Below are 54,473 nucleotides of genomic sequence, written 5' to 3'. Positions count from 1 at the left end.
GCACGATGATGCCGATATCCTGCAGATCGCCGGGCATCACCTCGTTAAGGCCGTGATCGAGTATGTATCTGCGCGCTGCCGGCAGGCGCTGCTCCAGCTTCAGCTTTTCCTGCATGAAGGTGGCCGGCGGATGGGCCAGATGATCGTAGTTGAAGGCGGACGGGCCGGGCAGGCGGCTGTTGCGCGAGACCTGCGCCGGTTTGTTATCCTTGGCGGCGAATTCGCCGGTGACATGGCAAGCGCGAATGCGCAGTTCCAGCATTACCGGCGTGTTGGAGATTTCCGAAAGGGCGAAGCCGTGCTCGACACTGCTCGTGATGGTGGTCAGGTCGGGCCGCGGATCGAGCAGCCACATGGAGGACTTCATCGCATAGGCATGGCTGCGTTCCTGGATAACGCTGGCGCCTTCGCCATAATCCTCGCCCACGACGATCAGCGCGCCGCCCACCACGCCGGCGGAAGCCAGATTGCTCAGCGCGTCGGATGCCACATTGGTGCCGACGATGGCCTTCCAGGTGACGCAGCCGCGCGCCGGATAATTGATCGAGGCGCCGAGCAGGGCTGCGGCCGAGGCCTCGTTGGTGCAGGTTTCCAGATGGATGCCAAGATCGTCGAGGATGTCCTGGCTCTGCACCAGCACATCGATCAGGTGCGAGACCGGCGCGCCCTGATAGCCGCCGACATAGGAAACGCCGGACTGCAGCAGGGCCTTGGTAACGGCCAGGATACCTTCGCCGCGAAACGTGTCGCCGTTACCGAGCCGCAGCGATTCAATCTCTTTCGCGAAAGAGCGTTCCATTACGAATCCTCCCAACTGCGGCGGAATTTCCCACCGGGGCCGGTCATGGTCAAGGAAAATAGTTTGGTATCCAACGAAACTATATTTACACCCGCCAGAGGCCCTGATAGGGTCGTCGGGTAAAACCAAAGGACCGCCGGCATCCAGCACGAGACGGTCCGTTAGCGGAGGAAAACACCATGGCCCTGAAACGCCAGCTCTTCACCTATGCCGCAGGCCTTGCCCTCGGCGCCGCCCTCGGGCTGACGGCTGCCGCGCCGGTCGCACAGGCGCAGGACAAGCCGGTCACCCTGCGCCTCGGCCACTGGCTGCCGCCAACGCATCCGCTGCATCCGGCTTTCGGCGAATGGGGTGCCTCGCTGGAGAAGGCAACCAACGGCACGGTGAAGACGCAGATTTTCCCGTCGCAGCAGCTCGGCGCCGCGAAAGACCATTACGACATGGCGCGCGACGGCATCGCCGACATCACCTATGTCAATCCGGGCTACACGCCTGGCCGCTTTCCGGTGATTGCCGGCAGCGAACTGCCCTTCCTGTTCTCCAACGGCAAAAGCGGCTCGGCGGCCATCGACGCCTGGTACCGCAAATATGCCGAGAAGGAGATGAGCGATGTGAAGGTCTGCATCGCCTTCGTGCACGACCCGGGCACGTTCCACAGCAAGGTGAAGATCGCCAAGCCGGATGACCTGAAGGGCATGAAGATCCGCCCGGGTAACGCCTCGGTGGCGCGCCTCGTCACGCTGGCCGGCGGCACCAACGTGCAGGTGACGGCACCGGAAGCGCGCGATGCGCTGGAACGCGGCCTGGCCGATGCGATCAGCTTCCCGTGGGGCAGCGTGTTCATCTTCGGCTTCGAGAAGGCCGTGAAATACCACATGGATGCCCCGCTCTATATCAGCAACTTCGTGCTGGCGGTGAACAAGGGCACCTACGGCAAGCTGTCGGCAGCCCAGAAGAAGGCCTTTGATGCGCATTGCACGCCGGAATGGTCGGAGAAACTGAATACCAACTGGGCCGACGGCGAAGCAGCGGGCAAAGGCAAGATGCTGGCCCTGCCGGGACATGAGGGCGTGAAGCCCAGCGATTCCGACATCGCCGCCTGGCGCAAGCTGTCGGAAGAAATGACCAAGGCCTGGTACGAAGACGTCAAGAAGGTCGGCGTGAATGGCGAGCAGGCCCTGAACGAACTGAAGGCCGAACTGAAGAAGCGCAACGCCGCGTTCTGATCGGCAGGCAAGATCAGGGGCTGCGACCGCAGGCCGGCCGCAGCCCCGATTTGCATTCAGGCGACGTCTGTCGCTAGAGTACCGGCAGGGGGAACTGCCAGATGAAAGCCTTCATCGACAAGGTCGAGCTGATTGCCGGCCTGCTGCTGGGCGCCATTGCCCTGCTGACCTTCACGGCCGTGATGCTGCGCTGGCTGTTCAATTACGGTCTGCCGGATGCCTTCGATTTCTCCCGCCTGCTGCTCGGCACCGCGATGTTCTGGGGCATCGCGCTGGCCGGGTTTCATAACCGCCATATCCAGGTCGATGGATTCTGGGAGCTGGCTCCGGCCTGGGGCCGGCGCCTGATCGATATCTTCGCCACCAGTGTCACGCTTGCCTTCATGGCGCTGTTCGCCTGGATGCTGGAAGGCAAGGTGACCAGCGTGTTCCTCAGCAACGAGCAGACCTTCGATCTGCGCCTGCCGGTCTGGCCGTTCCATGCCGTGGCGGCCCTCGGCATCGCTCTGGCATCGTTGCTGCTGCTGCTGCGTCTGGTGCGACTGCTGACCGGCAAGAAAGAGGCGTAACTGTGGATCAGGATTTTGTCGCGATCGGCGGTTTCGTCGTTCTGTTCATCCTCATGGTGCTGCGAGTGCCGGTTGGTGTCGCCATGGGCATCGTCGGCGTTGGCGGTTTCGGCCTACTGGCCGCCACCGAACCGGCCCTGAATCTTCTGGCGCAGTCGCCGATCCGGGTGGCGACGGATTACGACCTGGCCGTGATTCCAATGTTCATCCTGATGGGCGCCTTCGCCACGGCTGCCGGGATGAGCCGCGAGTTGTTCCGTGCCGGCGAGGCCTGGCTGGGCCATCGACGCGGCGGTCTGGCGATGGCGACGGTTGCGGCCTGCGCCGGTTTCGCGGCCATCAATGGTTCGTCGGTGGCGACAGCCGCCACAATGACGACGGTGACATTGCCCGAGATGCGCCGCTTCGGTTATCACCCGGGTTTCTCGACCGGCGTGATCGCCGCCGGCGGCACGCTCGGCATCATGATCCCGCCTTCGGTGGTGTTCGCGCTGTATGGCATTCTCACCGAGCAGGATATCGGCAAGCTGTTCATCTCGGGCATCCTGCCTGGCCTGCTGGCCATCGCGCTTTACATGGCGCTGATCCAGGTGCTTGGCTGGCTGCGGCCGGACCTGATGCCGCGCGGCCCCAAGACCGATTGGCATGAGCGCTTCGCCTCCCTGCGCGATATCTGGGCCACGGTGCTGTTGTTTGCCGGCATCGTCGGCGGCCTGTATGGCGGCGTGTTCACGGCGACGGAAGCCGCCGGCTGCGGCGCGGTGGGCGCATTGCTGATCGGCATCCTGCGCGGCCGGCTGGGCTGGAGCGAAATCAGGTCCAGCCTGACCGAGGCGGTGCGCACTTCTGCCTCGATCTTCACCATCGTGGTGGGCGCCTTCCTGTTTGGCTATTTTCTGGTCATCACCCAGACGCCGCAGAAGGTGAGCGACTTCCTTACCGGCCTGCCGGTCGGCCCCTATGGCGTGCTGGTGCTGATCCTGGTCATGTACCTGATCCTTGGCGCGCTGATGGATGAACTGGCGATCATCCTGGTCACCGTGCCGATCATCTATCCGGTGATGCTGCAGCTCGGCTTCGATCCGATCTGGTTCGGTGTCATCATCGTGATGGTCACCACGCTGGGCATGGTGATGCCGCCGGTCGGCATCAATGTTTTCGTCATCAACTCGATTGCCCGGGATGTCAGCCTGTGGCAAATCTACAAAGGCGTCATGCCTTTCATCCTTGTCGATCTGGTGCGTCTTGCCCTGCTGGTGCTGTTTCCCGCCATCGCGCTGTATCTGCCGAGCCAGATGAACTGACATGGCCCGCGTTCCCCGCAACCAGGTTTCCAAAGCCAGCAACGATGGCAAGCTGGCCCTGCCCAAGGCCGGTCGCAGGGATACGCGGAAGATCGATCGCGGGCCGTTGCCAGGCTATTACGGCTATGCCCTGCGCATCGCCCAGGTGGCGGTGTTCGAAAATTTCGAACGCATGGTGGGAAAGCTGGCCGACCGCATGGGAGAGCTTACGCCCGGCCGCTTCAGCCTGCTGACCCTGCTCAAGGCCAATCCGGGCATCAACCAGACCGCGCTCAGCCGCGCCGTGGGCCTGGACAAATCGACACTGACGCCGGCGCTGGACCAGCTGGAACGCAAGGGCCTGATCCTGCGCGAGCGCACGCCGGAGGATCGGCGTACCTATGCCCTGCGGCTCACGCCCGAAGGTGACACCTTCCTGGCCGAGTTGACCCGCAAGGTGGAGCAGCATGAGAAAAACATCGTCGCTGCACTGAGCCCGACGGAACGCGCCACGCTGATCCGGCTGCTCAAGAAGGTGGCGAAAAGCTTGGGCAGCGAAGCCATCGAATAGATTGCGCGACGACTAGCGAAACACCACGGTTTTGCTGCCGTTCGGGAAGATGCGGTGCTCGACGTGGTATTTCACCGCACGCGCCAGCACCAGACTTTCGATATCGCGGCCGGTGGCGGCAAGCTGATCGGGCGAATAGCTGTGGTCCACGCGGGCCACTTCCTGCTCGATGATTGGGCCTTCATCCAAATCCTCGGTCACGTAATGTGCCGTGGCGCCGATCAGCTTAACGCCGCGCAGATGTGCCTGGTGATACGGCTTGGCGCCCTTGAAGCTGGGCAGGAAGGAATGGTGGATGTTGATGATCCGGCCGGCAAAGGCGCGGCACAGCTCGGGCGACAGCACCTGCATGTAGCGCGCCAGTACGATCAGGTCGATGCGTTCCTGGTCGATCAGGTCGCGCAGCATCTTCTCCTGCCGCGCCTTGCTGGCGGGCGTGACCGGCCAGTGGTGATAGGGGATGTCGTGGGCGGCGGCGCGCTGATACCAGTCGCGGTGGTTCGACACGATGGCCGGGATTTCCACCGGCAGGGCGCCGATGGAATAGCGGTAGAGCAGGTCGTTCAGGCAATGGCCGAATTTCGAAACCAGGATCAGCACACGCGGCCGCACGCGCTCGTCATGGATGCCCCAGGTCATGTTGAAGGGGGCGGCGACCGGCGAGAAGGCGGCGCGGATTTCCTCCACCGGGCGGCCGCGGCCGTCGGGGCCGGTCTCCAGATCCTCGATGCAGACCCGCATGAAGAACAGGCCGGTCTCGCCATCGCCGAACTGGGCGGATTCGCGGATATTGAATCGGTTGGCGGCGAGAAAGCCGGAAACCGCCGCGACGATGCCGGGACGGTCGGTGCAGGACAGGGTGAGGATCAGGCTCATGACGATACTGCCAAGGGACGAGGCGGAGGCGTAAGGGGATTGGCCGGGACGGCCGGAATTGTAAGGTGCGGCACTCTAGCGAGGTCGCCGCACCCTCGCAACGCGAGGGTTAATAAAACGTATCCGCGTTCGCCGCGCCGCGCCAAGAATTGCCTCGCTTCCGTTCGGCCGCCCCTTTAAGCTGCGGCCAGCAAGAACAGATTCGGCTGCAGGCCAGACAGAATTACGATGATCACCCGGGGTCCGGATTTCCTCCGCCAGATGGCCAACCGGCTGCTTGATGCCCTGGTGCAGGGCGCGGAGCAGCAGGGAAAGAAAGCGCCTTTCACCGTCGACACGCTGCGCCAGCTGGTCGAATCGATGAAGACGGCCTCGGATTACGACCATTACTATAGGGCTTCCTACGATGCCCTGATGAAGGTGATCGAGGAAGACGAGCGCAAGGGCGCCCGCGTCAATGCCTTCGGCCGCCTGCTGGTGCATCCGCTGGATACCCTGTTCGCCGAGGACAAGCTGGATCGCCGGCTGATCGGTAATTACTTCTTCTTCGTCCGCTCGCTGTTCGGTGACGAGGTGGATGTGATGGCCGAAGAAGCTGCCAACATCGCCGAGGAACTGCGCGTTGCCGTCGGAGGTCCGCTCGACTGGGCGGAATACTATGCCGATCCCCGCGTCAAGCAGCTCTATTTCAAGGTGGCTGCGCGCGTGATGAAATCCTTCCGCGTTTTCGAGACGCGCAAGGAATGGGCCATGAAGGTGATGCAGCACGACCCCACTGCGGTCGGCATCTCATCGAACGTGTATCTGGAACGTCCCTTTGAGGGGCAGGCGCTGCCATTCGGCGACCGCGAATTCTATCTATTCTTCGACGGGCTTATCCGGCCGCTGGCCAGGCTGTCAGCCGACGATGCTGCCCTGTTCAGGGCGGCGACAGGCGAGGATGCGGCGAAGCTGGCCGGCAACTTCCTGCGCGAACTGGATCATTACGGTCCGTTCTGATTTTCCGGCTTCTGGCCAGACTCAGTTGGAGTTGGCCGGCTCGCGATGGTCGAGCTTGGCGGCGAACTGTTCGAACAATTCGCTGACGCAGCGCGCGACGGTGCGCTGGTGGTTGTCGTTCAGCTGGTCGGCGGCACGCATGCACATATCGGCGAACTTGCGCGCCAGCACCACGGCATCGCGGTTGCTTTCCTGGCGGATGTCGTCGAACACGCTGACGATGAAGTCGCGGGTCTGGCTGCCCTCGTGATGCGTCACCGGGCGTTCGCCCATCAGCGAGTCCAGCATCGCGTTGAAGGTCTGCGAGGTATCGATGGCAATGCTGGCCAGAATCTTCTCGACCCGCTCGTTATCCTTAGACGAAACCTGCTTTTTTGCCTGCTGGGCAGCGCCGGCGCGGATTTCCGTCACCTGGCTCTCGGTCTGGTTGGGTTTCGGGCTGGAGCGGTTCCACATGATACGACCCTGCTGTCGGAAATGGTGGATGGGAATGGTAACGAGCCGTCGCCGGCTCAGTTCACCACTTCGCGCGACGCGCGGATCATGTTGTCGATATGCCAGCCCTGGAACAGACGGATGCCGGCAGCCAGGCCGGCGCGCATCGCCTCTTCGGTCTCGCAGCGTGCCATGATGACGCGGTTCGGATCGGTCTCGGCGATCTTGCTGGCCAGTTCCTTGTCGATCCAGTCCTCGTGGCGGTCCTTGAAATAGAACAGCTTGACGAAGTCGGCTTTCAGTTCCTTGCGGCCGAACAGCTGCAGAAGATCGGGCGTGATGCCGTCGATCAGGATGCGATAACCGGAATTGTGCAGGAATTCGCAGGCCAGCAGGTATTCGTTGTAATCCCAGAACACATCGTAGCGCTGCATCTCGATGATGATCTGTTCCTTCTTCACGATATTGCCGATGCGGCTGTCGAAATCGCGGAAGGTGTCGCTCAGGATGGTGCTGACATTCAGGTTGATGCTGAAGGGGCCGCTGTTACGCGTCACGTAGCCGTCCAGCAGGGCGCGGAACACGCGGGTATCCAGCGTGCGGGTCAGGTGATGGAACAGCGAGCGCGCGCCGCGCAGGTTCACGGTCGGCGCGATCGCCTGGCGCAGCTCGTTCACGCCGACGAAGATTTCCTGAAAGATCGGCTTGGGCGGCTGGTTGCCGAAGCACAGCGTCACCGGCTGGCGCTTCATGAAGGTCGAGACGTCGGCCTTCTTGAGAATGTCGTCGATCTGCTGCAGAGCGCCGGGTGTGAGGGGGGCGCCGTCGCCCGTGGCGGCGGCCGTGCCGGCCTTGGCCAGCAGGCGCTTGCGACGCTCGGAGAAAACACGGAAGCGCTGCTGGATGTTGTCGACCAGCTCCTGCAGTTCCTCGAACTGGCTGTCGAAGCGATACCAGCGGACGGCATTTTCCGCCTCTTCGGGGGTCAGGCCGATGGCCACATTGTTGCGGGTCAGGATGTCGTCGATTTCCAGGACCAGCTTTTCGAAGGTCTGGTCGAAAAACCGTTCCGACAGGCGCACGAACATCACGATCGAATAATCGTGTAACGTGTAGAACGAACCCTCGTATTTCGACATCAGCGACCGGATCGAATGCACAACGATGTTGTAGCTTTCGCGATTGCGCTCGAAGGTTTTCGGGTTGACGAACTGAATCACCGCCGCCAGACGTCCGCCGAAAATCTTGCCGCGTGCCAGGCGGTCGAAATCGGTGAACATCTTCTCGTCGTCATACGACGGCTGATTTTGGTTGATAGCCTCACTCATCGAAACGGTCGCTTTCTCCGGTAACGGTCGTGGAGAGGGCGGCAACCTGCCGATTAGCTGTGTTTTTGCCCCCGCAGCACAACCACTATGGCAAATTCCCGCACGCGGAAAAAGCCAGATAGCATGGTTAATAGGTCGGTTGTGAATAATATTCGATTAAGCTCAAAGGCTTGAAATCAGGCTTTACCACTTTGTCGTGCCGCCAGCATGGCCGGGGTATCGTAATCGTGAAGAATGCCGGGGGTTTCGACCGGCACCTCGCAGATCCACTCGGCATGGGGGCCGAACAGGCTGCGGGCGCCGGCATCGCCCTCCAGCCGCATCAGGTCCGGCAGGAATTGCAGGCCCCACAACGTCGGGTTGCCGCGCTTTCCGCCATGGACCGGCAGGCAGATGGCGCGCCCCTCCGCCGGATTGAAGGCCGCGATCAGCTTTTCCAGTGTTTCGGCCGGCACATCCGGCATGTCGCCCAGGCAGACCAGCACGCCGTCGAGCCCCCCATCTGATCCTGGTTGGTGAAGGGCACTCAGGCCGGCCCGGAGCGAGGAAGCCAGCCCTTCGGCATAGGCCGGATTATGCACCGCCTGTACGCCGGGGCCGGCAGCTTGGCTTACGGCCTCGGCCTGATGGCCGGTCACCAGCAGGACCGGCCGGGCCGACGAGGCCAGGGCGGCCTCGGCCACATGGCGGATCACCGGCTTGCCCTCCAGGTCGGCCAGCAACTTGTGCCCGTCGCCGAAGCGGCGCGACAGGCCAGCGGCCAGGATCAGGGCTGCGATGCGCGGCCGGCGTGGTGCGTTAGATCCCGTGGGGGTATTGCCCTGATCACGGGGCCCCTGATCACGGGGCCCCTGATCACGGGGCATGGGTCGGCTGGGGATTTCCTTCAGCAGGCCGCCGCCGCCCAGATGCATGATGTCGCGCCGGCCGATCTCCAACCCGGCGCATAACCGCTGCAACACCCAGTCGAAGCCGTTGAGCTTGGGTGAACGGGCGCAGCCGGGTACACCAACCACCGGCACGGCCTCGTGGCGGCCCAGCATCAGCAGGTTGCCGGGATCGACCGGCATGCCGAAATGCAGCACCTCGCCGCCGGCCCGCGTCAGGCCGGCCGGCACCACGTCATGACGATCCACCGTGGCCGAGGCGCCGAATACCAGGATCGGCGCGCAGCCGGCCGCTTTCAGGGCGGCGATGGCGGCGGCGACCTCGGCCTCGGCATGGGGCACGATGCGGGTTTCCCCTATCCGGCTGCCCAGCAGGGCAAGGCGTTGGGCCACGGCTGCTTCGGTCTTCTCCAACACGCTGCTCTTCGTATCGGTTACACGGGTCAGCACGAGCCCGACCCGGCGCGACACGAAAGGCGCCACCTGCACCAGCGGCGGCTGGCCCTTCAGCATCGCTTCGGCACGCTCGATCACGCTGCGCGGTGCGGCGAAGGGAATGATCTTCACCGTGGCCAGCATCTGACCGGCCTCGACCATCTCGTAATCGGCCAGACAGGCCACGGTGAGGGCTTCGTCCAGTTCGTTCAGGGCATCTAGCCGTGCACGGTCGATCCGCACCAGGCCGGCCGTATCGGCATAGAGGTTGGCGCGGCCGGTGAAGGCGGCGGCTACGCGGGCTTGCGGGCCGGCAATCGCCTCGGCGATGCGGCGCGCGGCTTCGTCCTCCGGCATGTCACTCTCGTCCAGCCGCGCGATGTAGATTTCGCGATGCCCGGCCTGCGCCAATGCGTTGATATCCGCCGGGCTCAGGACGCGGCCTTTCTTGAAACGCTCGCTGCCGGCGCTGACGCTGTGGCCAAGGATGCCGCCGGTCGCCTCGCGTACCGGCACGGGACCGAAGAACATGTTCAGGCCGCGGCCGTCGCGGCGGCAGGCACGGGCTGGCGCAGGGCCGCCGTCATCTGCGCTAGGATCGAGATGGCGATCTCGGCCGGCGACTTGGCACCGATGCTTAAGCCCACCGGCCCATGGATGCGGGCGAAATCCTCGGGTCCGAAACCGGCGGCAGTCAGGCGTTCCAGGCGTGAGGCATGGGTCTTCTTGCTGCCTAGCGCGCCGATATAGAACACATCGGATTTCAGCGCCGAGACCAGCGCCGGATCGTCGATTTTCGGATCGTGGGTCAAAGTCACGACGGCGGTGCGCAGGTCGGGCTTCATCTGCGCCATGGCTTCGTCGGGCCAGTCGTTCGACAGCGTCACGCCGGGAAAGCGTTCGGACGAACCGAAGGCGCTGCGCGGATCGATCACCGCCAGGTCATAACCGGCCAGTTGCGCCATCGGCACCAGCGCCTGCGCGATATGCACGGCACCCACCAGGATCAGCCGCAGCGGTGGATTGAACACATTGAGGAAGAGGGGGCCCTGTTCGGTCTCGATGGTCCGTGCCTTGTCTTCCAGCAGCGCGGCGCGCGCCGCCTCGCCGATGCGCGGGTCGATGTCCTTCAGGCCCTTCTTGCCATAGAGATACAGCAGGCGCTGCTCGCCGGTCTTCAGGAAGGTGGCCAGCACCACGGGCCGCTTCTCGGCGCGGTCCTGCTGCAGCTGTTCGAGGATGTCCTGTTTCATCCGTCCAGCCGTTCGACAAAAATCTGGATCTTGCCGCCGCAGGCCAGGCCCACTTCCCAGGCCTGTGCGTCGCTCACGCCGAAATCCAGCATGCGCGGCTTGCCGTCGGCGATGGCATCCAGCGCCTCGGTCACCACGGCGCCCTCGATGCAGCCGCCCGAGACCGAGCCGATGAACTTGCCTTCGTCGTCCACCGCCAGCTGGCTGCCCACCGGGCGCGGCGCCGAGCCCCAGGTGGTGACCACGGTGGCCAGCGCCACGCCCTTGCCGGCGCGTTTCCAGTCCAGGGCGGCGCCCAGCACGTCGTCAGTCGGATCAGCGCTCATGCGGCCATCCTCGCGAGATTGGGTTTCAGCCGGTTGCCGGCGTCGCTGGCATGACTCAGCGCGGCGGCCAGGTCGGCAATGGAACTAAGATTGTGAACCGGACGGAAATCGTCAACCTGGGGCAGGATGGCACGGATGCCGGCTGCCTTGGGTTCGAAACCATCCCAGCGCAGCAGGGGGTTGAGCCAGATCAGGCGCCGGCAGGATTTGTGCAGCCGCTCAATCTCGCGCGCCAGGCCCTTGCCGCCCTCGCGGTCCAGTCCGTCGGTCAGCAGCAGCACGACGGCGCCCTGGCCCAGCACGCGGCGAGACCACAGCCGGTTGAATTCCTCCAGCGTGGCGCCGATCCGCGTGCCGCCCGACCAGTCTGGCACCTTCTCGCTCACGGCCGCCAATGCCTTGTCCACGTCGCGCTGGCGCAGCAGGCGGCTGATGTTCGTCAGCCGCGTGCCGAACAGGAAACTGTGCACCCGTGCGCGGTCATTGGTCAGCGCATGCATGAAATGCAGGAACATGCGGCTGTACTGACTCATCGAGCCGGAAATGTCGCACAGCGCCACCAGCGGCGGCGGGCGTTGCGCCGGGCTCTTGCGTTTCAGCGGAATGATCGCGCCGCCGGTGCGCATGGAGGCCTGCAGGCTGGCGCGCAGATCGATGCGGTGGCCGCGGTCGTCGGGCTTCAGGCGGCGCACGCGCTGCGGCCGGAACGGCCACTCGATTCGCGCCAACGCCTTCTTCGCCTGATCGAGTTCCTCGGCCGACATTTCGGCGAAGTCCTTTTTCTGCAGGAGTTCATCGGCCGAGAAGGTCAGCGTGGCATCGATCTCCACTTCCTTCGGCTCGCCGGCCGGCTTGCTCTCGCCTCGGCCGGGCAGCAGGGCTTGGCGCAGGCGCTGCGACGTGGCGTTTTTCTTCGGCTCCGCCGTACCCTCCGCTTCGGGCAGCAGCAGGCTCATCATACGTTCCAGAATCTTCGGGTCGCGCCAGAAGATGTGGAAGGCCTGGTCAAACAATTCGCGCTGGTCGCGCCGGTTCACCAGTACGGAGAACAGTGTCCAGTACAGGTCGTCGCGGCGGCGGATGCCGGCCGCGTCCACCGCGCGCACGGCGTCAATGGCCTTGCCTGGACCGAGCCGCAGGCCCGAGGCGCGCAAAAGCCGCACGAAATGCACGATGTTTTCGGCAAAGGCGCCGCCCTGGTCGCCAGTGGGTGGAGCGGGCAGCATGGTCATGGCGCGTTCAGCCCGCTGCCGCTCAGGCGCCCAGCGCGGCCATGTCCTGCTGCACCTGGCGCAGGATTGCCGCGGCTTCGGAGCCCTTCATCTTGGCGATGTCGTCCTGGTATTTCAGCAGAACGCCCAATGTATTGTCGATGGTTTCGGGGTCGAGCGCGACCTTGTCGAGGAAAGCCAGCGCGCGGGTCCAGTCGATGGTTTCGGCCACACCGGGCAGCTTGAACAGTTCGGTCTCGCGCAGATGCTGCACGAAGGCGACGATCTCGCGACTCAGGCGCTGGGGCGCGCCGGGCACCTTGCGCTGCAGGATCGCCAGCTCGCGTTCGGCACTGGGATAATCGACCCAGTAATACAGGCAGCGGCGTTTCAGCGCGTCATGGATTTCGCGCGTGCGGTTCGATGTGATGATCACGATGGGCGGCTCGGGCGCCTTCACCGTGCCGACTTCCGGGATGGTGATCTGGAAATCGGACAGCACCTCCAGCAGATAGGCCTCGAAAGGCTCGTCCGTGCGGTCGAGTTCGTCGATCAGCAGCACCGGAGCGCCGTTCGGATCGGGTTTCAGCGCCTGCAGCAGCGGCCGCTCGATCAGGAAGTCGGCGCTGAACAGGTCATGGCTCAGGCTGCCCTTGTCGCCTTCGCCAGTGGCTTCGGCCAGGCGGATTTCCAGCATCTGACGCGGATAGTTCCATTCGTAGACGGCCGAGGCGAGATCAAGACCCTCGTAACATTGCAGGCGCACCAGCCGGCGGTTCAGTGTGGTGGCCAGCACCTTGGCGATTTCGGTCTTGCCAACGCCAGCCTCGCCTTCGAGGAATAGCGGCCGGCCCATCTTCAGGGCCAGGAACAGCGTGGTGGCGAGCGAACGGTCGGCGACGTAATCGCCGCGGCCCAGCAGGGCTTCGACATCGTCGATGGAGACGGGCAGGGCGGCAGACGTGTTTTGTGCGGTCATAACGAGCATCTAGGGCGAGGGAGACGGAAATCATGCCCGGTTAACGCCGGTGGAACAAGGCATGGCTGTCACAGGCTTGGGGCCCGGTACGTCTGTTCCTCATATGTCGAGGAGACCGCCATGAACCAGCCTGTTGCGCCGCGCCCCAACCAGTCGATGCTGTTCCGGCATCTGGCCGCCGAAAATGCCCATGACATGGCGGGAACCCTGGCAACGATCCATCCCGACTGCGTCTTCCGCGACATGGCCACCGGCCAGGTCTTCCCGGGCCGCGCCGGCGCCGAGCGGCATTACCGGCAATGGTGGAGTGCCTTCGGGAATGTGGTGGAGCGCAATCCGAAGGGCGTGGCCCACTGGCTCGATGACGAGACCTATGTGGCCGAGCCGCGCTATGCCGGCCGTCATGTCGGCGAATTCCTGGGATTGGCGGCCACCGGCCGGCCATTTGTGCTGCCGTTCACCGTGTTCGTGCGGTTCCGCGACGGGCTGTTCGTGGAGGAGCGCTTCTACTACGATCTTGCCACGCTCATGCGTCAACTGGGTGAAACGCGGATCGATCCGCAATCCCTGCGGCAGGCGCAGGACTGGGCGGCAGGGAAGGAAAGCTGACGGAGCAGCAGATGCCGAAACCGCGCCCGGTCTACTGGATCGATTACCAGCGCGGCCCGGCCTGGCCCGAAGGGCAACCGCCGCCCGCGCAGGCGCTGCATGACCATCAAATATACCTTGAGCGGCTGATGGCCGACGGGAAACTACTCATGGCCGGGCTGTTCCGCGACGAGGCCGGCGGCGGCATAGCGGTGCTCGACAGCAGCGACGAGGCGATGGCCCGCAGAATGATGAATGATGACCCGGCCGTGCAGTCCGGCCTGCTGACGGCAACCCTGCGTCCCTGGCAGATGGTGTTCAATCCGGCGAGCGGCACGTCGCCTTTTGCGGAGACAGGCTAGCGGGCGAGGATGGTATAGCCGCGCTCGATCACGCGTTTTGTCGCCTCGAAGGCATGCACCATCTCGTCGTTTGCCTCGCGGGCAGCCTTTAGCCGCGCGATGTCCTCGGCCGAGGGATTGGTGATGTTGGAGAGTTCCAGGGCGATCTTCACGTAGCGGGCGCGGGCTTCGGCCACCCGAACGGCAAAGGCCATGAAGGATTCCCGGTTGAGTTCGGGAACCGCCTTCCGCATCACCTCGCGGTTGGCGCTGAATATGCCCATCTCGATTTCTTCGAGGAATTTCTGCAGCTTGCGCGCGGACTCGCGGTCGAGCATGTCCTTGCTCACGAAATGATCGACCTTGTCCTTGCCATAACCGATGATTTTCATCGTCGCCTCCTGCCGCGAGTCGCGGCCTTTCAATAAGATAAGGGGCGAATGGCGGGTATAGAAGAGGGGCAATTGCTAGGGACGGGTACCCGGCCGGGGGACAGGGGCTGACCTGGGAAAATCGTTTGGGAAGATGGAGGTCCGGGCCGGAATTGAACCGGCGTACGCGGATTTGCAGTCCGCTGCGTCACCACTCCGCCACCGGACCTCGAGAACGCGGCCTCTTACTAAGGGTTTCGGCCCTGCGGGGTCAAGGGCTTCCACCCGGCCGGCAGGCGCTCCGGGCCGACGTGACGTCGGTCACTCGCCGGGCCGGTACTGATCGCTAACCCACAATACGAGCATTGTTTTTGCGGCATTGCAGCATTATAAACGGCGCCGGTATTTCATCCCGTACCATACCCGCGTCCCAGCCCGGATTCCGACCCCATGGCCCAAGCCGACCGCCACTTCGCCGAAGCGCGCCGCCAGATGGTGCTGACCCAGCTCCGCCCCAACAAGGTGATCGACGAGCAGTTGATCGCCGCCATGGCGGCCCTGCCGCGGGAGCAGTTCGTTCCCAAGGCCTATCGCGGCGTCGCCTACATGGACGAGGACGTGGCGGTGGCGCCCGGCCGGTATCTGATGGAACCGATGGTTCTGGCCCGCCTGCTGCAGGAAGCCGAAATCCAGTCCGGCGAAGTCGCCCTGGTGGTGGGCAGCGGCACGGGCTACGAGGTTGGCGTCCTGGCCCGCCTGTGCAGCACCGTGATCGGCCTGGAGGCTGATGCCGTGCTAACCCAGCAGGCCAGCCAGACCCTGCAGGCGCTGGGTATCGACAACACCGCCATCGTCGAAGGCGCGCTGAAGGAAGGGCTGGCCAAGCAGGGCCCGTTCAACCTGATCCTTCTGGCCGGCGCGGTGCCGGAAATCCCCGCCGCCCTGCTGGCGCAATTGGCCGATGGCGGCCGCCTTGTCGGTGTGATCCGGCCGGCTGGTGCTCCGATCGGGCAGGCCGTTCTGGTCAAGCGCAGCGGCGATCTGTTCCCGCAACGGGTGCTGTTCGATGCCGGCACGCCATTGCTGCCGGGCTTCGAACGCCCGGCCGGTTTTGTGTTCTGAGTCGATGTCGCAAAACGCCCAGCCTCTCGAAATCGATGTCGCGGAGTTGAACGCGTGGCGCAAGGCTGGCCGCGATGTGGTCGTGCTCGACGTGCGGGAAGACTGGGAACTGGCCACGGTGGCCCTCGATGGTGCTCGCCATATTCCGATGCGGCAGGTGCCTGATCGCGTGGCCGAGTTGCCCGCCGACAAGCCGCTGGTGGTGATGTGCCACCATGGCGGCCGCAGCCGCCAGGTCACAGCCTGGTTGCGGCAGAACGGGTTTTCGCAGGCGATCAATCTCGCCGGCGGCATTCATGCCTGGGCGGAACAGATCGATCCGTCGCTGGCGACGTACTGAGTTGCGTGGCGTATAAAAAATAAAAAGCAGGCTTTCGGGGAATACGATCGGGGCTCGATGCGACGCGAACGATATGAACGGATAAAGGACGGGAAGGCGTTATGAGCTTCAAAACTGCTTTGCTGGCTTCGGCCCTGGCGCTCGGTTGCGTCGCCGTCGTACAGTCTGCTTCGGCCCAGTCGCTCACCGATGCGTTGAGCGCGGCCTATAACAACAACCCCACTCTGCTGGCGGCGCGCGCCGCCCTGCGCGCCACCGATGAAGGCGTGCCGCAGGCCCTGTCGAACTGGCGTCCGACCGTCAACCTTACGGGTGAGGCCGGCAAGCTGCGCCAGGACTTCGATCCGTCCACCGCCAGCAACCCGAGCGATACGATCTCGCCGCGCACGCTGCAGCTTTCCGTGTCGCAGCCGCTTTATCGCGGCGGTCGCACGGAATCGGCTACCGATGCCGCCGAGGCCCTCGTGCTCGCGGGACGGCAGGATCTGGCCAGCACCGAACGCCGCGTGCTGCTGGATGCCGTGACTGCCTACATGGACGTGGTGCAGAACCAGGCCGTACTGGAACTCAACCGCAACAACGAGGAAGTGCTGCGCCGCCAGCTTGAGGCGACTCGCGAACGCTTCCGTGTCGGCGAGATCACCCGCACCGACGTGGCGCAGGCGGAATCGCGCCTCAGCCGCGCCACGGCGGATCGCATCTCGGCCGAGGGCGCGCTGATCTCGTCGCGTGCCGTGCTGGCCCGCGTGATGGGCGAAACGCCCGGCACGCTGGTACAGCCGCCGCCGCTGCCGCAACTGCCGACCAACGAGGACGAGGCGCTGGCGATTGCCTATGAAGACAATCCGGATCTGCTCGGTGCGCGCTTCCGCGAGGTTGCGGCCAAGTATGACGTGCGCACCATCTCGGGCGGCTTGCTGCCCACCGTGTCGCTGAACGGCACACTCAGCCAGGCGGATGAAACCTCGCGTGCCAATCTGGAAACGGAATCGGCCAGGATCGCGCTCACCGTCACCATGCCGCTGTATGAAGGCGGTTCGATCTACAGCCAGACGCGCCAGCGCAAGCAGACCCACAACCAGCGCCGCATTCAGGTCGAGGAACAGCGCCGCAGCGTGCGCCAGTCGGTGACGCAGGCCTGGGAAAACCTCAGCACCGCGCGCTCCAACATCACCGCGCGTCGCGCCCAGGTCGACGCCGCTCGCATCGCGCTGGAGGGCGTGCAGCAGGAAGCCGAGGTCGGCTCGCGCACCACGCTGGACGTGCTGGACCAGGAGCAGGAATACCTCGACGCGCGGGTGGCCGAAGTGCGTGCCCGTCGCGATGAGTATGTGGCGGGTTTCACGCTGCTGTCGGCCGTCGGCCGCCTGGGCGCGCGCCAGCTTTCGCTGCCGGTCGACTATTACGACCCCGAGACGAACTACAAGCGCGTGCGCGACAAGTGGTTCGGCACCGATGGTGGCCTGACGGCGGAGTAACGCCGTCCGGTCATCTGATTTCGTTGCGGTCGAATTTGCAGCGAATCGGGCAAAAAGTGCAGCCGGGCCGGGAATTTGGGGAAAAATCCCTTAACCCAGGTTAACAGTTCGGTTATCTTTCCTGCGCATACCATTGGCCTGTGATTCGGGCGATGGCCTGCATCGTTGCGATGGCCGTCCGTCACGGTTTCCGGCTGCCGCCAAAATGTAACACGACCCCGGATCGACGCCGGTCCCGGGTCAGGATGTGTCGGGCGAGGGATGAGCGACCCAAAAGCTGGCCAGAATGAACCGACAATGGAGGAAATCCTTGCCTCCATCCGCCGGATCATTTCCGAGGACGGAGCCGATCAGCAGCCCGCGCCTGCCGAGGAGCCGGCTGCGCCGCCGCCCGCCGCCGAACCTGAGCCGGAATTCGAACCTGAGCCGATGATGGCCGCTCCGGAACCCGAGCCGGAGCCTGAACCCGAGCCTGAACCTGCCTTCGAACCCGAGCCGATGCCGGAACCCGAGCCTGAGCCCGAGCCGGCGATGATGGCTGCGCCCGAGCCCGAGCCGGAACCCGAGGCTTATGAACCTCCGCCGCCTCCGCCGCCGCGCCGGGCCGCCACGCGGCCGCCGCCGCCGCGCGAGGATATCCTCGAACTCACCGATGTGGTGCGCGAGGATGTGGAAGGCTTGGTTTCCGCGCCGATTGCCAGCCGCGCCGCCGCCCATCTGGGCCAGCTTTCCAGCGCCGTGGCCGGTTCGCGCGCCATGGCCATGGGCAATTCCCAGCGCACGCTGGAGGAACTGGTCAAGGAACTGCTGCGCCCGATGCTGAAGGAATGGCTGGATGCCCATCTGGCCACCATCGTCCAGCGCATCGTCGAGCGCGAGGTCGCCCGCCTGACCATCCAGGCGGAAGAAGAGCAGGACCACCTCTAAAACCGGGGGTTTTCGCCCTCTCGGGGCGTCTCTGAACCGGCGCAAGTCTGGACTTGCGTGCCCGGATCGTCTTTATTTTCGGCCCTTTCCCAGCTTCGTGCCAGACAAGCCAAACCCGAGTTTCCGCCCATGTTGGACAAGACCTATTCCCCGCAGGATGTCGAAGCCCGCCTTTACAAGGCTTGGGAAGAAAGCGGCGCGTTCAAGGTCGGTGTGAAACCGGGCAAGCCCTACACGATCGCCCTGCCGCCGCCGAACGTGACCGGCAGCCTGCATATGGGCCACGCGCTGAACCACACGCTGCAGGACGTGCTGATCCGCTGGCAGCGTATGCGCGGCCGCGACGCCCTGTGGCAGCCGGGCACGGACCATGCCGGCATCGCCACCCAGATGGTGGTGGAGCGCCAGCTGGCCGAGAAGCAGATGAACCGCCACCAGATGGGACGCGATGCCTTCGTGCAGCGCGTCTGGGACTGGAAGGCGGAATCCGGCGGCATGATCACCGGCCAGCAGCGCCGCCTGGGCGAAAGCTGTGACTGGAGCCGCGAACGTTTCACCATGGACGACGGCCTCAGCCATGCCGTGCGCAAGGTGTTCGTCGAACTCTACCGCGAAGGCCTGATCTACAAGGACCAGCGCCTGGTGAACTGGGACCCCAAGCTGCTGACCGCGATCTCCGACCTCGAGGTCGAGCAGCATGAGGTGAAGTCGCATCTGTGGTATTTCCGGTATCCCGTCGAGGGCATGGCCGATACCTTCATCACCGTGGCGACCACGCGGCCCGAAACGATGCTGGGCGATACCGGCATAGCCGTGCATCCCGAGGACGAACGCTACAAGTCTCTCGTCGGCAAGTTCGCCATCCTGCCGCTGGTCGGGCGCCGCATCCCCATCGTGGCCGATGAATATTCCGATCCGGAAAAGGGCTCGGGCGCGGTGAAAATCACGCCAGCGCATGACTTCAACGATTTCGAGGTGGGCAAGCGCCATAATCTCGAGATGATCAACATCTTCGACATGCATGCCGAGCTGAACGACGCGGTGCCCGAGAAGTATCGCGGCATGGAGCGGTTCAAGGCGCGCAAGCAGATCGTCGCCGACATGGAAGAACTGGGTCTGGTCGAGAAGATCGAGCCCAATACCCATATGGTGCCCCATGGCGACCGCTCGCAGGTGGTGATCGAGCCCTGGCTGACCGAGCAGTGGTATGTGAAGGCCGAGGTCCTGGCCAAGCCGGCCATCGAGGCGGTGGAGAAGGGCGACATCCAGTTCGTGCCGAAGAACTGGGAAAAGACCTATTTCGAATGGATGCGCAACATCCAGCCCTGGTGCATCTCGCGCCAGCTCTGGTGGGGCCACCAGATTCCGGCCTGGTACGGGCCGGACGGCGAGGTCTTCGTCGCTTACGACGAGGCCGAGGCGCAGGAAGCCGCGACCAAACATTACGGCCATGCCGCGACGCTGCGTCGCGATCCCGATGTGCTCGACACCTGGTTCTCCTCCGCGCTCTGGCCGTTCTCCACGCTGGGCTGGCCCGAGCAGACGCCGGTTCTGAAGTCGCATTACCCGACCGACGTGCTGGTCACCGGCTTCGACATCATCTTCTTCTGGGTCGCCCGCATGATCATGATGGGGCTGCACTTCACCAAGAAGGCGCCGTTCCACACGGTCTACATCCATGCCCTGGTCCGCGACGAGAAGGGCCAGAAGATGTCGAAGTCGAAGGGCAACGTGATGGACCCGCTCGACATCATCGACAAATACGGCGCCGATGCCCTGCGCTTCACGCTCTCCATCTTCGCCGCCCAGGGCCGCGACGTGAAGATGTCGGAGCAGCGCGTCGAGGGTTACCGCAACTTCGCCACCAAGCTGTGGAATGCCGCGCGTTTCGCCGAGATGAATGGCTGTGTCCTGACTGAGGACTTCGATCCGAAGTCAGTCGATGGCACGGTCAACAACTGGATTCTCGGCCGGCTGGGCCAGGCGGTGCGCGACGTGGATGCCGCGCTGGAGGCCTACAAGTTCAACGAGGCCGCCGGCGCGCTGTATCACTTCACCTGGGGTACCTTCTGCGACTGGTATCTGGAGCTGATCAAGCCGGCGCTCACCGGCGAGGATGCGGCGCTGAAGGCCGAGACGCAGGCCACCTGTGCCTATGTGCTGCGCCAGCTGATCCATCTGCTGCATCCCTTCATGCCCTTCGTGACCGAAGAGCTGTGGGAAAAGCTTTACGGCAAGCCGGGCGGCTTCCTGATGCTGCGCGACTGGCCGAATGACGGCGAGCGCGCGGAAGACAAGGCTGCCTCGGCCGAGATCGACTGGCTGGTCCGCCTGATCGAGGCGGTGCGTGCGGCGCGCTCGGCGCTGAACGTGCCGGCCGGTGCCAAGATCGCCATGCAGGGCGTGGGCGACGATCCGGAGCTGGTCCGCCGTCTGCTGCGTCACAGCGATCCGATCAAGCGCCTGGCCCGCATCGAGACTATCACCATGGAACAGTCGGCGCCGGCCGGTTCGGGCTGCGCGCGCATCGTGGTGGACGGCACCACCTTCGTATTGCCGCTGGCCGACGTGATCGACATCGCCAAGGAAAAGGCGCGTCTGGCCAAGGAACGCGACAAGGCGCTGGCCGAGATCGCCAAGATCGACGCCAAGCTGGGCGATGCCACCTTCGTCTCGCGTGCGCCCGAAGCCGTGGTGGAAGAGCAGCGCGAACGCCGCGCCGCCCAGACCGCCATGGCCGAAAAGCTGGCCGAAGCGCTGGCCCAGCTGGGCTGATCATGGCTGCCGCGATTAGCCCCGACGACCAGGCCCTGATCGACGCCGCATCGGCGCTGATCAACAGGCGTTATGCGGTTGGCCGGCATCACATCGCGGCGGCCCTGCGCACGCGCTCAGGGAAAATCGTCACCGGCCTGCATCTGGATACCTATGTCGGCCGCGCCTCGGTCTGTGCCGAAGCGGTTGCGGTGGGGCAGGCCATGGCCGACGGTGCCGGTGCGGAGGATCCCATCACTGCCATCGTCTCGGTGCGCCATCCGCGCCCGACCGAGCAGAACCAGGCGATCCAGATCGTGGCACCCTGCGGCATCTGCCGCGAGATGCTGCGCGACTTCGCGCCCGAGGCCCGTGTGCTGCTGGCCGATCCGGAGCAAGGCTTGAAAGCCTATCACCCCTCCGATCTGCTGCCGCTGAAATACCATCGGCTGCCGTAACGCTCCAATTGTCGGGATGCATTGCCACGCTTGACCGCGCGGTGCGGCGCTGCTTTCCTTTGCGCAGACAGGGAGACGCGTATGAACAACCCGCAGCTCAACGACATCCTCGCCACGGTGCAGACCTACCTGGATGGCTTGTATGAAGGCGACACGGCCAAGATCCGCCAGGCCTTCCATCCGGCCTCCAGCCTGTTCGCCACCATCGACGGCAAGCTGGTGAATGTGCCGCGCGAAGACTGGTGCAAGCTGATCGAAAGCCGGCCGTCGCCCAAGGCCAAGGGCCAGACCCGCGAGCATGACCGCGTGCTGTCGGTCGACATCACCGGACCGGACACCGCGATGGTGAAGGTGAACTGCGCCATCCTGCCGCGCTTCTTCACGGATTACCTCAGCCTGATCCGCCTGGATGGTCGCTGGCAGGTGATCAACAAGACCTACACGGCCGACACGCTACCAGGATAAAATACTTGGGTGATGCCATGCGCATGCTAACTCTGTTCTCGTTCCTGTTCATGCTGTCGGCTTGCAACGATCCTGCGACGACATTTGCAGGTGGCCTGCGCGGCTGGTGCAAGACAGCGTCCGAGAACTGCACGATCCATGATGCAAACTGAGTGTCATGTCTGATCTGCGACGGGCGCGTGATCGCCTCTGGCTGAGGAATCGGCGCTGTTCGATGCCGAACTGCTCGGCTGGCTGAAACGCTAGGCGGGCCACACCTGCGAGCGGCGGCGCACCGTGATCGCGGTGAACATGCCGCAGGCGAGGATGATGCTGACGAAGAACAGCACGCCATCGGCATGGCCATGGTCGAGCAGTTGCCCCATCACCAGCGGCGCCAGCGCCGAACCGGCATCGAGGCCGGAATAGACGAAGCCGAAAACACGGCCCGAGGCGCCCTTAGGCGTAGCGCCGCGCACGATCAGGTCGCGCGACGGCACGGTGAAGCCGATCAGGAAGCCGGCGGCCGCGATGGTGGCGACCATCGGCACGGTCGGCATCGGCACCAGCGCGACCAGCAGCATCAGCACGGCGCCGCCCAGCATGCCGCCGACCAGGCTCATCTCCACCTTCAGGCCGCGGTCGGCCGCCCAGCCGCCGACCAGGATGCCGCCGGCGGAGGCGAGCAGGAAGCCGGTCAGCGCCGTGGTGCCGATGGCCAGCGGCGTGCCGTAGAGCGCCAGCAGCGTCGCCGGCATGAAATTCTGCAGGCCGACGGTGACGGTGGAATTGAACATGAAATAGACGAAGCACATCAGCACCGGCAGGGTCAGCAGCGGGCCGAGCGGAATCGCCTTGTCGGCCGCTTCCGTCTTGTTTTCGCGCCGGGCCAGGCCGGCATCGTCTTTGAGCAGTTCGCGGTTCAGCACCAGCGCGGCCAGGATGCCCAGGCCGATCACGGCGGCCACTGCCGGCGCCACATGCCAGCCGGCGAAGGTGGCCACGCCGCCCATCAGTGCGGGCGCCAGCGCCCAGCCCAGGTTGCCGGCGAAAGTATGGGTGCCATAGGCCATGCCGAGCCGTTTCTGGTCGATGCTGGCGCTCAGGATCGAATAATCGGCGGGATGGAACACGCAGTTGCCCAGGCCGGCGATCAGCATCACGGGGAAGAGCAGCCAGTAGCTCTGCACCAGCGACAGCATCAGGATGCCGATACAGAAGATGCCCAGCCCGCCGATCAGCACCTTGCGCGCGCCGATGCGGTCGACCAGGAATCCCGCCGGCGTCTGCAGCAGGCCCGAGACCACGTAGAACATGGTGGTGACGATGCCCAGCTCGGTATAGCTGACCTGGAAGGCTTCTTTCAGGAAGGGGAACAGCGAGGGCAGCGCGAGCTGGAAGAAATGGCTGCAGCCATGGGCCGCGCCCACCAGCGCCATCACCTTGATGTCTTTGTTGGCCGTGGGTTGATGGCCGGCGGGAAGGGCGAAATCGGTCATGGGGCCTGCGGGACGGACGTGACGGCGTTTCTCCGGCTGTTCCGCCGGTTGGAGCGAAGCCTACCAGATAATCCGCATGCGGCTACAGGAAAGTCGGCTCAGGCCGGCTGCTGCGCCAGCCAGTCCAGGTAGGATTGCAGGATGTAGCCGGCGGCCAGCTTGTCGACCAGTTCGGCGCGGCGGGCGCGGCTCAGGTCGGCTTCCTCGGTCATCATGCGCTGTACGGCCACCGTGCTCAGGCGCTCATCCCACAGGGCGACGGGCAGGGGGATCAGCTGCGACAGGTTGCGGGCAAAGGCCCGCGTCGCCTGGCAGCGCGGGCCTTCCGTGCCGTCCATATTCACCGGCAGACCCAGCACCAGGGCGCCGACGGCTTCCTTGGCCACGATCTTCTGCAGTTCGGCTGCGTCCTGGGTGAATTTCTTGCGCGGCAGGGTCTGGTAGGGGCTGGCGATCCTGTGGCCGGCATCAGAGAGCGCGAGTCCGATGGTTTTGCTGCCCAGATCGAAGCCGAGATAACGCTGCCCGAGATCCAGCCGGATCGGGCCTTCTGCCGGTCGGAACAAGGACTTAACGGGCTGGGGAGCGGGGTTGCCGGGGCCGGTCACGAGTGATACTTTCCGCCGCAATTTCAAAGGGATTCTCCCCAGTTTTTACCACGGAACGGACAGCGCATGTCACTGGATAGAACGGCGGTGGCGAAAATCGCCAAGCTGGCCCGGCTGAAGATGGAGCCGGAGCGGCTGGACGCCATGACTTCGGAACTGAACAGCATCCTCACCTTCGTCGAGGAACTGCAGGCGGTGAATACGGAAAACATCGCGCCGATGACCTCGGTGATGCCGATGAAGCTGCGCCAGCGCGAGGACGAAGTGAACGACGGCGGCAAGCCGGACGCCGTGCTGAAGAATGCGCCGCAGCGCCAGGGCGATTTCTATACCGTGCCGAAGGTGGTGGAATAATGCCCATCGATCCGAGCACGCTCACCATTGCCAGTGCCCTCGAGGGCCTGGCGAAGAAGGATTTCACCTCGGTTGAACTGACCCAGGCCAGCATCGCGGCCATGCAGGCGGCCAAGCCGCTGAACGCCATGATCACCGAGACGCCCGAAAAGGCGCTGGAGATGGCGAAGGCCTCCGATGCCCGCCGTGCGAAAGGCGAGGCCGGCCTGCTGGAAGGCATTCCGCTCGCCATCAAGGATCTGTTCTGCACCGAAGGCGTGCTCACCACGGCGGCCAGCCATATCCTCGACGGTTTCAAGCCAGCTTACGAGTCCACCGCCACCGCCAATCTGTGGCAGGCCGGTGCGGTGATGCTGGGCAAGCTGAACCTCGACGAATTCGCCATGGGCTCGTCGAACGAGACCAGTTACTACGGCCCCGCCATCAATCCCTGGCGCGCGCAGGATGGCACCAAGCTGGTGCCCGGCGGTTCGTCGGGCGGTTCGGCCGCCGCCGTGGCCGCCGGCTTTGCACTGGGCGCCACCGGCACCGATACCGGCGGTTCGATCCGCCAGCCGGCCTCGCTCTGCGGTATCACCGGCATCAAGCCCACCTATGGCCGCGTCTCGCGCTGGGGTATCGTGGCGTTTGCTTCGTCGCTTGACCAGGCCGGCCCGATGACCCGCACCGTGCGTGATTCCGCGCTGATGCTGCAGGCCATGGCCGGCTTCGACCCGAAGGACAGCACCTCGGTCGATACGCCGGTGCCGGATTACACCGCCAATCTGGAAGCGGGCGTGAAAGGCCTGCGCATCGGCATTCCGCGCGAATACCGCATGGATGGCATGAACCCGGAGATTCTGGCGCTGTGGGAACAGGGTAAGCAGTGGCTGAAGGATGCCGGCGCCGAGATCGTCGATATCCACCTGCCGCACACCCATTACGCGCTGTCCGCCTATTACATCGTGGCGCCTGCCGAAGCCTCGTCGAACCTGGCCCGCTACGATGGCGTGCGCTACGGCCTGCGCGTGCCGGGCAAGGACCTGATCGAGATGTACGAGAATACCCGCGGCGCCGGTTTCGGCCGCGAGGTACAGCGCCGCATCATGATCGGCACCTATGTGCTGTCAGCCGGTTATTACGACGCCTACTACACCAAGGCGCAGCGCGTGCGCACGCTGATCAAGAAGGACTTCGAGCAGGCCTTCCAGCGCGTCGACGCCATCCTGACGCCGACCGCGCCGAACACGGCCTTCCCGCTGGGCGCCAAGACCGACGACCCGATCACCATGTACCTGAACGACGTGTTCACGGTGCCGGTAAACCTGGCTGGCCTGCCCGGCATGTCGCTGCCCGCGGGCTTAAGCGCCGACGGTCTGCCCTGGGGCCTGCAGCTGATCGGCCGCCCCTTCGACGAGGCGACCCTGCTGCGTGTCGGCCGCACGGTCGAGAAGGCCGCGAATTTCACCGCCAAACCCACCGCCTGGTGGAGGGCATAAAGATGGCTGAGAAAGATTACATCCAGGGTGCCACGGGTCCGTGGGAGATCGTCATCGGCATGGAAGTGCATGCCCAGGTCTCTTCGAAGTCCAAGCTGTTCTCCGGCGCGGCCACGACTTTCGGCGCCGAGCCGAATCATCAGGTCAGCCTGGTGGACGCCGCCATGCCCGGCATGTTGCCGGTGATCAACCGCTATTGCATCGAGCAGGCTGTGCGCACCGGCCTTGGCCTGAAGGCGCAGATCAACCTGCATTCAGTGTTCGATCGCAAGAACTACTTCTACGCCGACCTGCCGCAGGGCTACCAGATCAGCCAGTACAAGCAGCCCATCGTGGGCGAGGGCAAACTGCTGCTCGATATGCCCGATGGCAGCACGCGCGAGATCGGCATCACGCGGCTGCATCTTGAGCAGGATGCGGGCAAGAGCCTGCACGACCAGAGCCCGCGCGAAAGCTTCATCGACCTCAACCGCTCCGGCGTGGCGCTGATGGAGATCGTCTCCGAACCCGACATGCGGAATTCGGAAGAGGCGGGGCTGTATCTGAAGAAGCTGCGCACCATCCTGCGTTATCTCGGCACCTGCGACGGCAACATGGACGAGGGCTCCATGCGCGCCGACGTCAACGTCTCGGTGCGCCGGCCGGGCGAGGGCCTGGGCACGCGCTGCGAGATCAAGAACGTCAATTCCGTGCGTTTCGTGCAGCAGGCCATCGAATACGAAGCCCGCCGCCAGATCGAGATCCTGGAAGACGGCGGCCAGATTGATCAGGAGACCCGCCTGTTCGATACGTCCAAGGGCGTGACACGCAGCATGCGCTCGAAGGAAGAAGCGCATGACTACCGTTACTTCCCCGATCCCGACCTGCTGCCGCTGGAACTCGACGGCGAGTGGGTGAACGAGATCGCCCGCGGCCTGCCGGAACTGCCCGACGAGAAGAAGGCGCGCTTCATCGAGAAGCTGGGCCTCAGCCCCTATGACGCCGCCGTTCTGGTGGCCGAAAAGGAGTCGGCCGATTTCTACGAGAAGGTCGCCAAGGGTCGCGACGGGAAGCTCTGCGCCAACTGGGTGATCACCGAGTATTTCGGCGTGCTGAACAAGTCCGGCCAGTCGATGGAGGATTTCGGCATCACGGCCGAGAAGCTGGGCGGCCTGATCGATCTGATCAGCGACAACACGATCTCGAACCGTCTGGCCAAGGATGTCTTCGCCCTGATGGTTGAAACCGGCAAGGATGCCGCCACCATCGTGGAAGAAAAGGGCATGAAGCAGGTCACCGATACCGGTGCGATCGAGAAGGTGATCGACGAGGTGATGGCGGCCAACGCCGACAAGGTGGCCGAGTACCGCTCCGGCAAGGACAAGCTGTTCGGCTTTTTCGTCGGCCAGACCATGAAGGCCTCGGGCGGCAAGGCCAATCCGGCGGCGGTGAACGAGCTGCTGAAGAAAAAGCTGGCGGGCTGATCTACGCATCATGCAGTGACAAAAGGCCGGGACCAAAGTTCCGGCCTTTTTTCTGCCGTTTTTATGCGGCATGCAGAAGGCATCCCAGATCAAGGATGCCTGATGTTCCGCAGCCCGTTCCTGCCTGCCGCGCTCTGCCTGTTGCTCGTCGCCTGCTCCACGCAGCGCACCACCGAACCGGGCCGCACGGCCACCGAGCAGATGCTGTTCTCCACCGCCGCCGAGCGCGCGGCCGACAAGCTGGCCTTCAGCCTGCCGCAAGGCAGCAAGGTGTTCGTCGATCCGGCGTATGCCGAAGGCACCGACAGCAAATACCTGCTGGGCACCATCCGCGACCGCATCCTGCGCAAGGGTAGCGATCTGGTGGACGACAAGGGCAAGGCCGATATCGTGATCGAGCCGCGCATCGGCGCCATCTCGGTGGACCGCGACAAGACCCTGTTCGGCATTCCCGATTTCGGCGTGCCGATTCCGCTGGCCGGGCAGGTGCAGATGCCCGAGATCGCGTTGTTCAAGCGCGACACCCAGCAGGGCGTGATCAAGGTAGCGGCCACGGCCTATGATGCGAAGACCGGCCTGCTGATCCAGTCGCTCGATCCGGTCTATGGGTTCGCGCACAAGAAGGAATGGGCGGCGCTGATCTTCTTCTCGTGGGACACGAATGACCTGGTGCCCAAGCCGGCGCGGGAGGAATGGGTAGGCCGGTGATCTTCCGGCGCGGCCTGGCATGAGGGCCGATGTTACAGGGACGTAACGCACAAAGCCCATCTGCGGCGCCGGTGTTATTGACTTTAAAGGTGCCGATCTTCTCCGGCTGTGCGAAGGCAGGGCATGCAATCAGGGCATCCCCATGCGTGACCAGGACAGCTACTGCCTTTCCGAAGCGGACCTCTTCTCAAGCGGTGCGCGGGATTTTATTTTCCAACTCGCCCGGCCGTATCTCGAGCAGGAGAGCATCACCGCGACCGAGCTCTGTTTCTCTCGAACCAGGCTGCGCAGCCTCGCGGATGACGGCAATCGCCTGGCCGACATGATCCAGCGCGTCGCGGCTCTGCAGGTCCAGCAGACCCGCCAGCCGGTACTGGATCGTCGCCGCGAGCTTACGGGCATGGTGAACCAGGCCATGCGCCTGGTTGACAGCCTGACACGGAAGACACCATCCGATTTTATCCTGACCGGTGCCGCGCTCAGCCAGTTGGCGGCGGAAACTCCGCTGCATGGCGAAATCCGCGTCGCCATCATCATTGCCGCGCAGCTATCCGAGGCAGCCGATTGGACAGCCCGTGCCATGCTCTGCCTCGACCTGCTGGAAAGCGGCGCCGAAGCCGGCACCAGGGCCCTGCTGGAACAGACGCTGGCCGAACTTCTGCTGCTGGAACCTGCCGGTGCGGTTTTCGGCTTCGACGAAAAGCCCTGCAGCGTGATCGATGGCTGCCTGGCCATGGCGGATATGGAAGCGCTGGCCGACCTGCCGGTGCAGGCGCGCCTGAAGGCATTGCTGGTTGCTGGCGATACGCCGATCCTGACCGAGGCGATATCCGACCGCATCGCGCAGGCGCTGAACCAGATCGGACCGCTTTCCGATGCGCCCGGCTTTTCGGAATGGAGCTATCTTCAGCATCTGAAACAGCGGCTGCAGACCAACGAGACCCTTTCGGCCGATCCGATTCTGCAGCAGGCACTGGGGAACAGGTTTCTCCGGCTGGCGCAGGCGGAACCGCTGCGTCAGGCCCTCAGCGACATTCCGGCTTTTTGCAACAAGGCACTGTATCTCGCCCGCCTTTATCCCGAGGTTCTGGATGGCACGGCGCGGCGCGATCTTCTCGCCGCTCTGACCTTCTATCTCGAGCATCGCGATTTCCAGACCCAGTTCACCGAGCCTGGAACCTCGCTTGATGCCATGGTGGAAATGGCGCAGACCCTGGACGAGGCGCTGCAGAATCCGGCTTTGCCGGATCACCGCCGCGACCGTTTCCGTAACAGCATCCTCAAGCAGTACATGCATATCAAGAAGCTGGCCGAGCGCCGGCGCGACCCGCGCGTGATGGGCGGGCCGAACGATGCAGTACTGATCAACGGTCGCCGGGCTACGCTGCGCAACTGGAGCGCCCTGGGCGTTCTGTTCGGTCCGGTGGATGAAGAGATCAAGATCGGCGATTCCGTCGATATTAACGTCGAGGTCCGCAATCACGCCATCGATATCAGTTTCGAGGCCTCGGCGGACGTGGTGAGGGTGGTGGATGGCGTGGTGGCCGCACGGTATTACTGTAAGGAATTTGAAGTCTCCGAGCGCATCCAGCAGTATTTCGGCAAATAGGGCTTCCGTGCGCGGGTGGGCGCCCGCTAGTTTTTTATAGCCGGCAAAACATCTGATAGTAGTATATTGTTTCTACTTCCGTCTGCGCGGTTGCACTAGGGCGGGTATGCAGTTATGTCAGCCGGCCTTTCCCTGAATTCCGCCAAAAGAGCGGGTCATGTTCTGCGAAACCGAAGCTGAGACCTTTGCCGATCCGGCGCGCGAATTGATCTTCCAGGTTGCCCGGGGCTACCTGGAGCGGCGCGGGATCACGGCCACCGAACTGGTCTTCGAGCCGGCACAGCACAAGGCCCTGCTGGACGATGGCGCGCGTTTCCAGGAAATCCTGCAGCGTGTTGCACTGCTGCAGGGCCAGCATACCAAACGCCCGGTCTCCGAACGGATGAAGGAACTCACCGCGCTGGCCGAAGCAGCCATGCGGCGGGTGGAAGCACAGGCCGCGAAACTGTCGCCCTTTGATGACATCGCCGGAGCACAGCAGCAGGGACTGCTGCGTGGCGCGACACTGGACGAGTGGGTGCGTGATGGCGTGACTGTCGCGCGTCTGGTGGCGGCCTGCGATAGCTGGGAGGCGAAGGCGACGCTTTGCCTCGATCTGCTGGAGGCCGGTCTCGGTGGCGAGAGCCATGCGCTGGCCGACCAGACGCTGTCCGAGATCCTGCGCCTCAAGCCGGCGGCGGTGCTGTTCGGCGAGGCAGGCCGGCGGCGCATGATCGATGTCTGCCTGGCCCTGGCAGGAGAGGCCCCGTTGTCGGACATGCCACCGGTGCTGCTGCGCCTGCGGCAGATGCTGCAGGCGCAGTCATTGCCTCACAGCCTGACGGCCATCGGCGAACGGCTGGCCGAGGCGCTGGATGGAGGCCTGCCGCTATTCGGCGAGGACGCCTATCTCGAATGGGAAGGCCTGTTGGCCCTGCGCCAGCGCGTGGCGGCTTTGCCGTTGCTGCAGGGCGAGCCGGCCATCCCCGCCAACATGGCGCGCCGTTTTGCTCGTTTCGCTGCGCCGGAGCTGCTCAATCCGATCCTCGGCCGGGAGCCGGATATCGCACGCAAGCTGCTGTTCCTGCTGCGGCTCTATCGCGAGGTCGAGGAGGGCAATGCCCGCTTCGAGTTGCAGGGCATCCTCTCGCATTATATGGATCATCGCGATTTCAGAACGCAGTTCCTGGGGCCGCAGGCCACGCGCGAGGAATTCGCCACGCTTGCGGCGGCGATCTCGGAAGGATTGGTCAGGGCCGACATCCCCGATCCGCGCAAGACCCGGCTTCTGGACCAGTTCCGCACCCAGCTTGCCACCGTGGCCAAACCGAATGGCCAGCGCAATATCCAGCGCGGGCAGGGTGGTGCCAACGATGCGGTGATCGTGCAGGGCCTGCGCATTCCGCTGCGCAACTGGAGTCCGGTTGGCCTGCTGTTTGGGCCGTGCCCGCCCGGCATGGCGGTGGGCGATAGGCTGACTATTGCGGTGGAGATCCGCAATGCCGCGCTCAGCATCGATTTCAGCGCCGAAGCGGAAGTGCTGCGCGTGACCGATGACGTGGTTGCGGCGCGCTATGCCTGCAGCGATCCCGCCATCGTGCAGCGCATCAAGTCCTATTTCGCCGTCTGAACCTGCTGTTGTCTGGTCGTTCTGTCTCGCCTAGTCTGCCCAAGTAAGAACAGGCTGGGTCGGAACAGGTGGGGAGGCAGCATTGCAAGCAGCGTGGTATGGCAGGAACGGTGCGGCGCGCGAGGTGCTGGAGGTCGGCGAACTACCGACGCCGCAACCCGGGCTTGGCGAAGTGCGGGTGCGGCTGCATGCCTCCGGTGTGAATCCGTCCGATGTGAAAAGCCGGCGCGGCCGGCCGCTGATCGCCGAAAAGATCGTCCCGCACAGCGATGGCGCTGGGATGATCGATGCCGTCGGCCCCGATGTCGCGGCTTCGCGCATGAATGAGCGGGTCTGGACATGGAATGGCCAGTGGCAGCGGCCACTCGGTACGGCGGCGGAACATATCGTGCTGCCGGCCCGGCAGGCGGTGGCCCTGCCCGATGACGTAGATTTCGCCGCCGGGGCCTGTTTCGGTATTCCGGCACTCACCGCCATTCATGCTGTGAACCTGCTCGGCGACGTGAAGGGCCGCAATGTTGTGGTGATCGGCGCAGCGACTTCGGTGGGTCATTACGTGGCCCAGGTGGCGGCCCGGCGCGGCGCGCGGGTGATCGGCACCGTGGGCTCGGCCGAGAAGGCGGCTCATGCCAAGACGGCAGGCGTGGCCGAGGTGATCGACTACAAACACGAGGACGTGGCCCAGCGCGTGAAGGACCTGACCGACGGCGTCGGCGCTGATGCGGTGGTCGACATGGATTTTTCCACCACCGCCGCGATGCTGGCGCAGGGCATCCTGCGGCCACATGGCGAACTGGTTAGTTACGGCTCGAACAGCATGGACGCAGTACCGGTGCCGTTCCGCGACCTGCTGTTCCGCAGCATTACCCTGCGGTTTTTCGTTGTGTATGAACTGACGGCCGCCGAACGCGAGCGCGCCATCGCCGACCTCAACCGCCTGCTGGCGGAAAAGGCCTTGCGCCACACCATCGCGGCGCATTATCCCCTGCATGACATAGCCGCCGCCCATGAAGCGGTGGAACAGGGCCGCTTCATGGGCAACGTGGTGCTCGATATCGCCTGATCCCCGCGTCCGGCCGTTTAGTCGGCGCTTCGGTCAGCCCTTCAGATCAGGACAAGGTCTCAGCGCATGCCGGCCATGCTCTGGTTGTGCTGGTCGCCGGGCTCGGAGACCTTGCGCACCATGTCCACCGTATGGCGGGGATGACCGTCCTGGGCGATGTCGCCCAGCGACACGATACCCACCAGCCGCTTCTCGCGGTTCACCACCGGCAGGCGACGGACCTGGATATTGCCCATGTTCTTCGTCACATGGCCAAGATCCTCATCCTCGAAGCAGTATTTGATATCCCGGGTCATCACCTCGCGGATCGGCGTATCGGGTGCACAGCCTTTACCCACGCCGCGGATCGCGATGTCGCGGTCCGTGATCATGCCGACCAGCTGGTCATTCTCGCCCACCGGCAGGCTGCCGATGTCATGGGCGGCCATGGCCTGCGCGGCTTCTGAAATCGTCTGCATGGGCGAGGCGATATGCACATCCCGGCTCATGACTTCGCTGACTCTCATTGCATCCTCCTTTTTCTGCTTGAGTCAGGCTGATGTAGGAGCAGGCCAGCGGGCATGAAACCGGGTCGCCATCGCCAGGGGACCTTCTCCCATAAAAGTCACAGCCCATGGCGGCGCGGAACCATTTGGCAGCAAGGCGGTTGCGATGCAGAGGCATATATTCACAGGAGAGGAATCATGCCGCGCGGCGACAAATCGAAATATACCGAGAAACAGAAACGCCAGGCCGAGAAGATCGAGAAGGGTTATGAAAAACGCGGCGTCAGTGAGGATGAGGCCGAGCGCCGCGCCTGGGCCACGGTGAACAAGATGACCGGCGGCGGCCGCAAGGGCGGCTCGGGCGAGGGCAAGCCGACCAACAAGGCGCCGGCGAAAAAAGGCGGCCGCAAGGGAGGCAAGGCGGCAGCGACGCGACCGAAATCCGCCCGCGTCGCCTCGGCCAAGAAAGCGGCCGCGACCCGCAAGCGGCGGGGGCACTGACATCGCTGGCGGGATCGCCGGGCTCTGGCCCGGTTACGCTGCAGTGCCTACTTTACCCTCCAGCCCGGCCATTTATCTGATGCCGGGCCGATATGAAGGAGGGGGAAGCATGACGACCGCCGAGGCCGATATCGCCACCGTGCTGGCGACTTATTTCGATGGCCTGTACCACAGCGAGACGCAGCGGCTGCGCGCCGTGTTCCATCCGAAGGCGATCTATGCCTGCGCCACCGATGGTTCGCTGCTGCATCTGACCATGGACGAGTATTTCCCGGTGGTTGACAAGCGGCCGTCGCCGGCCAGCCGCAACGAGCCGCGGCGCGACCGCATCGTCTCCGTCGATTTCGCCGGTCCGGTCACTGCCATTGCGCGGGTCGAATGCGCCATCGGCCCGAAATTCTTCACCGACCTGCTCACCCTGGTCCGCCTGGATGGCCGCTGGCAGATCATCTCCAAGGTCTTTCACTACGATCTGCAGGACGCGGCCTGAAGCAGGTCAGTCGATCCCGTTGGCCTTCTGCACCTCGCGCACGAAGGCAATGATGGCCAGCGCTTCCTCGCGGCCCACAGTGGGCTGCGGCGGCATATTGCCGAACCGCCAGTGATGCTGGCGCGTGCCCTGGGCCATGGCGATCAGGAAGGCCATGTCGGCGTGATGCGAGGATTCATATATTTTGTGGATCAGCGGCGGGCCCTGCCTCGCATTTCCCTGGCCCCAGTCGCCATGGCATTGCGCGCAGGTCTTCCCAAACGCGACGCGGCCCTGTTCGGCCAGCGGGCTGAGTTGAGCCGGTTTCTGCACCGCCACCATCCCGTCCTGCGCAACGGCCGTCGCCGCCATCGTGATGCCGGTCAGGACAACAAATGCAAAACGCCACATTTCACTTCTCCGGTTCCGCCGATAGGATCCAATAGCCGCCATCGTCCTTGCTGACGATGAAGCGGCCCTTGTCGCCGGGTTTCAGTCGGTCCAGCAGGGCAGGGTCCTTGGTCTGGAACACCATGCTCATGGCCGGCATTTCCAGCGCGCCGGTGATGGGACCGTGGCGTAGCGTGACCTTGCCGGTCGATTTGTCGACGCGGCGCACCTCGCCTTCGGTATTGCCGGTCTGGGCAAACACCGTGCTGCTGGCCAGGAAGATCATTCCGGCCGCGATGGTTGCGAAAATCTGCTTCATGGTATTCTCCTGCGCTCAGCGAACGACAATCCGGCCCTTCATGCCGGCCGGCATGTGGCCCGGCACCAGGCAGCCGAAATCGAAGCTGCCGGCCTTGGTGAATTTCCACAGGATGGTCTTGGTCTGGCCGGGCTCGACGGTCACGGCATTCGGATCGTCATGCTCCATGTCGGGGTGTTTCTCCATCACTGCGGCATGCTCGACCAGCTCCTCCATTGTGCCCAGCGTCATTTCATGCCTCAGTTCGCCGGCATTCTTCACGACGAACCGGATGGTCTCGCCGCGCTTGACCGTCACGGTCTCGGGGCTGAACCGCATCTCGTCGGTCATGACGACATTGATGGTGCGGGCCTTCGCCTTCGGATCGCCCGGTTCGCCCAGGGCGGCGGCATGGCCGTCATAATGGCCATGACTGCCGCTGTGGCCGGGCGCGGCAAGAACAGGCATGGCCAGCAGGCCAGCTGTCAACACAAGGGTAGGGATATTCATCAGTTTATCCTTTCCATTTGTAAGCGACGGTGCCGGGCGGGTTTTTGTACCAGCCTGGATCGCGGTAATCGTTCCGCGCCAGCCCCTCGCGCACCTTCACCACGGTGAACATGCCGCCCATCTCAATGGGGCCGAAGGGGCCGCGCCCGGTCATCATCGGCAGGGTGTTGTCGGGCAGGGGCATTTCCATCTCGCCCATGTCGGCCATGCCGCGTTCGCCCATCACCATGTAATCGGGAATCAGGTTCACCAGCCGCCGCGCCACATGCTTGTGGTCGACGCCGATCATGGTCGGCACGTCATGGCCCATGGCATTCATGGTGTGGTGTGCCTTGTGGCAGTGGAACGCCCAGTCGCCGGGATTGACCGCGTCGAACTCGAAGGCGCGCATGGCCCCCACCGGCACGTCGATGGTCACTTCCGGCCAGCGCGCCGTGGGCGGCACCCAGCCGCCATCGGTGCAGGTGACCGAGAAATCGTAGCCATGCAGATGGATCGGGTGGTTGGTCATGGTCAGGTTGCCCATGCGGATGCGCACGCGGTCGCCCTGCCGCACCACCAGCGGGTCGATGCCGGGGAACACACGGCTGTTCCAGCTCCACAGGTTGAACTCGGTCATGGTGGCGATCTTGGGCGTGGCCGCGCCGGGTTCGATGTCATAGGCGTTGATCAGGAACACGAAATCGCGGTCGACGCGGTACTGGTTCGGGTCGCGCGGATGCACCACGAAAAAGCCCATCATGCCCATGGCCATCTGCACCATCTCGTCGGCATGGGGGTGGTACATGAAGGTGCCGGATTTCTTCAGTTCGAACTCATACACATAGGTTTCGCCCGGCTTGATCTGCGGCTGGTTCAGGCCGCCCACACCATCCATGCCGCTGGGCAGGATCTGGCCATGCCAGTGGATCGTGGTGTGCTCGGGCAGTTTGTTGGTGACGAACAGCCGCACGCGGTCGCCTTCCACCGCCTCGATGGTCGGGCCGGGCGACTGGCCGTTATAGCCCCACAGGTTGGCCTTCATGCCGGGCGCCATCTCGCGCACCACGGGCTCTGCCACCAGGTGGAATTCCTTCCATCCCTGGTTCATGCGCCAGGGCGCCGACCAGCCGTTCAGGGTAACGACGGGATAAAAGGGTCGGCCGGTGGAGGGCTGCAGCGGAGGCGCGGTCCCAGGGTTTTGCGAATAGGCCGGTTCAGGCAGGGCGGCCAGGGCGGAGCGGGCCACGGCGGCGGCGGCGATGCCGCCGGTGGCGCTGAGCAGGGTACGACGGGTGAGCATGGTCTCAGTTCCCCGAATGGGTGGCGGCAAGGGTGACGAAGGTGAGGTCGGTATCGGCAATCCAGAAATCGCGCTGCGCTTCCAGTGCCGACGTCACATCGGCGATCTGGTCGCGCGCATCGGCCAGCAGGTCGAACACGCTGACCAGCATGCCGTTGTAGCGCAGCACCATTTCCTCGCCGATCTTCTGCCTGAGCGGAATCACCTCATTCTGGTAATGCTGCGCAGTATCGAAAGCAGTGCGATAACTCAGATAGGCTTCCCGCGCCGCCGAGCGGGCTTCGATGGCGGTTTCCGCCAAGCGGTGCACGGCCTGCATGTAGCGATGCTCGGCCCTGGTCGCCTTGGCGTCGCCGAAGTCGAAGATCGGCACTTCCAGGCTGATCTCGTAGCCGGTCTGGTCGCGCTGGCCGGTGGTGCTCTTGCGCACGAAGCCGGTCTCAAGCACGTTTATGAACCGCGTCGCCTGGGTCAATCCGTAGGACTTTCGTAACCCATCCAGATCGGCCTTGGCCATCTGGATGTCGAGGCGCTCGCTGACTGCCCTGGCTTCGATATTCTCGATACTGCGCGGGCGTGCCGGCAGATCGGGCAGGCGCTCGGACAGCTTGAAGGCGAGGTCGCCGCCCCATAATCCCATCAGACGCGCCAGCTTTTCGCGGGCCATCGTGGCAGCGAGACGGCTTTTCGCCAGTTGCGCTGTCACGCTCGCATAGAAGAGCTGCTCGCGCGTGTAATCGAGTAGGCTCCAGTTGCCCGCCTGCCGCATTCGGCGCGCCAGCTCGGCCTGCACTTCGGCGGATTCGCGCACCTGCGCTACATAACGGGCGGTCTGCTCGGCAGCCACGGCCTCGTACCAGGCACGTTTCGTCTGCGCGGCCAGCGACAGTACCTGGCTCGCACTTTGCAGCTTTGTCTGCTCAAAGCGGCGCGATTCTATGCTGGCGGCAATCGGCAGGGTGAGCAGGCTGAGTGCATCGATACTGAACGTGCGCTCGATCTCCCGCTCGCCATTGCCGTGCAGCCGTTTAAAGGTGAAGCCAGGATTGGGCGGGCGCCAGGAACTGGTCAGATCGGCGGCGCCGATGCCGAGGTCGCCGAAGCTGCCCTGCAGGCGGCGGTTGTTCAACAGCGCAACCTGCACGGCGTCGTCGGCACCGAGCGGTTTGGCCAGCAGGCGGTCGAGCGTCTCACGGACGGCTTTCTCGTCTTCCTCGCTTTTGATCCAGGCCGGACGTTGGCCGATCCGTTGTTCGGTCGCTGTGGCGATATCCTCGAAGGCGCTGTTGGCGACCGGGCCGGCACAGGCACCAAGCAGTAGGAGCAGCGCGAGGGCGGATGGAATCCTGGGCATGATGATGCGCCTCAATGTTTGTGGCCGGCATGGCCGGCTGGAGAGGCCGCGTCCGGTTTTGTCTCCGGCGCATCGGTTTCTTTCAGTGCGCCGGCATGGCCGCCGGTGCGCGTGACCGCGTCATTGACGCTGTGCCAGTCTTGTGGCGGGGCACCCTCCATGGCGCGGTAATCGCTGAAGGCCGAACGATAGGCCGGGTTGCCGGCAGCGGCGGTGGGATCGACGGCTGATGGGCGCTGTGGCTCGGCCGCGGCGACACCACTCGCATGGAGCAGGGCCAGGCTCAGCAGGGCCGGTCGGATGGACAGGGACAGCATGCACGCTCTCTCCGGAGTTGAAGAATCGTCCGTCATGCTGCTGCTGATTGTGCGGCAGCATGCATCTATGGCGAAGCTTCAGACTCGCGGGGGTTCAGCGGGCGGAGGCGGGGCGATGCCCGGCAACAGGCTGGTGTTGGTGATACTGAGCCTGACCGGCGGATATTCCGCGACCGGCAGAGCGCCGACGGTGATCGGGATGGTCATCGTGCAGAGCACGCAGTCGCTGCACAGGCCGCAGCCGCCTGGATCGTCCGACGGATTGCCGGATCGATCATATGAATTGGACTGGGGCATCTGTCCGTCATGATCATGACGGTCGGCATGGCCCTGTATGGCATGGCTGTGCCCGGCATGATCATGCCCAGCCTGCATGCCGGCCTGCATCTCGGTCTGCGGAACAGAGGATGGCATTATGCCGCCTGAAACGGCCGCCATGGCCGGGGGCATCAGCAGGGACGCGGCGAGCAGGCCAATGGCTGCGACCAGGGCGACGAGTCGCCGGCCAGCCTGGCGTTTCGGGATGCCGTTCCGATGGGTCATGCGGGCACTAATAATGGCTTCCCATATGGTAGGGTCAAGGCTGCCTGCTGGCCGGCCTGTGTTAAAATGCCTCACGGAATCGAGAGGCCAGCATGAACCTGATGGAAGCCACGATCTTCGCCATCGTGATCACTACGCCCCCGGCGGACATGCCCGCCTTCGGCTGCCGCCTGACCGACGATCCGAAGCAGGCGCTGTGCACCAACGATGTGGTGATCCGCGAATTCGACGATGGCACGCTGGAATACGGCGGCAAGTTCCGGGTCTCCAAGAACCGTCGGCGGGAACTGCTGTTCTCCAACGGAACCCAGGCTTATTTCGACAGCTTCGGCTGGCTGCAGTTCTCCAACCAGTATGCCGTGCGCCGCATGGAGGGGGACATCTTCAAGATTAGCCAGCCGAAAGGGCGGGACTTGACCTGTCGTTACACCCTGCCGGGCAAGCAGACCCGCTGCACGCCCGGATGATCGCGCAGGCTTACCGTTTCATGTCGATGGCGCGCGACAGCATGCTGTCGGCCGCGCTGATCACCTGGCCGTTCATCGAATAGGCCTGCTGGGCGACGATCAGCCGCGTCATCTGTTCGGCTACGTCGACGGTGGACTGTTCCAGCGCGCCGACGCGGATCACGCCGACGCCGGCATCGTTGTCGGCGTCGCCAGGGGAGCCGAGCACGGCCTCGCCCGAAAGCGTGCTTTCCGTGAAAACGGTTCCGTCCAGGCGCTCAAGGCGGTCCGGCTCAGGGAAATTGGCCAGCAGAAGCTGGCCGCCGATTTGGCTGCGGCCGTTTTCGTAATTGTAGATAATGCCGCCATCTTCCGCGAAGGTGACGTAATCGAATTCACCGCCCTTCAGGCCGTTCTGATCAATGCTCAGATTGGTCAGGGTGCTGATGTTACCGCCATACTGTGACAATCCGTTAGTCGCATTGGGATCGAAGGCGCCGTTGAACTGCCCGAGATTGACGGTAATGGTCTGAGCGCCGCTGCCGAAATCCGGCGACAGGGTGACAGTCGCGTTACCCGTGGCGGTGACCGTCAGGTTGGTGTCGGTCGTGGTCATGGTGTTCAGCAGGCCGTTGTTGAACGTCACGGCGATCGGCCCGAAGCTGGCCGGCGTGCCATCGGCGGTATTGATCGTCAGATTCCAGGCGTTGTTGCCCGTCTTGGTCCACAGCATCTGGAAATTGCGGTCGTTGCTTTCGGCATCGACGATGCCGATGCCGTTCGAGAAGGTGGCATTGGTCTGGGCATTGGCGGGCAGGTTGGCGCGATAGTTCACTGTGGTCGTCGGAACCGCGGCGATTTCGCTGTCGTCCAGCTCGAACGGGGTGATCTCCGTGCCATCCACTTCTGCCGACATCAGGTAGAAACCGGCGGAGTTGACCAGGCGGTTGTTGTTGTCGAGGCGGAAATCGCCCAGGCGGGTATAGTAGACGGTATCTTCGAAGCCGGTCGGCTCGCCGGTCTCGCGGTCGAAGCCCGTCGCCTTGGCGACGGGGATGAAGCCGTTGCCGTCCACGGCGATGGACGTGAAGCTATTATGGCCGATGATTTGGCCCTGCTGCCGGTTGGCGAAGTTGGCCGCGGCGGTGACACCCATGTTGCGGTTGTTGTCCAGCACCTCGCTGGCGCCCAGAACCTTGTTGCTGACCAGATCGGCAAAGCTGGTTTTCACCTGCTTGTAGCCGTTGGTGGCCGCATTCGCGACGTTGTCGGAAATATGGCCGATGGCAATCGCCTGGGCGGAAATGCCTTGCACGGCCGTACCGAGGGCACCGTAATAGGACATGATTGGACTCCTGGGTCCGTAAAAATGTGTCGCGGGCATTGCAAAGCAAGGGCCATGCCGAACTGGAATGCACCGTAAATATCTGATAAATAAGACAGATGAACCTGATCCTGTCGGTTGTCACTAGGCAATATTTGCCGTCTTGCTTTGTGCGGGCGGCGAGGCGGTCATAATATGCCGGCCCGGGATCCCGCATTGCCATGCTGCAACCGCCACTTTCGTCACTGACATCCCCGCTGCAATCGGCGGAGGATCCGCGGCTGTTCGCCTGGACCGGTGAATTCCGCGACCGCCGCGTCGAGCAGATCTACCGGCAGGGTCGGCTTAATCCGTCTCGACGCATGCTGCAGGCCTGCGGTCTGGCGGCGACCTCGGTCTTCTGCCTGTTGCTGGTGCGCGATTACCTGGTGCATGGCTATGGCGAGACATTCCTGTTCTTCGCCCTGGTGCGCGGCCTGGGATTGGTCGTCGGCATCCTGTTCCAGTATCTGCTGCATCGCCTGAACGACTTGCAGCTGCTGGATGTGGTGGCCGGCATCGGCATGGCCAGCCTCACCTCGCTCACTTTCATGACCTGGGCGATCAGCGCGCCGCCAGCGCTGAATGCCGGCTCGCTGGTTTTCGCATACCTGCTGGTCTTCTACCTGCTGGTGCCCTGTTCGGCCCGGCTGACGCTGTCGAACGCGGCCTATATCACGCTGGGCACCGGCCTCACCACCGCTCTGTGGCTGCCATTTCGGGCCGACAACCTGGTCGGCCTCGTGCTGTTCGCCGTGATCGGCAATGTGCTTGGCTTCATCGGCATGCGACAGATCAAGCTGGAACGACGGCGCAACTACATGGCCCAGGAAGAGGCGCGGCGGGTCACCGAAGCGCTCACTCTGTCCAGGCAGGAAAGCCGTCGCCGCAGCGAATATCAGGCCTGGGCGCTCGACGCACTGCCGGTCGGTGTCATGTTGCTCCATCCCGATGGCACGATTCACACCATCAACCGGCGTGCGGCGGAATTGCTGGCGCTGCCGCCTGGCTCGCTCAATCCCGGTGACAATTATGACGCAATGCTGCGCTTCCTGGCCCAGCGCCGCGATTTCGGCGACACTGAGGTCAGCGACATGCGCTATCACATCGACCGCCTGATCCGCGGTGCCTCGGGTGCGACGGCGGCACGCCACACGCCGACAGGCAAGGTTTTGGAATTCACTATCGGCCGCCTGCCGGATCATTCGGTGGCCGTTTCCATTTTCGACGCGACCGAACGTTACGCCATTAACCGTCGCTTGCGTCATGCGGTGGAGGTCGCCGGCGACGGTTTCGTCATCTACGATTCCCAGGATCGCATCGCGATCTGCTCCAGCCGCTTCGCCGCGCTGTACGGCCTGACATCGGAGCAGGCGATCGGCATGAGTTTCGACGAACTGGTGCAGCGCGGCTACGACCGGGGCGTGTTCAGTCGCGATGAAAAGGACCAGGGCGCGGCGGCTGCCGTGGCAATGGGCCGTCGCCGCATCCCCGAACGCATGGTTGAAATCCGCACCAATGCCGGAGAGTGGTTCCTGGTGCATGAGCGCGTGACGCCGTCGGGCGACCTTGTGGTGGTGCGTACCAACATCACGGCGCGCCGCCGCATGGAGGATGAACTGCGCCGTGCCAAGGAAGAGGCCGAACGCGCCCTGGCCGACCTGCGCGGCGCCCAGGCCAGCCTGATCCTGGCCGAGAAGATGGCTTCGCTCGGTTCACTGGTGGCCGGCATGAGCCACGAGATTTCCACGCCGCTGGGCATCGGCGTGTCGGCGGCCTCGCATCTGGCGGAAGAGATCGCGCAACTGTCGAACCGCTTCAGCGAGGATCAGCTTCGGCGCAGCGACATGGCGGATTTCATCGAGACGGCCACCGAGGCCACCCGCATCATGCAGGGCAACCTGGCCCGCGCCGCCCGCCTGATCCAGGCCTTCAAGCAGGTCGCCGCCGACCAGAGTACCGATGACCTTCGCCTGTTCGACCTGGGGGAATACCTGCACGAGATCATGCTGAGCCTGGCGCCGGCCCTGCGCGGTACCCAGAATACGGTAGAGATTGATTGTCCGGACAAGCTGATGATCCGTAACCGTCCGGGTGCGCTGGGCCAGATCATCACCAACCTCGTGATGAACGCCCTGCAGCATGCCTTCGAGGACGGCAACCGGCCGGGCCGGATCTGGATCGGCGTGAGCCAGCCCCGCGAGGGACGGGTCGCGGTGGAATTCCGGGACAACGGTCGCGGCATCGCCGCTGCCAGTCTGCCGCGTGTCTTCGATCCCTTTTTCACCACCAAGCGCGGCACCGGCGGCACCGGCCTGGGCCTGCATATCGTCTACAACCTGGTCACCCAGGTGCTGGGCGGCACCATCGCGGTGTCGAGCAGGGAGGGCGAGGGCACCCGGTTCACGATAAATTTCCCGCAGAGCATGTCGGCTTGAGGCCCTGGCTGGGCTATATCGGCTGATATGAGCAGCAGAGCAGTATCCCGGCCTTTCTCGTTTCTGATCCCTTGGCGCGATGCCGGCGGGCGTTTCGTGCCGCTGAAAGCCGTGGTCTTCGGCCTGCTGCTGCTGCCGGCCCTGTGGCTGTTGTGGCGCACGGCCCAGCATGACCTCGGGCCGCGTCCGCTCACCGAGCTGATCCATCAGACCGGACTCTGGGCCTTCCGGTTCCTGCTGCTGTCGCTGGCTGTCACGCCGCTGCGCCAGATGCTGCGTTATGGCCGGCTGGTGCTGGTGCGTCGCATGATCGGCGTGGCCTCGGCTGTATATGGAGCAGCGCATTTGCTGCTCTATTTCGCCAACCATGCCTTCGCCCTGGACAAGACGATCCGCGAAGTCGCCACCTCGAATTATCTGCTGATCGGCCTGGCCGCATTGATTGGCCTGCTGGTGCTGGCCGCGACTTCCACCGATGGCATGGTGCGGCGGCTGGGCGGCCGGCGCTGGCAGAACCTGCATCGCATCGTCTACCTGCTGGCGCCGCTGGCGCTGTGGCATTTCTTCCTGCAATCCAAGGCCGATGTGGGCGAACCGACCCTGATGGCCGGTCTGCTGTTGTGGCTGCTGGGCTACCGCCTGCTGCGCCGCGTCTTCCCGTCCGGCGTTACTCTGCCCTGGCCGGGGCAGGTGGCCCTGGCACTCGGCAGCGCGGCGCTCACTATGGGCGGCGAGGCGCTATATTTCTGGTTGCGCAGCGGCGCGCCATGGCTGCTTGTGCTTGAAACCAACCTCAGTATCGACATGGGCCTGCGCCCTGGCATGGCTGTTTTGCTGGCTGCGACAGGCGTGACACTTGCCGCGATGACCGTCAGTATACGACTCGCCCGCCGCTGAGCCGGCCGGGCCTGTGCTGCCGCTTCAGACCGGGGGAATGCCGCCTTGCGTGCCGTTTTCGTCGATGCCAATCCAACTCTCGGCGATCTGGCCGAGCGCTTGCGCAAACCCTCCGATCCGCCGGTCGGCGTCAACCGCCAGCCGGATGTGAAGCCCGAGGACCTGCCCCGCGTGCTGGATGGCGCGCCGGTAGCCTGGATCGATCATACCTATCTGCCCACCGCCATCGCCGCCCAGTGCAAGGGGCTGAAGCATGTCGTTTTCCTCGGCACCGGCGCGCGCAGCTACATGCATGTCGAGGAACTGGCGGGTCTCGGCATCGAGGTGCATCTGATCAAGGGCTATGGCGATACCGCCGTTGCCGAATGCGCCTTCGCCCTGATGTGGGCCGCCGCCAAGGGCTTCGCCCGCATGGATCGCGCGATGCGCGACGGCAACTGGCTGCGGCTGGATGGCGTGGAACTCACCGGCAAGACCATTGGCCTGGTCGGTTATGGCGGTATCGGCGCCGAGATGGCGCGGCTGTGCCGCGGCGCCGGCATGAAGGTGCTGGCCTGGAACCGCAGCGCCAAAAGCGCCGAGGGCGTGCGCTTTGTGCCGATCGACGAGCTGCTGGCGCAGAGCGACGTGGTCTCGATGCATCTGCTGCTCAACGAGGAGACACGCGGTTTCCTCTCGGCCAAGCGCATCGCCAAGATGAAACGGGGCGCGATCCTGGTGAATACCGCGCGCGGCGCGGTGGTGGACGAGGCGGCGATGATCGCGGCGCTGAAATCCGGCCAGCTCGGCCACGCCGGCCTCGATGTCTTCGATGTCGAACCGTTGCCCAAGGATCACCCGCTCACCAAACTGGATAACGTCACGCTCTCGGCCCATTCCGCCTTCCGCACGCCGGAAGCCAGCATGAACCTGATCGAGGCGGCGCTGAACCACACAAGGAGGATCGCCGGATGACCCGCCGCTACGATCTCGCCATCCGCAATGCCCGCATCTTCGACGGCAGCGGCGCGGAGTCTTTCATGGGCGACGTGGCGGTCAGCGGCGACCGCATTGCCGCCATCGGCGACCTGGGCGCAAGCTCGGCCGACCGCGAAGTTGACGCGAAAGGCCTGGCGCTGGCGCCGGGCTTCATCGATGCCCATACCCATGACGACGGCGCCGTACTTTGCGGGCCCGAATGTATGCATTGCAAGCTCAGCCAGGGCGTCACCAGCGTCGTGGTCGGCAATTGCGGCATCAGCCTCGCGCCGGTGACGATGACCAAACGCCCGCCGGCGCCGCTCGATCTGGTCGGTGGCCCGGAATCCTGGCAATTCCCCAGCTTCGCCGATTATGCCGAACGCCTGCGCAAGGTGCCGCCGCCCACCAACACCTATGCGCTGGTCGGCCATATGTCGCTGCGCGTGCAGGCGATGGACCACGACATCAACCGCGCCGCGACGGACAAAGAAGCCGCGCAGATGAAGCAGCGCCTGACCGAGGCGCTGGAGCAGGGCGCTTCTGGCCTTTCCACTGGCTTGTGGTATCCGCCCAGCCGCCATGCGCCGACCGACGAGGTGATCGCGGTGGCCGAGGCTTTGCGCTCGCGCGGCGGGTTGTATGTGACGCATATGCGCGACGAGGCCGATGGCGTGATCGACAGCATCGAGGAGACACTGAAGATCGGCCGCGACACGGGCACAGCCGTGGTGATCAGCCATCACAAATGCACCAACCCGGAGAATTTCGGCCGCTCGACCGAGACGCTGGCGCTGATCGACCGCGCGGCGAAAAGCCAGAGCGTCGATTTCGACGTCTATCCCTATATCGCCAGTTCCACGGCCCTGCTGCCCGACCGTCTGCGCGACGACATGCCGGTTCAGATCGCCACGTCGGAGCCATACCCTGAGATGAAGGGCCGCATGCTGGCCGACATCGCAAAGGAATGGGGCGTCGACCAGGTGACGGCGGCCCATCGCCTGCTGCCGGCGGCGGCCATCTATTTCATGATGGACGAGACGGACGTGCAGCGCATCATCGCCCATCCGCGCAGCATGATCGGTTCCGACGGCATTCCCAGCAACGACATGCCGCATCCGCGCCTGTGGGGCACGTTCCCGCGTGTGCTGGGGCATTACGCCCGCGACCTGAAGCTGATCTCGCTGCAGCAGGCGGTGCACAAGATGACCGGGCTCACTGCTCGCGTCTTCGGCATGGTCGACCGCGGCGCTATCCGCTCGGGCGCCTATGCCGACCTCGTGCTGTTCGATCCCGACACGGTGATCGACACCGCCACCTTCGCGGCCCCGAAGACGCCGGCGGCCGGCATCCTCGAAGTCTGGGTCAACGGCGTATCCAGCTATGTGGGGAACAAGGGCGTCACCGGCGCCAGCGCCGGCCGGCTGATCACCCGCAACGTGGCTTAGCCGACAATCGCCTGCATCCACTCCGGCACCGGCCGTCCGATGCCCAGCAGCCAGCGCCCCATGGCACCGGCCACCTGCCGCACGGCGGGCCGTTCGCTCATGCGGGTGCGCCAGGCGATCAGACAGGTCGCATCGGCCGGGATTGGCGCCCCCATGCGGTCGCCGAATATCTGCGCCATGAAGAAGGCGATGTCGGCATAGGTGAAATCGGCGCCCGCCAGCCAGGCCCGGTCATCTTCCAGTAGACTCTCCATGCGGGCATAGAACTGCGCCGCGCCGTCGCGGGCGGCGATGGCGGCGGGGTCGTCTGGTGTCTGCTGCAGACCCATCAGGCGGATGATGTGCGGGAAATAGACCTCGTCGGATTGCAGTTCCAGCAGGCGCGCCCGCGCGCGGCCGGCGATATCACGCGGCCATAACGGCGGCTCGGGGCAGAGGTCTTCCAGGTATTCGAAGATCTGCGTGGAATCGAAAATCTCCAGATCGCCATGCACCAGCACCGGCACCTGACGTTTTGGGTTGATGCGCAGCACCTCGGGATGCTTGGGCTCATACAGCGCCTTCATCTCGAACGGCACCATCACCACCTCAGCTTCCAGGCCTTTTTCCAGCAGGGCGATCTGCGCCTTGGCCCCGAACATGCTCAGGGGGCCGGAATAGAGGCGGATCGGGGCGGGCTGCGGCATAAGTATCTCCATCTTTGCCGGCGCAGGATGGCATGGCGCGATCCCTATTCTGGCAGCAGCATGGCAGGGGGTGTACTTGCCAGTGGGTAACTGCTTGTTCTGGCGGAATTTCGCCCTAACTGGGCCGGGCCTGCGCCTTGCCGTGCCGGCGATCCTGTTCCATCCTTCGTTCGTCTAGCCCGGAGACGCACAATGATTGACCTGTATTACTGGCCGACGCCAAACGGCCACAAGATCACCCTGTTCCTGGAAGAGACCGGCACGCCCTACACGATCAAGCCGGTCAACATCTCCAAGGGCGAGCAGTTCGAACCCGACTTCCTGAAGATCGCGCCGAACAACCGCATGCCGGCCATCGTCGACCACAAGCCGCTCGACGGCGGCGCACCGGTCAGCGTGTTCGAAAGCGGCGCCATCCTGCTGTATCTCGCCGACAAGTACAAAAAGCACATCCCGCAGGATTTGCGCGGCCGCGTCGCCTGCACCGAATGGCTGATGTGGCAAATGGGTGGCCTCGGCCCCATGTGCGGCCAGAACCACCATTTCAGCCAGTATGCGCCCGAGAAGATTCCCTACGCGATCAACCGCTATGTGAACGAGACCAATCGTTTGTATGGGGTTCTCAATAAACGGCTTGAAGGCCGCGCCTTCATCTGCGGCGACGAGTATACGATTGCCGACATGGCCGCCTATCCCTGGATCGTGCCCTACGAACGCCAGGGCCAGAAGCTGGAGGATTTCCCCAATCTGAAACGCTGGTTCGACAGCATCTGGGCCCGGCCCGCCACCAAGGTGGCCTACGAGAAGGGCAAGGCGATCAACCAGGGCGTTCCGGTGATGACCGAGGAAGCCAAGAAGGTGCTGTTCGGCCAGACCGCCAGTGTGGTGAAGGGGTAGGGTCGTTTTTTGTTTCGTCATGGCCGGGCCCAGGAAGAATCTCTAGGCCGGCCATCCACGAGTTTTTTTGACAATAAGACGTGGATGCCCGGCACAAGGCCGGGCATGACGGTTTAGGGAGAAAAGCGAGGAGTCATGCAAACCGCCAGGGTCGAAATCGCCGATACCGACGAGAAGATCGCCGCCTGTTTTCCGGTGATGCACGAGCTGCGGCCGCATCTGAAGGATGCCGCCGAGCTGGTGGCGCGGGTGAAGCACCAGCACAAGGAAGGCTTCGTGCTGGCCTACGCTTCTGACGGCAACGGCGTGCCGGCCGCCTGCATCGGTTTCCGCCGTCAGGAGCGGCTGGTGCATGGCCCGCTGATCTATGTGGACGACCTCGTCACCACCGCCACCGGCCGCTCGCGCGGTTATGGCGCGCTGCTGCTCAACTGGGTGGAGGACATCGCCAGGCACGAGGGCCGCAAGGTGGTGGACCTCGATTCAGGCACACATCGTGCGGAAGCGCACCGCTTCTATTTCCGCCAGCGCTACAGCATCTCCAGCTTCCACTTCCTCAAGCACATCAAGTAAGGATTCCGCCGTGATCGACTTCTACACCTGGGGCACGCCGAACGGCCGCAAGGTCTCCGTGATGCTGGAGGAAAGTGGCCTGAAATATCAGGCCTTCCCGGTCAACATCACCAAGGACGAGCAGTTCGATCCGGATTTTCTCAAGGTGAATCCGAACAACAAGATCCCTGCCATCGTCGACCACGAACCGCCGGCCGCCTATGGCACCAAGCCCTACAGCGTGTTCGAGTCCGGCGCGATTCTGATCTACCTGGCGGAAAAGAGCGGCCAGTTTCTCCCTAAGGACGCGCCCGCGCGCATGCAGGCGCTGCAATGGCTGATGTGGCAGATGGGTGGCTTCGGCCCGATGCTGGGCCAGACGCATCATTTCGTGCGTTTCGCCAAGGAGAAGGTGCCCTACGCCATCGACCGCTTCACCACCGAGACCCAGCGGCTCTACAAGGTGCTGGACGGCCATCTGGCGAAAAACGAATTTCTCGCCGGCAAGGAATACTCCATCGCCGACATGGCGACCCTGCCCTGGGCGGCGCGCCATGAATGGCACCTGATCGACCTGGCCGCCTATCCGAACGTGAAGCGCTGGTATGATCTGCTGATGGCACGCCCGGGCGTGCAGCGCGGCTTCGAGGTGCCCTGACGATGGCGGAAGCCATCCTGGAGAATGCCTCGGTCAAACGGGTGCGCGAGGCCCTGCTGGCGCGTGGGGCAGGCGAACGCGTGATCGTGCTGGACGGCGCGGCGCGCACGGCGGCCGAGGCGGCGGCCGGGCTGGGCTGCGAGGTCGGCGCCATCGTGAAGTCGCTGGTGTTTGCCCATGAAAGCCAGGAAGGCGAAAAGCGCCCAGTGATGGCGCTGGTGGCCGGCGACCGGCAATGCGACGTGGCGGCACTGGGCCGCGCCCTGGGGCTGGCGGCCTCGCCGGGCCAGGGACTCAATCGGGCCGATGCCGCTCTGGTGCGCCGGGCCACCGGTTTCGCCATCGGCGGCGTGGCCCCGCTGGGCCATATGGAAGCCCTGCCGATCGTAATCGACGACAGCCTGGCCCGGTTCCCGCTGCTGCATGCCGCCGCCGGGCATCCCCATGCGGTTTTCCCGTTGTCCTACAGCGAGTTGGTGGCCTGGACCGGCGGCAAACCGGCCGCCATTTCAGCGGTTTAGGGTCGTTGACAGGCCAGCCCCTGAGCCTTAGAAGAGGCCCCGCATACACTGTGTTAATACCCACTCGCGTGCGGAGGGGTGGCCGAGTGGCTGAAGGCAGTGGTTTGCTAAATCACCGTACGATGTCAAGTCGTACCGCGGGTTCGAATCCCGCCCCCTCCGCCACTTATCTTTCCGATTCCTTGCGCCAGCCGTCGCCAGCGCTCTCCCATCCCGGAGTCCGCGCATGCCCGTTCTGACCCGTCGCCATCTGCTGCAATCGGGTCTGGGCGCGGTCGCCGTCGCCCTGCTGCCGCGCGGCGCTGTCGCCCTTCCGGTGAGCTACCAGCTCACGGCAAAGCGGGTGGCCAAGACACTGCCGGGCTGCATCGGCCCGTCCGATCTCTGGCTCTATGACGACGGCCGCAACGAGACCCTGCCCATCGTGCTGCGCGCCACGCGCGGCGAGGGCTTCACTGCCACGCTGAAAAACGAGCTGGCCGAACACACCGCGATCCACTGGCATGGCGTGCGCGTGCCGCATAAAATGGATGGCGTACCCTACATCACCCAGCCGCCGGTGCGGCCGGGCGAGAGTTTCGAATACAGTTTCGCGCCGCCCGATCCCGGCACCTTCTTTTTCCATCCCCATTGCAACACCGTCGAGGCTTTGGGCCGCGGCTTGGCCGGCGTGCTGATCGTGGACGATCCGCGCGATCAGGGCCTGTTCGATATTGAGCATGTGATCGCGCTGAAGGACTGGCGCGTGCAGAATGATGGCGGCTTCGAGGATTTCCTCACCGATGCCGGCGCCGCCAAGGCCGGCAGTTTCGGCAGCCTGCGCACCGCCAACGGCATGGTGGCGCCAACGATCAGTGTGCCGCCCGGCGCCCGCGTGCGCCTGCGTATCCTCAATCTGGATTCCACCCGCATCCCGCAGCTTGACCTGCCCGGGGCGAAAGCCGTGGTGATCGCCACAGACGGCAATGCCTGCGCGCCCTTTGCCCTGCAGGGCTGGCGGCTGGGGCCGGCGATGCGTGCCGATGTGGCTTTCATCGCACCGGAAAAACCCGGCGTCGAAATTCCGCTGCAGGATATCTTCAGCACCAAGCCGCGCGTGCTGGCCAGAATCGTCACGGCCGGCGAGGCGATGCGCAGTACGAAGGCGACCCTGCGTTTACCTGAGGCGGAGCTGCCGCAGCCCGACCTGAAGGCGGCGCAGAAACTCGAATTCACCCTGCTGGCCGGCAATCCCGATCCGGCATTGCAGGCTTGGGCGAAAGAGATGGGCGTCAGCCCCGATGAAATCTGCCTGACGCAGAAAGTCTTCTGGTCGATCAACCGCCGGGTCTGGCCAGGAATGGGTGAGGGGGCGCTGCCGCCGCCGCTGGCCGAACTCAAATCGGGCCGCAGTTATATCGCCGAGCTGTTCAACGGCACGCCGCACCAGCACCCCATGCACCTGCACGGCCATACCTTCCGGGTGCTGGGTTCGTCGGAACGCGACCTGCCGCCGCACTGGGCCGATACCGTGCTGGTGCGGCCCAAGGAGCGCGTGCGGATCGCGTTCGTCGCCGGCCAGCCGGGCGACTGGATGTTCCACTGCCATATCATCGAACACCAGGAAACCGGCATGATGGGCTATCTGCGGGTGGCCTGAGGTCGAAGATTAAATTTATTTAATCCGCCGTTCAGGCGCCGGAAAACCCGGGTTTCCTACCTTGGCAGCATGGATGTCCACCTGCACAGGAGCAGACCCATGAAAGCCGAACGCCCTTCCTTTAAGCGCACCCTAGCCGCTGTCCTGCTGGCCAGCACGATCCTCTCCGGCGGCGGCGGGTATCTTGCCGCCCGCGCCCTTGCTGCCAACGATGCGGCTTTGCCCGCCGCGCCGGTCGAGCAGCTTGCCGTCAAGCCGTCCTTCGCCGACCTGGTCGAGAAGGTGAAGCCCGCCGTGGTGAACATCGCCACCACCGAGAAGGCGACCCGCCAAGCCCAGCGCCTGCCGCAATCGCCGTTTCCGCCCGGCTCGCCGTTCGAGGAATTCTTCCGCCAATTCGGCGAACAGCAGCAGCGCCGCAGCGGCTCGCAGCATGCGCTCGGCTCGGGCTTCATCATCGATCCCGCCGGTTATGTCGTGACCAACAACCATGTGGTCGATGGCGCCGAGAAGATCGTGGTGACCCTGGACGATGGCCGCGAATTCCCCGCCACCGTCAAGGGCCGCGACCCCAAGACCGACCTGGCCCTGCTCAAGATCGAAGCCAAGACGCCGCTGCCTTATGTGGCCTTTGGCGATTCCGACCGCGCCCGCATTGGCGACTGGGTGGTGGCCGTGGGCAATCCGTTTGGTCTGGGCGGCAGCGTTTCGGCCGGCATCGTCTCGGCGCGCGGCCGCAACCTGAACAGCGGGCCTTATGACAACTTTCTGCAGATCGACGCGCCGATCAATCCGGGCAATTCCGGCGGGCCGCTGTTCGACCAGTCGGGCCGGGTGATCGGCATTGCCACGGCGATCTATACGCCCAATGGCGGCAATGTCGGCATCGGCTTCGCCGTGCCGTCCAATCTGGCCGGTAGCGTGATTGCGCAGCTGAAAGACAGCGGCATGGTTGCCCGCGGCTGGCTCGGCGTCACCATGCAGCCGATGACCGAGGCGCTGGCCAAGGCGGTCGGCCGCAAGGACGACAGCGGCATTCTGGTGAACGACGTGCAGTCTGATGGCCCGGCCGCGAAGGCGGGGCTGAAACAGGGCGACGTCGTGATCGCGCTGAACGGCAGCACGATCCGCAACCCGCGTGACCTGGCCACCCAGGTGGCCGGACTCAAGGCTGGCGACAAGGCGAAACTCGATGTCTGGCGCGAGGGCAGGGAGAAGACCCTGACCATCACCGTCGGCAGCCAGCCGACCGAACAGAGTGCCGCGCTGGACGAAGCCGGCAAGGAAGAACGCGTCGGCCTGGCCCTGGCACCGGTGACGCCCGAGCTGCGCACCCGCCTGGGCCTCGATGACGGGAAGGGAGCCGTCGTGACCGAGGTGACGCCCGAAAGCAGGGCCGAGGACAGCGGCGTGCGCCCGGGCGACGTGATCCTGGGTGTGGCCGGCCACGCAGTGGCGAATCCGGCCGAAGCGGCCGAGCAGATCCGGACGGCCCGCCAGCAGCATAAGGAGGCGGTCACCCTGCTGGTCAGGCGCGACGGCACCACTTATTATCTGGCCCTGCAACTTGCCTGAAGACGATGAAAATCCTGCTCGTTGAAGACAATCCGCAGGTCGCCCAGTTCATCCGCAAGGGACTGGGCGAAGCGGGCCATACCATCGACCATGCCGATAACGGTCGCGATGGCCTGTTCCTGGCCACCACGGAACAATACGACGCGATCATCATGGATCGCATGCTGCCGGGCGGGGTGGACGGTTTGGGCATCGTCGATGCCCTCCGCCGCACCGGCAACACCACGCCGATCCTGATCCTGAGCGCGCTGGCGGATGTGGACGAACGCATCCGCGGCCTGCGCGCCGGCGGCGACGACTATCTGACCAAGCCTTTTGCTTACGGGGAGCTGGAGGCGCGTCTGCAGGCACTGGTGCGGCGGGGGCGCACCGTGCCGACGCAGACCATGCTGGAAGTGGGGGATCTCAGCCTCGACCTGCTGAAACGCCAGGCCATGCGCGGCGGCAAGGTCATTGCGTTGAAGCCGCGCGAATACAAGCTGCTGGAATACCTGATGCGCCATGCCGGCCAGGTGGTGACGCGCACCATGCTGCTGGAGAATGTGTGGGAATACCATTTCGATCCGCAGACCAACGTGATCGACGTGCATATCAGCAACCTGCGCCAGAAGATCGATGCCGGCACGGAAAAGCCCCTGCTGAAAACCGTGCGTGGCGCCGGCTACATGATGGCGGCCGAGGCCTGACATGCTGCATTCGACCTCGCTGCGGCTGGCGCTGGGTTATGCGGCCCTGTTCATCGCCTCGTCGCTGCTGCTGGTCGGCCTGCTGTGGTGGAACACCACCGGATATCTGGACCGCGAAACCGATGCGGTGATCGCCGCCGACACGCGGGCGATCGGCGACCGGCTCAGCGACTTCGGCCTGGCCGGTGCGATCCAGACAATGAACGAGCGTGTCGAGGCTGAATCCGCCGACGGCAAGGCGATCTACCTGCTCACCGATCCGCGCTTAAGGCCGCTGGGCGGCAATGTCGATGCATGGCCACTGAAAGTCGGCCCGGCGCCGGGTTGGTATGAAGTGGACCTGGTCTATCGCGGCAAGCTGCATGCCACGCGTCTGCTGCATGTGGTGCTGCCGGGGAATTACCAGCTTCTGGTCGGCCGCGACGTGCAGGAGCGTGTGGCGATCCGCAATCTGTTCCTGCGCAGCCTGATCTGGGTCGGCGCCATCGTCGTAGGCCTCGCCCTGCTCGGCGGCTGGCTGCTGCGGCGCGGTGTGCAAAGCCGCATTGAAAGCATCAACCGCACCGCCACCGCCATCGTGCAGGGCGATCTGGCCCGCCGCGTGCCAGCCGGCCCCGGCAACGACGAATTCGACCAACTGGTCGTCACCATCAACCGCATGCTGGACCAGATCCAGCAGCTGATCGAGGGCGTGCGCAACGTCTCGAACGCCATCGCGCACGACCTGCGCACGCCGATGGCCGAGGTGCGGGCAAGGCTGGAAGGCCTGCTGCGGCGTGCCGAGGGATCGGAGGCGAATCTGGACGAGATCGCCGCCGCGATTGCCGGCATCGACCGGCTGATCGGCGTGTTCAACGCCCTGCTGCGCCTGGCCGAGATCGACAGCGGCCTGCGCCGTGCCGGTTTCGGCAAGGTCGATCTCGCCGCCCTGGTGGCCGATACGGCGGAGCTCTACGGCCCGGCGGCCGAGGCCCGTGGGCTCGGCTTCACGCTGGATACCGCGCCGGGTCTGGTTGCCGATGGCGATCCCTCGCTGCTGGCCCAGGCCCTGGGCAACCTGCTCGACAATGCCATCAAATACACGCCGGCCGGGGGCAGTATCCGGCTCGGCCTGGTGCGGGACGGTGCAAACGGCGCGGCCATCGTCGTGGCCGATACCGGGCCCGGCCT

Annotated in this window: 58 protein-coding genes, 2 tRNA genes and 1 pseudogene (2 of these 61 running past the window's edge); 38 read left to right on the top strand and 23 right to left on the bottom strand. The window is 64.4% G+C overall.

All coding sequences use genetic code 11. The features are described 5' to 3' along the window. Positions 1–799: the beginning of a thiamine pyrophosphate-dependent enzyme gene (locus tag ACK4FJ_RS16180; protein WP_409767756.1), read on the bottom strand. 1,361 nt of this gene lie to the left of the window's left edge; 799 of the gene's 2,160 nt are visible here — the first part of the coding sequence; it begins with the start codon at positions 797–799; its stop codon lies off the left edge, out of view. 179 nt (positions 800–978) lie between these two features. Between ACK4FJ_RS16180 and ACK4FJ_RS16175 the strand changes: the two genes are divergently transcribed. The 4 genes from ACK4FJ_RS16175 (at position 979) to ACK4FJ_RS16160 (ending at position 4,448) form a co-directional block, all read left to right on the top strand. After that, on the top strand, positions 979–2,025 hold the full coding sequence (locus ACK4FJ_RS16175) for a TRAP transporter substrate-binding protein (RefSeq protein WP_409767755.1): 1,047 nt from the start codon (positions 979–981) through the stop codon (positions 2,023–2,025). Positions 2,026–2,126: 101 nt separating this feature from the next. Further along, positions 2,127–2,594, top strand: coding sequence for a TRAP transporter small permease (locus tag ACK4FJ_RS16170; protein WP_409767754.1), 468 nt, complete (start codon positions 2,127–2,129; stop codon positions 2,592–2,594). 2 nt (positions 2,595–2,596) lie between these two features. Continuing rightward, positions 2,597–3,898 (top strand): TRAP transporter large permease, encoded by a 1,302-nt coding sequence (locus tag ACK4FJ_RS16165; RefSeq protein WP_409767753.1) that lies wholly within the window; start codon positions 2,597–2,599, stop codon positions 3,896–3,898. A 1-nt stretch (position 3,899) separates the two neighbouring features. Further along, positions 3,900–4,448 carry a MarR family winged helix-turn-helix transcriptional regulator gene (locus tag ACK4FJ_RS16160; RefSeq protein WP_409767752.1) on the top strand — a complete coding sequence of 183 codons (549 nt, stop codon included), beginning with the start codon at positions 3,900–3,902 and terminating at the stop codon, positions 4,446–4,448. Between the two features lie 12 nt (positions 4,449–4,460). Here the strand turns inward: ACK4FJ_RS16160 and purU are convergent, their stop codons facing one another. After that, positions 4,461–5,324, bottom strand: coding sequence for a formyltetrahydrofolate deformylase (gene purU / locus ACK4FJ_RS16155; protein ID WP_409767751.1), 864 nt, complete (start codon positions 5,322–5,324; stop codon positions 4,461–4,463). A gap of 228 nt (positions 5,325–5,552) precedes the next feature. On the opposite strand from purU, the gene ACK4FJ_RS16150 reads away from it, so the two are divergent. Then, positions 5,553–6,323, top strand: a complete 771-nt coding sequence (locus tag ACK4FJ_RS16150) for a hypothetical protein (protein ID WP_409767750.1) — start codon at positions 5,553–5,555, stop codon at positions 6,321–6,323. Between the two features lie 21 nt (positions 6,324–6,344). Here the strand turns inward: ACK4FJ_RS16150 and ACK4FJ_RS16145 are convergent, their stop codons facing one another. From ACK4FJ_RS16145 to ACK4FJ_RS16115, 7 genes are all read right to left on the bottom strand, one after another. Continuing rightward, on the bottom strand, positions 6,345–6,779 hold the full coding sequence (locus ACK4FJ_RS16145) for a hypothetical protein (protein WP_409767749.1): 435 nt from the start codon (positions 6,777–6,779) through the stop codon (positions 6,345–6,347). A gap of 56 nt (positions 6,780–6,835) precedes the next feature. Next, the gene (locus ACK4FJ_RS16140; protein ID WP_374305242.1) at positions 6,836–8,086 is read right to left on the bottom strand and encodes a hypothetical protein; all 1,251 of its coding nucleotides are present in this window, start codon (positions 8,084–8,086) and stop codon (positions 6,836–6,838) included. A gap of 176 nt (positions 8,087–8,262) precedes the next feature. Continuing rightward, positions 8,263–9,939 (bottom strand): NTP transferase domain-containing protein, encoded by a 1,677-nt coding sequence (locus tag ACK4FJ_RS16135; RefSeq protein ID WP_409767748.1) that lies wholly within the window; start codon positions 9,937–9,939, stop codon positions 8,263–8,265. A 2-nt stretch (positions 9,940–9,941) separates the two neighbouring features. Beyond that, positions 9,942–10,661 carry an XdhC family protein gene (locus tag ACK4FJ_RS16130; protein ID WP_409767747.1) on the bottom strand — a complete coding sequence of 240 codons (720 nt, stop codon included), beginning with the start codon at positions 10,659–10,661 and terminating at the stop codon, positions 9,942–9,944. Beyond that, on the bottom strand, positions 10,658–10,987 hold the full coding sequence (locus tag ACK4FJ_RS16125; protein WP_409767746.1) for an XdhC family protein: 330 nt from the start codon (positions 10,985–10,987) through the stop codon (positions 10,658–10,660). Before ACK4FJ_RS16125 ends, ACK4FJ_RS16130 begins: the two co-directional genes overlap by 4 nt. Further along, entirely contained in the window at positions 10,984–12,219 is a 1,236-nt protein-coding gene (locus ACK4FJ_RS16120) for a vWA domain-containing protein (protein WP_409767745.1), read from the bottom strand. Before ACK4FJ_RS16120 ends, ACK4FJ_RS16125 begins: the two co-directional genes overlap by 4 nt. Positions 12,220–12,241: 22 nt before the next feature. Beyond that, complete coding sequence (locus ACK4FJ_RS16115) at positions 12,242–13,177, bottom strand: AAA family ATPase (protein ID WP_409767744.1); 936 nt, start codon at positions 13,175–13,177, stop codon at positions 12,242–12,244. A gap of 120 nt (positions 13,178–13,297) precedes the next feature. Between ACK4FJ_RS16115 and ACK4FJ_RS16110 the strand changes: the two genes are divergently transcribed. After that, positions 13,298–13,786, top strand: coding sequence for an ester cyclase (locus tag ACK4FJ_RS16110; RefSeq protein WP_409767743.1), 489 nt, complete (start codon positions 13,298–13,300; stop codon positions 13,784–13,786). Positions 13,787–13,797: 11 nt separating this feature from the next. Continuing rightward, on the top strand, positions 13,798–14,127 hold the full coding sequence (locus ACK4FJ_RS16105; RefSeq protein ID WP_409767742.1) for a YciI family protein: 330 nt from the start codon (positions 13,798–13,800) through the stop codon (positions 14,125–14,127). Here the strand turns inward: ACK4FJ_RS16105 and ACK4FJ_RS16100 are convergent. After that, positions 14,124–14,498, bottom strand: coding sequence for a hypothetical protein (locus ACK4FJ_RS16100; protein WP_409744880.1), 375 nt, complete (start codon positions 14,496–14,498; stop codon positions 14,124–14,126). The genes ACK4FJ_RS16105 and ACK4FJ_RS16100 overlap by 4 nt on opposite strands. Before the next feature lie 134 nt (positions 14,499–14,632). After that, positions 14,633–14,706, bottom strand: a tRNA-Cys gene (locus ACK4FJ_RS16095). A gap of 221 nt (positions 14,707–14,927) precedes the next feature. On the opposite strand from ACK4FJ_RS16095, the gene ACK4FJ_RS16090 reads away from it, so the two are divergent. From ACK4FJ_RS16090 to ACK4FJ_RS16055, 8 genes are all read left to right on the top strand, one after another. Beyond that, complete coding sequence (locus ACK4FJ_RS16090) at positions 14,928–15,599, top strand: protein-L-isoaspartate O-methyltransferase family protein (protein ID WP_409767741.1); 672 nt, start codon at positions 14,928–14,930, stop codon at positions 15,597–15,599. 4 nt (positions 15,600–15,603) lie between these two features. Then, on the top strand, positions 15,604–15,939 hold the full coding sequence (locus ACK4FJ_RS16085; RefSeq protein ID WP_409767740.1) for a rhodanese-like domain-containing protein: 336 nt from the start codon (positions 15,604–15,606) through the stop codon (positions 15,937–15,939). A gap of 101 nt (positions 15,940–16,040) precedes the next feature. Further along, on the top strand, positions 16,041–17,417 hold the full coding sequence (locus ACK4FJ_RS16080) for a TolC family outer membrane protein (protein ID WP_409767739.1): 1,377 nt from the start codon (positions 16,041–16,043) through the stop codon (positions 17,415–17,417). 261 nt (positions 17,418–17,678) lie between these two features. Next, positions 17,679–18,344, top strand: a complete 666-nt coding sequence (locus ACK4FJ_RS16075) for a DUF2497 domain-containing protein (protein WP_409767738.1) — start codon at positions 17,679–17,681, stop codon at positions 18,342–18,344. A gap of 129 nt (positions 18,345–18,473) precedes the next feature. Continuing rightward, on the top strand, positions 18,474–21,119 hold the full coding sequence (locus tag ACK4FJ_RS16070; protein WP_409767737.1) for a valine--tRNA ligase: 2,646 nt from the start codon (positions 18,474–18,476) through the stop codon (positions 21,117–21,119). Positions 21,120–21,121: 2 nt separating this feature from the next. Then, positions 21,122–21,556, top strand: a complete 435-nt coding sequence (locus ACK4FJ_RS16065; RefSeq protein ID WP_409767736.1) for a cytidine deaminase — start codon at positions 21,122–21,124, stop codon at positions 21,554–21,556. An 81-nt stretch (positions 21,557–21,637) separates the two neighbouring features. Further along, positions 21,638–22,021, top strand: a complete 384-nt coding sequence (locus tag ACK4FJ_RS16060) for a nuclear transport factor 2 family protein (RefSeq protein ID WP_409767735.1) — start codon at positions 21,638–21,640, stop codon at positions 22,019–22,021. 17 nt (positions 22,022–22,038) lie between these two features. Next, positions 22,039–22,173 carry a hypothetical protein gene (locus ACK4FJ_RS16055; RefSeq protein WP_409767734.1) on the top strand — a complete coding sequence of 45 codons (135 nt, stop codon included), beginning with the start codon at positions 22,039–22,041 and terminating at the stop codon, positions 22,171–22,173. Between the two features lie 90 nt (positions 22,174–22,263). On the opposite strand, the gene ACK4FJ_RS16050 is transcribed toward ACK4FJ_RS16055, so the two are convergent. After that, positions 22,264–23,499, bottom strand: a complete 1,236-nt coding sequence (locus ACK4FJ_RS16050; RefSeq protein WP_409767733.1) for an MFS transporter — start codon at positions 23,497–23,499, stop codon at positions 22,264–22,266. An 82-nt stretch (positions 23,500–23,581) separates the two neighbouring features. Beyond that, positions 23,582–24,107 (bottom strand): annotated as a pseudogene (gene ruvX, locus ACK4FJ_RS16045) (Holliday junction resolvase RuvX). Between the two features lie 66 nt (positions 24,108–24,173). Here ruvX and gatC point away from each other — a divergent pair. From gatC to ACK4FJ_RS16010, 7 genes are all read left to right on the top strand, one after another. Continuing rightward, a complete protein-coding gene (gatC, locus tag ACK4FJ_RS16040; RefSeq protein ID WP_409767732.1) occupies positions 24,174–24,461 on the top strand; it encodes an Asp-tRNA(Asn)/Glu-tRNA(Gln) amidotransferase subunit GatC in 288 nt (95 codons plus the stop codon). Next, entirely contained in the window at positions 24,461–25,939 is a 1,479-nt protein-coding gene (gatA, locus tag ACK4FJ_RS16035; protein WP_409767731.1) for an Asp-tRNA(Asn)/Glu-tRNA(Gln) amidotransferase subunit GatA, read from the top strand. The genes gatC and gatA overlap by 1 nt, the downstream gene beginning before the upstream one ends. Positions 25,940–25,941: 2 nt before the next feature. Then, positions 25,942–27,402 carry an Asp-tRNA(Asn)/Glu-tRNA(Gln) amidotransferase subunit GatB gene (gatB, locus tag ACK4FJ_RS16030; protein WP_409767730.1) on the top strand — a complete coding sequence of 487 codons (1,461 nt, stop codon included), beginning with the start codon at positions 25,942–25,944 and terminating at the stop codon, positions 27,400–27,402. A 102-nt stretch (positions 27,403–27,504) separates the two neighbouring features. Next, a complete protein-coding gene (locus ACK4FJ_RS16025) occupies positions 27,505–28,110 on the top strand; it encodes a DUF6655 family protein (RefSeq protein ID WP_409767729.1) in 606 nt (201 codons plus the stop codon). Between the two features lie 142 nt (positions 28,111–28,252). Further along, complete coding sequence (locus tag ACK4FJ_RS16020; protein WP_409767728.1) at positions 28,253–29,719, top strand: hypothetical protein; 1,467 nt, start codon at positions 28,253–28,255, stop codon at positions 29,717–29,719. A gap of 157 nt (positions 29,720–29,876) precedes the next feature. After that, positions 29,877–31,328: a hypothetical protein gene (locus ACK4FJ_RS16015; RefSeq protein ID WP_409767727.1), complete on the top strand. Its 1,452-nt coding sequence runs from the start codon at positions 29,877–29,879 to the stop codon at positions 31,326–31,328. An 82-nt stretch (positions 31,329–31,410) separates the two neighbouring features. Beyond that, the gene (locus ACK4FJ_RS16010; RefSeq protein WP_409767726.1) at positions 31,411–32,391 is read left to right on the top strand and encodes an NADPH:quinone reductase; all 981 of its coding nucleotides are present in this window, start codon (positions 31,411–31,413) and stop codon (positions 32,389–32,391) included. Between the two features lie 59 nt (positions 32,392–32,450). Here ACK4FJ_RS16010 and ACK4FJ_RS16005 read toward each other — a convergent pair whose 3' ends face one another. Continuing rightward, on the bottom strand, positions 32,451–32,897 hold the full coding sequence (locus ACK4FJ_RS16005) for a CBS domain-containing protein (RefSeq protein ID WP_409767725.1): 447 nt from the start codon (positions 32,895–32,897) through the stop codon (positions 32,451–32,453). A 177-nt stretch (positions 32,898–33,074) separates the two neighbouring features. Here ACK4FJ_RS16005 and ACK4FJ_RS16000 point away from each other — a divergent pair, with 177 nt between their 5' ends. Both ACK4FJ_RS16000 and ACK4FJ_RS15995 read left to right on the top strand, forming a co-directional pair. Continuing rightward, on the top strand, positions 33,075–33,377 hold the full coding sequence (locus ACK4FJ_RS16000; protein ID WP_409767724.1) for a plasmid stabilization protein: 303 nt from the start codon (positions 33,075–33,077) through the stop codon (positions 33,375–33,377). Between the two features lie 109 nt (positions 33,378–33,486). Further along, the gene (locus ACK4FJ_RS15995; protein ID WP_409767723.1) at positions 33,487–33,867 is read left to right on the top strand and encodes a nuclear transport factor 2 family protein; all 381 of its coding nucleotides are present in this window, start codon (positions 33,487–33,489) and stop codon (positions 33,865–33,867) included. Between the two features lie 6 nt (positions 33,868–33,873). On the opposite strand, the gene ACK4FJ_RS15990 is transcribed toward ACK4FJ_RS15995, so the two are convergent. The 7 genes from ACK4FJ_RS15990 to ACK4FJ_RS15960 form a co-directional block, all read right to left on the bottom strand. Continuing rightward, a complete protein-coding gene (locus ACK4FJ_RS15990) occupies positions 33,874–34,257 on the bottom strand; it encodes a c-type cytochrome (RefSeq protein ID WP_409767722.1) in 384 nt (127 codons plus the stop codon). Position 34,258: 1 nt separating this feature from the next. Beyond that, positions 34,259–34,555, bottom strand: coding sequence for a copper-binding protein (locus ACK4FJ_RS15985; RefSeq protein WP_409767721.1), 297 nt, complete (start codon positions 34,553–34,555; stop codon positions 34,259–34,261). Between the two features lie 15 nt (positions 34,556–34,570). Then, the gene (locus ACK4FJ_RS15980) at positions 34,571–35,044 is read right to left on the bottom strand and encodes a plastocyanin/azurin family copper-binding protein (protein ID WP_409767720.1); all 474 of its coding nucleotides are present in this window, start codon (positions 35,042–35,044) and stop codon (positions 34,571–34,573) included. 4 nt (positions 35,045–35,048) lie between these two features. Further along, complete coding sequence (locus ACK4FJ_RS15975; protein WP_409767719.1) at positions 35,049–36,326, bottom strand: multicopper oxidase family protein; 1,278 nt, start codon at positions 36,324–36,326, stop codon at positions 35,049–35,051. 4 nt (positions 36,327–36,330) lie between these two features. Then, the gene (locus ACK4FJ_RS15970; protein WP_409767718.1) at positions 36,331–37,680 is read right to left on the bottom strand and encodes a TolC family protein; all 1,350 of its coding nucleotides are present in this window, start codon (positions 37,678–37,680) and stop codon (positions 36,331–36,333) included. 11 nt (positions 37,681–37,691) lie between these two features. Then, a complete protein-coding gene (locus tag ACK4FJ_RS15965; RefSeq protein WP_409767717.1) occupies positions 37,692–37,997 on the bottom strand; it encodes a hypothetical protein in 306 nt (101 codons plus the stop codon). 78 nt (positions 37,998–38,075) lie between these two features. After that, positions 38,076–38,540 (bottom strand): hypothetical protein, encoded by a 465-nt coding sequence (locus ACK4FJ_RS15960; RefSeq protein ID WP_409767715.1) that lies wholly within the window; start codon positions 38,538–38,540, stop codon positions 38,076–38,078. A 92-nt stretch (positions 38,541–38,632) separates the two neighbouring features. On the opposite strand from ACK4FJ_RS15960, the gene ACK4FJ_RS15955 reads away from it, so the two are divergent. Next, entirely contained in the window at positions 38,633–39,007 is a 375-nt protein-coding gene (locus tag ACK4FJ_RS15955; protein WP_409767714.1) for a hypothetical protein, read from the top strand. A 10-nt stretch (positions 39,008–39,017) separates the two neighbouring features. On the opposite strand, the gene ACK4FJ_RS15950 is transcribed toward ACK4FJ_RS15955, so the two are convergent. Next, complete coding sequence (locus ACK4FJ_RS15950) at positions 39,018–40,331, bottom strand: flagellar hook protein FlgE (RefSeq protein WP_409767713.1); 1,314 nt, start codon at positions 40,329–40,331, stop codon at positions 39,018–39,020. Positions 40,332–40,531: 200 nt separating this feature from the next. On the opposite strand from ACK4FJ_RS15950, the gene ACK4FJ_RS15945 reads away from it, so the two are divergent. From ACK4FJ_RS15945 to ACK4FJ_RS15930, 4 genes are read left to right on the top strand one after another with little or no spacing between them, the layout of a single operon-like run. Beyond that, a complete protein-coding gene (locus ACK4FJ_RS15945) occupies positions 40,532–42,787 on the top strand; it encodes an ATP-binding protein (protein ID WP_409767712.1) in 2,256 nt (751 codons plus the stop codon). A gap of 27 nt (positions 42,788–42,814) precedes the next feature. Then, entirely contained in the window at positions 42,815–43,684 is an 870-nt protein-coding gene (locus ACK4FJ_RS15940; RefSeq protein ID WP_409767711.1) for a sulfite oxidase heme-binding subunit YedZ, read from the top strand. 45 nt (positions 43,685–43,729) lie between these two features. Further along, positions 43,730–44,638, top strand: coding sequence for an NAD(P)-dependent oxidoreductase (locus ACK4FJ_RS15935; RefSeq protein WP_409767710.1), 909 nt, complete (start codon positions 43,730–43,732; stop codon positions 44,636–44,638). After that, entirely contained in the window at positions 44,635–46,089 is a 1,455-nt protein-coding gene (locus ACK4FJ_RS15930) for an N-acyl-D-amino-acid deacylase family protein (protein WP_409767709.1), read from the top strand. Before ACK4FJ_RS15935 ends, ACK4FJ_RS15930 begins: the two co-directional genes overlap by 4 nt. Here the strand turns inward: ACK4FJ_RS15930 and ACK4FJ_RS15925 are convergent. Then, the gene (locus tag ACK4FJ_RS15925) at positions 46,086–46,775 is read right to left on the bottom strand and encodes a glutathione S-transferase family protein (RefSeq protein ID WP_409767708.1); all 690 of its coding nucleotides are present in this window, start codon (positions 46,773–46,775) and stop codon (positions 46,086–46,088) included. The two genes, ACK4FJ_RS15930 and ACK4FJ_RS15925, sit on opposite strands and share 4 nt — an antisense overlap. A gap of 192 nt (positions 46,776–46,967) precedes the next feature. Here ACK4FJ_RS15925 and ACK4FJ_RS15920 point away from each other — a divergent pair, with 192 nt between their 5' ends. From ACK4FJ_RS15920 to ACK4FJ_RS15880, 9 genes are all read left to right on the top strand, one after another. After that, on the top strand, positions 46,968–47,672 hold the full coding sequence (locus tag ACK4FJ_RS15920; protein WP_409767707.1) for a glutathione binding-like protein: 705 nt from the start codon (positions 46,968–46,970) through the stop codon (positions 47,670–47,672). Positions 47,673–47,807: 135 nt separating this feature from the next. Next, complete coding sequence (locus tag ACK4FJ_RS15915) at positions 47,808–48,245, top strand: GNAT family N-acetyltransferase (RefSeq protein ID WP_409767706.1); 438 nt, start codon at positions 47,808–47,810, stop codon at positions 48,243–48,245. Between the two features lie 10 nt (positions 48,246–48,255). Then, positions 48,256–48,882, top strand: coding sequence for a glutathione binding-like protein (locus ACK4FJ_RS15910; protein WP_409767705.1), 627 nt, complete (start codon positions 48,256–48,258; stop codon positions 48,880–48,882). Positions 48,883–48,884: 2 nt separating this feature from the next. Beyond that, positions 48,885–49,403 (top strand): YbaK/EbsC family protein, encoded by a 519-nt coding sequence (locus tag ACK4FJ_RS15905; protein ID WP_409767704.1) that lies wholly within the window; start codon positions 48,885–48,887, stop codon positions 49,401–49,403. 72 nt (positions 49,404–49,475) lie between these two features. Beyond that, a tRNA-Ser gene (locus ACK4FJ_RS15900) sits at positions 49,476–49,568 on the top strand. 61 nt (positions 49,569–49,629) lie between these two features. After that, a complete protein-coding gene (locus tag ACK4FJ_RS15895) occupies positions 49,630–51,042 on the top strand; it encodes a multicopper oxidase family protein (protein WP_409767703.1) in 1,413 nt (470 codons plus the stop codon). A 99-nt stretch (positions 51,043–51,141) separates the two neighbouring features. Beyond that, positions 51,142–52,617 carry a DegQ family serine endoprotease gene (locus tag ACK4FJ_RS15890; RefSeq protein WP_409767702.1) on the top strand — a complete coding sequence of 492 codons (1,476 nt, stop codon included), beginning with the start codon at positions 51,142–51,144 and terminating at the stop codon, positions 52,615–52,617. Between the two features lie 5 nt (positions 52,618–52,622). After that, positions 52,623–53,303 (top strand): response regulator transcription factor, encoded by a 681-nt coding sequence (locus ACK4FJ_RS15885; RefSeq protein ID WP_409767701.1) that lies wholly within the window; start codon positions 52,623–52,625, stop codon positions 53,301–53,303. 1 nt (position 53,304) lies between these two features. Next, a protein-coding gene (locus ACK4FJ_RS15880) for a sensor histidine kinase (protein ID WP_409767700.1) crosses the window boundary here: on the top strand, positions 53,305–54,473 show its 5' portion. 208 nt of this gene lie beyond the right edge of the window; 1,169 of the gene's 1,377 nt are visible here — the first part of the coding sequence; the start codon lies at positions 53,305–53,307; its stop codon lies beyond the right edge, outside the window.

Origin of the sequence: Ferrovibrio sp. (assembly GCF_046297595.1) — a bacterium.
GTDB lineage: Bacteria > Pseudomonadota > Alphaproteobacteria > Ferrovibrionales > Ferrovibrionaceae > Ferrovibrio.
This window is presented reverse-complemented; position numbering and strand designations above follow the sequence as displayed.

Bases quoted from the DNA above. Each gene is read 5' to 3' on its own strand.
- ACK4FJ_RS16110 (WP_409767743.1), top strand. From the start codon at position 13,298: ATGAACCAGCCTGTTGCGCCGCGCCCCAACCAGTCGATGCTGTTCCGG.
- ACK4FJ_RS15890 (WP_409767702.1), top strand. From the start codon at position 51,142: ATGAAAGCCGAACGCCCTTCCTTTAAGCGCACCCTAGCCGCTGTCCTG.
- ACK4FJ_RS16055 (WP_409767734.1), top strand. From the start codon at position 22,039: ATGCGCATGCTAACTCTGTTCTCGTTCCTGTTCATGCTGTCGGCTTGC.
- ACK4FJ_RS15885 (WP_409767701.1), top strand. From the start codon at position 52,623: ATGAAAATCCTGCTCGTTGAAGACAATCCGCAGGTCGCCCAGTTCATC.
- ACK4FJ_RS16145 (WP_409767749.1), bottom strand. From the start codon at position 6,779: ATGTGGAACCGCTCCAGCCCGAAACCCAACCAGACCGAGAGCCAGGTG.
- ACK4FJ_RS15930 (WP_409767709.1), top strand. From the start codon at position 44,635: ATGACCCGCCGCTACGATCTCGCCATCCGCAATGCCCGCATCTTCGAC.
- ACK4FJ_RS15970 (WP_409767718.1), bottom strand. From the start codon at position 37,680: ATGCCCAGGATTCCATCCGCCCTCGCGCTGCTCCTACTGCTTGGTGCC.
- ACK4FJ_RS16075 (WP_409767738.1), top strand. From the start codon at position 17,679: ATGAGCGACCCAAAAGCTGGCCAGAATGAACCGACAATGGAGGAAATC.
- ACK4FJ_RS16085 (WP_409767740.1), top strand. From the start codon at position 15,604: ATGTCGCAAAACGCCCAGCCTCTCGAAATCGATGTCGCGGAGTTGAAC.
- ACK4FJ_RS15945 (WP_409767712.1), top strand. From the start codon at position 40,532: ATGCTGCAACCGCCACTTTCGTCACTGACATCCCCGCTGCAATCGGCG.
- ACK4FJ_RS15990 (WP_409767722.1), bottom strand. From the start codon at position 34,257: ATGTGGCGTTTTGCATTTGTTGTCCTGACCGGCATCACGATGGCGGCG.
- ACK4FJ_RS16135 (WP_409767748.1), bottom strand. From the start codon at position 9,939: ATGTTCTTCGGTCCCGTGCCGGTACGCGAGGCGACCGGCGGCATCCTT.
- ACK4FJ_RS16100 (WP_409744880.1), bottom strand. From the start codon at position 14,498: ATGAAAATCATCGGTTATGGCAAGGACAAGGTCGATCATTTCGTGAGC.
- ACK4FJ_RS15985 (WP_409767721.1), bottom strand. From the start codon at position 34,555: ATGAAGCAGATTTTCGCAACCATCGCGGCCGGAATGATCTTCCTGGCC.
- ACK4FJ_RS16150 (WP_409767750.1), top strand. From the start codon at position 5,553: ATGATCACCCGGGGTCCGGATTTCCTCCGCCAGATGGCCAACCGGCTG.
- ACK4FJ_RS16050 (WP_409767733.1), bottom strand. From the start codon at position 23,499: ATGACCGATTTCGCCCTTCCCGCCGGCCATCAACCCACGGCCAACAAA.
- ACK4FJ_RS16070 (WP_409767737.1), top strand. From the start codon at position 18,474: ATGTTGGACAAGACCTATTCCCCGCAGGATGTCGAAGCCCGCCTTTAC.
- ACK4FJ_RS15960 (WP_409767715.1), bottom strand. From the start codon at position 38,540: ATGACCCATCGGAACGGCATCCCGAAACGCCAGGCTGGCCGGCGACTC.
- gatA (WP_409767731.1), top strand. From the start codon at position 24,461: ATGCCCATCGATCCGAGCACGCTCACCATTGCCAGTGCCCTCGAGGGC.
- gatC (WP_409767732.1), top strand. From the start codon at position 24,174: ATGTCACTGGATAGAACGGCGGTGGCGAAAATCGCCAAGCTGGCCCGG.
- ACK4FJ_RS16170 (WP_409767754.1), top strand. From the start codon at position 2,127: ATGAAAGCCTTCATCGACAAGGTCGAGCTGATTGCCGGCCTGCTGCTG.
- ACK4FJ_RS16060 (WP_409767735.1), top strand. From the start codon at position 21,638: ATGAACAACCCGCAGCTCAACGACATCCTCGCCACGGTGCAGACCTAC.
- ACK4FJ_RS16090 (WP_409767741.1), top strand. From the start codon at position 14,928: ATGGCCCAAGCCGACCGCCACTTCGCCGAAGCGCGCCGCCAGATGGTG.
- ACK4FJ_RS15925 (WP_409767708.1), bottom strand. From the start codon at position 46,775: ATGCCGCAGCCCGCCCCGATCCGCCTCTATTCCGGCCCCCTGAGCATG.
- ACK4FJ_RS16115 (WP_409767744.1), bottom strand. From the start codon at position 13,177: ATGACCGCACAAAACACGTCTGCCGCCCTGCCCGTCTCCATCGACGAT.
- purU (WP_409767751.1), bottom strand. From the start codon at position 5,324: ATGAGCCTGATCCTCACCCTGTCCTGCACCGACCGTCCCGGCATCGTC.
- ACK4FJ_RS16005 (WP_409767725.1), bottom strand. From the start codon at position 32,897: ATGAGAGTCAGCGAAGTCATGAGCCGGGATGTGCATATCGCCTCGCCC.
- ACK4FJ_RS15975 (WP_409767719.1), bottom strand. From the start codon at position 36,326: ATGCTCACCCGTCGTACCCTGCTCAGCGCCACCGGCGGCATCGCCGCC.
- ACK4FJ_RS15980 (WP_409767720.1), bottom strand. From the start codon at position 35,044: ATGAATATCCCTACCCTTGTGTTGACAGCTGGCCTGCTGGCCATGCCT.
- ACK4FJ_RS15940 (WP_409767711.1), top strand. From the start codon at position 42,815: ATGAGCAGCAGAGCAGTATCCCGGCCTTTCTCGTTTCTGATCCCTTGG.
- ACK4FJ_RS16160 (WP_409767752.1), top strand. From the start codon at position 3,900: ATGGCCCGCGTTCCCCGCAACCAGGTTTCCAAAGCCAGCAACGATGGC.
- ACK4FJ_RS16105 (WP_409767742.1), top strand. From the start codon at position 13,798: ATGCCGAAACCGCGCCCGGTCTACTGGATCGATTACCAGCGCGGCCCG.
- ACK4FJ_RS16130 (WP_409767747.1), bottom strand. From the start codon at position 10,661: ATGAAACAGGACATCCTCGAACAGCTGCAGCAGGACCGCGCCGAGAAG.
- ACK4FJ_RS15995 (WP_409767723.1), top strand. From the start codon at position 33,487: ATGACGACCGCCGAGGCCGATATCGCCACCGTGCTGGCGACTTATTTC.
- ACK4FJ_RS15915 (WP_409767706.1), top strand. From the start codon at position 47,808: ATGCAAACCGCCAGGGTCGAAATCGCCGATACCGACGAGAAGATCGCC.
- ACK4FJ_RS15965 (WP_409767717.1), bottom strand. From the start codon at position 37,997: ATGCTGTCCCTGTCCATCCGACCGGCCCTGCTGAGCCTGGCCCTGCTC.
- ACK4FJ_RS16080 (WP_409767739.1), top strand. From the start codon at position 16,041: ATGAGCTTCAAAACTGCTTTGCTGGCTTCGGCCCTGGCGCTCGGTTGC.
- ACK4FJ_RS16025 (WP_409767729.1), top strand. From the start codon at position 27,505: ATGTTCCGCAGCCCGTTCCTGCCTGCCGCGCTCTGCCTGTTGCTCGTC.
- ACK4FJ_RS15950 (WP_409767713.1), bottom strand. From the start codon at position 40,331: ATGTCCTATTACGGTGCCCTCGGTACGGCCGTGCAAGGCATTTCCGCC.
- ACK4FJ_RS15895 (WP_409767703.1), top strand. From the start codon at position 49,630: ATGCCCGTTCTGACCCGTCGCCATCTGCTGCAATCGGGTCTGGGCGCG.
- gatB (WP_409767730.1), top strand. From the start codon at position 25,942: ATGGCTGAGAAAGATTACATCCAGGGTGCCACGGGTCCGTGGGAGATC.
- ACK4FJ_RS16000 (WP_409767724.1), top strand. From the start codon at position 33,075: ATGCCGCGCGGCGACAAATCGAAATATACCGAGAAACAGAAACGCCAG.
- ACK4FJ_RS15905 (WP_409767704.1), top strand. From the start codon at position 48,885: ATGGCGGAAGCCATCCTGGAGAATGCCTCGGTCAAACGGGTGCGCGAG.
- ACK4FJ_RS16140 (WP_374305242.1), bottom strand. From the start codon at position 8,086: ATGAGTGAGGCTATCAACCAAAATCAGCCGTCGTATGACGACGAGAAG.
- ACK4FJ_RS16020 (WP_409767728.1), top strand. From the start codon at position 28,253: ATGCGTGACCAGGACAGCTACTGCCTTTCCGAAGCGGACCTCTTCTCA.
- ACK4FJ_RS16120 (WP_409767745.1), bottom strand. From the start codon at position 12,219: ATGACCATGCTGCCCGCTCCACCCACTGGCGACCAGGGCGGCGCCTTT.
- ACK4FJ_RS16125 (WP_409767746.1), bottom strand. From the start codon at position 10,987: ATGAGCGCTGATCCGACTGACGACGTGCTGGGCGCCGCCCTGGACTGG.
- ACK4FJ_RS16065 (WP_409767736.1), top strand. From the start codon at position 21,122: ATGGCTGCCGCGATTAGCCCCGACGACCAGGCCCTGATCGACGCCGCA.
- ACK4FJ_RS16015 (WP_409767727.1), top strand. From the start codon at position 29,877: ATGTTCTGCGAAACCGAAGCTGAGACCTTTGCCGATCCGGCGCGCGAA.
- ACK4FJ_RS15920 (WP_409767707.1), top strand. From the start codon at position 46,968: ATGATTGACCTGTATTACTGGCCGACGCCAAACGGCCACAAGATCACC.
- ACK4FJ_RS16175 (WP_409767755.1), top strand. From the start codon at position 979: ATGGCCCTGAAACGCCAGCTCTTCACCTATGCCGCAGGCCTTGCCCTC.
- ACK4FJ_RS15955 (WP_409767714.1), top strand. From the start codon at position 38,633: ATGAACCTGATGGAAGCCACGATCTTCGCCATCGTGATCACTACGCCC.